Below are 57291 nucleotides of genomic sequence, written 5' to 3'. Positions count from 1 at the left end.
CCCGCGGCCATCCAGAAGGGTGTCGAGGAGGCTCGTAAGAGCTTCTTCCGCGTCCCGATGATCGCCGGCACCATCACGCACCCCATCCAGGGCGAAGCCGCAGCCGGCGTCGTCATGTTGCGTCCGGCCAGCGCCGGTACCGGCGTCATCGCCGGTGGCGCTGTGCGTGCCGTGCTGGAGTGCGCCGGTGTCCACGACGTGCTGTCGAAGTCGCTCGGTAGCGACAACGCCATCAACGTCGTGCACGCGACCGTCGCAGCCCTCAAGGGTCTGCAGCGTCCCGAGGAAGTTGCGGCTCGCCGCGGCCTGACCCTCGAAGAGGTTGCACCCGCCGGAATGCTGCGCGCACGCGCACAGGCAGGAGCGGTGAAGTAATGGCTCAGCTGAAGGTCACCCAGATCAAGAGCACCATCGGCCAGAAGGCGAACCAGCGTGACAGCCTGCGTACTCTCGGGCTCAAGGGCATCCGCCAGACGGTCGTCCGCGAGGACAACCCGCAGAACCGCGGACTGGTCAACACGGTGCGCCACCTCGTAACTGTTGAGGAGGTCTAACCATGACCATCAAACTGCACCACCTGCGCCCCGCAGCCGGATCCAAGTCGACGAAGATTCGCGTCGGCCGTGGTGAAGGTGGCAAGCGTGGCAAGACCGCAGGTCGCGGTACCAAGGGAACCGGCGCACGCAAGAACGTGCCGGCACGCTTCGAGGGTGGCCAGATGCCCCTTCACATGCGGCTCCCGAAGCTCAAGGGCTTCACCAACCGCAACCGTGTCGTGTTCCAGGTCGTGAACCTGCGCGACATCGAGCGTTTGTTCCCCGAGGGCGGTCAGATCGGTATCCCCGAGCTCATCGCCAAGGGCGCCGTTCGCAAGAACGAGCCCGTCAAGGTTCTCGGCGACGGAAACCTGACCGTGAAGGTCGAGATCTCGGCCAACAAGTTCACGGGCTCCGCCAAGGAAAAGATCGCCGCTGCCGGCGGTTCTGCAACCGAGGTATGAGCATCGGTTCGATGTGCTGAGTAGCAGCGCATCGACCAGCAGTTCGTGACGATGGCCGCAGCCACAGCTCTCGCAGCTGAGCTGCGGCCATCGTTGCCTCGGCACCACGTGCCGTGGTCGACCGAACGGACGGGGTCCAACACTGACCGTCGGGCGGTTCGATACGCACTGTTAGAGTTCTAGAGTTCACAGAAGTTCGTTTCGATGCGGGCGACCCATGTCGCTCGCAGTCCATGCTTGTGAGGCTCACGGGAGCACCAGTTGCGCTCCCGGCGAAGTACTCGCAGCGTCAATGCAGTCGTGCCAGGAGGATCTTTGCTTTCCGCCTTCGTGTCGGCCCTCAGGACTCCTGACCTGAGACGGAAGATCCTCTTCACGCTCGGTCTCGTCGCCCTGTATCGCTTCGGTGCCACGCTGCCGTCGCCGGGTGTCGACTACGCCAATGTCCGAGCATGCATCGACCAGGTCTCCGGTGGAGACTCGGCGGGCATCTACTCGTTGATCAACCTGTTCTCCGGTGGAGCGCTCCTACAGCTCTCGGTGTTCGCGATCGGCATCATGCCGTACATCACCGCCAGCATCATCGTGCAGCTGCTCACCGTCGTCATCCCGAAGTTCGAGGAACTCCGCAAGGAGGGTCAGTCGGGGCAGGCCAAGATGACGCAGTACACGCGTTATCTGTCGATCGCGTTGGCCATCCTGCAGGCGACCGGACTGGTGGCCCTCGCTTCGCGTGGCCAGCTGCTTCAGGGATGCCAGCAGGACATCATCGCCGACCAGAGCATCTTCGGCCTCGTCATCATCGTGCTCGTCATGACCGCCGGTGCAGCCGTCGTCATGTGGTTCGGTGAGGTCATCACCGAGCGCGGCGTCGGCAACGGCATGTCGCTGCTCATCTTCGCCGGAATCGCCTCGCGTATCCCGTCCGAGGGCAACTCGATCCTCGAGAGCCGCGGCGGATTGGTGTTCGGTTTCGTCTGTTTCGCAGCGTTCCTGATCATCACCGGTGTGGTCTTCGTCGAGCAGGGTCAGCGCCGAATTCCCGTCCAGTACGCCAAGCGCATGGTCGGTCGAAAGATGTACGGCGGCTCGTCCACGTACCTTCCGCTCAAGGTCAACCAGGCCGGCGTCATCCCGGTGATCTTCGCGTCCTCGCTGCTCTACCTGCCGAACCTCATCGCCCAGCTCACCTCGGCGAGCACCGCGGTCGATCCGAGTTGGTGGCAGCGCATCATCAACGAGTACCTGGTGAACCCCGCAAACCCGGTGTACATCGCGATCTTCTTCGGTCTGATCGTCTTCTTCACGTACTTCTACGTGGCGATCACGTTCAACCCCGAAGAGCGCGCCGACGAAATGAAGAAGTTCGGCGGGTTCATCCCGGGCATCCGTCCGGGCAAGCCGACCGCCGACTATCTGAACTACGTCCTCAGTCGCATCACGTTGCCGGGTGCGGTCTACCTGGGCACCATTGCCGTGCTCCCGAACCTGTTCCTCGACATCGGAAGTTCGGGTGGAGGACAGAACCTCCCGTTCGGCGGCACCGCCGTTCTGATCATGGTCAGCGTGGGCTTGGATACCGTGAAGCAAATCGAAAGCCAGCTGATGCAGCGTAACTACGAAGGGTTCCTCAAGTGAGACTTGTTCTGCTCGGTCCGCCCGGTGCCGGCAAAGGCACCCAGGCCGTCCTCCTGTCCGAGAAGCTGGGCGTTCCGCACATCTCCACCGGCGACCTGTTTCGCGCGAACATCGGTGAGAAGACGGCGCTCGGACTCGAAGCGAAGAAGTACCTCGATGCAGGCGACCTTGTTCCCAGTGAGCTGACCATCGACATGGTCCGCAGTCGCCTCGCCGAGCCCGACGCGGTGAACGGCTTCCTGCTCGACGGCTTCCCGCGTTCGGTGGGTCAGGCCGAGGCGCTGGTCGGCATCCTGGCGGATCTGAACGCCGAGCTCGACGCAGTACTCTCCTTCGCCGTCGACGAGGACGTCGTCGTCGAACGCATGCTCTCGCGTGGCCGCGAGGACGACAAGGAAGACGTCATCCGGAACCGACTCAAGGTGTACCGGGACGAGACCGCGCCGCTGCTCGACTACTACGAGGGTCAACTCGTGACGGTCGACGCGATCGGTGAGGTGGACGAGGTCAACGCTCGCGCGCTGAAGTCCATCGAGGACCACGGCAAGTAATGGCGTTCGGCCGTAAACGCAAGGTCGTGCCGTTCCGCAGCGCAGGTGAACTCGACGCCATGGCTGCGGCCGGCGCGGTCGTCGGCGCTGCTCTGGTTGCCGTTCGGGCCGCGGCGGTACCCGGTGTCTCGACTCTCGAGCTGGACCGAGTGGCCGAGGCGGTCATTCGCGACGCCGGCGCTGTGCCGTCGTTCCTCGGGTATCACGGCTTCACCGGCAGCATCTGCTCGTCGGTGAACGACCGTGTGGTGCACGGCATTCCGTCGGCGGATGAGCTGCTGGTCGCAGGCGACCTGGTGTCCATCGACTGTGGGGCAGTTCTCGACGGTTGGCACGGAGACTCTGCGTGGACGTTCGGTGTCGGCGACATCATCGAGGCCGATGCGATGCTGAGCGAGGCGACGCGGCTGTCGATGGAAGCCGGTATCGCCGCGATGCTTCCCGGCAACCGGCTCACGGACGTCTCGCACGCCATCGAATCGGGAACCCACGCGGCCGAGCAGGCACACGGCCGCAAGTACGGAATCGTCGACGGGTACGGCGGTCATGGCATCGGCCGTGAAATGCACATGGACCCGTTCCTCGCGAACGAGGGTGCGCCCGGCAAGGGGCCGGAGTTGGTGGTCGGATCCACCCTCGCGATCGAGCCCATGCTGACCCTCGGAACGTACGACACCGACATTCTCGACGACGGGTGGACGGTCGTGACCACCGACGGATCCCGATCCGCGCACTGGGAACACACCGTTGCCGTCACCGAGGACGGGCCGCGGATCCTGACGCTGCGACCCAGCTAGGGGCAGACCCGGCCGGGGTCACCAGGCCAACGAGCCGTAGCGCCGCCCGCCACGGAGCAGGCCGAGGTGCGCGGCCACCAGACGTAGCCAGAGTCGAGTGGGCATCCTGGTCACGGCAGTCGGAAGCAGAGGGTTCCGTACGCCCAGCATCAGCAGGGCGACGTAGATCGAGCGGGCCCGGAACGGCGGGCAGCCGTGGACTCGGTAGAGGCCGCGCACGTGAGCCGATCCGTATCCCAGAGCTCCCGCTTGTTTCCAGTTCTCCCGGTGGCCGGTGCGCAGTCGGTACGAGACCAGTGGTTCGGCGATGAAGTGCAACCGACGGCCCGCGTGCTGTGCGCGCCACGAGAATTCCATGTCCTCGCTGGCGTGTACGTATTCGAGCATGCCGCCGAGCTGACGGTAGGTCGATCTGCGGCACGCCATGCTGGCACCGATGACGAACGGCAGGAATGTCGACTTGCCCTGATCCGTGGGCGGTGCGAAAGGCGTCGATGCTCGCGTGGCAACGGAGTTCAGTGTCTCCGTCTCCAGGCCGGTACCCACGAGGTCGTACTCGTCGAGGCGCGCAACGATGCGTCGGAGCCAGCTCGGGTGCACCGCGTCGTCCGCGTCGCAGAATGCAAGCAATTCGCTGCGGGCGGCGTCTGCACCCCGGTTGCGTGCGAACGATGCCCCCGGGGTTCCCGCAGCATCGACGTATCTCAGGTCCATAGCGCCACGAAGGTGATGGCAGTCGATGTGTTCGCGAAGGCCGTCGGTCGAGCCGTTGTCGCTGATGATCACCGTGAACGGATGCTCGTAGTCCTGTCGAGCGAGAGCTCGCAGTTGATCGTCGAGAACGTCCTTGGCGTTGTGAATTGGGATGATGACGGATACGACCGGGTCGCCGGCGCGCGTGTCTGATCTCAAGAGGGGTGCCTTGTAGTCGTCGTCGCGGACACGGCCGCCGCTGCGAACGCAGTCGGTACGGCCAGTGGTTGTGCGGCTGTGATGCAGCCCGGCGGAACGTTAGCTCAGGAAATCGAACTGGGGCAAACGTTGACCTGGAGTATGGACACTGGACGCATTTGGCCAGACGTGCATTACCCGGTAGCATGGATCGATGGTGCGCCCTGCGTACCGGATGTTCGCGTGCCCTGGTGGGCTGCGAACCGTTCCGGCGATACGTCGGCCCGTTGATTCGGGTCGGTCAGTGGGCATCACGGTAACGGAAACAGATGCAATCAACCAGGTGTGAGAGCCAGGATCGCGGAGGATATGGCCAAGAAAGACGGTGCTATCGAGGTAGAGGGCCGAGTTGTCGAACCGCTGCCCAATGCGATGTTTCGCATTGAGCTCGAAAACGGCCACAAGGTTCTCGCTCACATCAGCGGAAAGATGCGTCAGCACTACATCCGCATCCTTCCCGAGGATCGCGTCGTGGTGGAGCTTTCGCCCTACGACCTCACGCGTGGACGCATCGTTTACCGCTACAAGTAACAGCTTCCCCGGCCACGTCCGGTCGGGGAGAACCATGCTCGGGGCCACTGCACGCAGCGGGGCCGAGCTACACACAGGAGATCAACGACGTGAAGGTTCAGCCGAGCGTCAAGAAGATCTGCGAAAAGTGCAAGGTGATTCGTCGTAACGGACGCGTCATGGTGATCTGCGACAACCTGCGTCACAAGCAGCGTCAGGGATAACCACCGAGCATTTCGCACGTCGGCTTGGCAACAGCTAGAAGATGACCTCCCAGCACCAACCGCGACACACGCGTCGCGGCAGACCCCCGGCACGGAGGCCGGGGCCCCACTGAGTTTGTTGAAAGACGCTTCACACCCCAGCGGTGAGAAGGACACAGGGGACGGACTGGGAGCAGACCTCCGGACAAGAAAAGGAAATGCCACATGGCACGTCTCGCAGGTGTGGATCTGCCGCGCGAAAAGCGCATGGAGATCGCACTGACTTACATCTACGGCGTCGGCCGTACCCGCTCCAAGGAAATCCTCACAGCGACGGGCGTCAGCCCCGACCTGCGAAGCAAGGATCTCGGCGACGACGATCTGCGCAAGCTCAGCGATTACATCAACGAGTCCCTCAAGGTCGAGGGCGACCTGCGCCGCGAGGTTCAGGCCGACATCCGTCGCAAGATCGAAATCGGCTGCTACCAGGGTCTTCGCCACCGTCGTGGTCTGCCCGTCCGTGGACAGCGCACCAAGACCAATGCGCGTACCCGTAAGGGACCCAAGCGCACCATTGCCGGCAAGAAGAAGGCGAAGTAATGCCCCCCAAAGCACGCGGTACCGGTCCGAAGAAGGCGCAGAAGACGCGTCGCAGGGACAAGAAGAACGTCCCGCACGGATCTGCGCACATCAAGAGCACGTTCAACAACACGATCGTGTCGATCACCGACCCCGCCGGAAACGTCATCTCGTGGGCGTCCTCGGGACACGTGGGCTTCAAGGGCTCGCGCAAGTCGACTCCGTTCGCCGCACAGCTCGCAGCCGAGAACGCTGCGCGCAAGGCACAGGAGCACGGCGTCAAGAAGGTCGACGTGTTCGTCAAGGGTCCCGGCTCCGGCCGTGAGACCGCGATCCGCTCGCTTCAGGCCGCTGGCCTCGAGGTCGGCACCATCTCCGATGTCACCCCTCAGCCGCACAACGGCTGCCGTCCGCCCAAGCGGCGTCGGGTCTAGCGGGAAGGAAAGGTTTAGAAAATGGCACGTTATACCGGTCCTATCACCCGCAAGTCGCGTCGTCTGCGCGTCGACCTCGTCGGAGGCGACCAGGCGTTCGAGCGTCGTCCCTACCCGCCCGGCCAGCACGGCCGCGCGCGGATCAAGGAGAGCGAGTACCTGCTCCAGCTGCAGGAGAAGCAGAAGGCTCGCTTCACCTACGGCGTCATGGAGAAGCAGTTCCGTCTGTACTACAAGGAAGCCAACAGGACGGTCGGCAAGACCGGCGAGAACCTGCTGACCATCCTCGAGAGTCGTCTCGACAACGTCGTCTACCGCGCCGGACTGGCACGCACGCGTCGTCAGGCCCGTCAGCTGGTCACGCACGGTCACTTCCTGGTGAACAACAAGCGCGTCGACATCCCCAGCTACCGCGTCTCGCAGTACGACATCATCGACGTGCGTGAGAAGTCGGCACAGACTCTGCCGATCCAGATCGCCCGCGAAAGCTACGGCGACCGTCCCGTCGCCCCGTGGCTGCAGGTCGTCCCCAACCGTCTTCGCATCCTGGTGCACCGGTTGCCGGAGCGCGCACAGATCGACGTGCCGCTCCAGGAGCAGCTCATCGTCGAGTACTACTCGAAGTAAGGCGCAGCACGCATGTGAGTCTCCCCGTGAGGCTCACATGCGTCTTCGCCTCCACACGTGGGCGTCAAATAGCGGACGCCCGTACAGGAGGAACACACAATGCTCATTTCACAGCGCCCGACGCTGACCGAAGAGGTCATCGCCGACAACCGCTCGAAATTCGTCATCGAGCCGCTCGAGCCCGGCTTCGGTTACACACTCGGCAACTCGCTCCGCCGCACCCTGCTGTCGTCGATCCCCGGCGCTGCTGTCACCAGCATCCGTATCGACGGCGTCCTCCACGAATTCACCACCGTCCCCGGAGTCAAGGAAGATGTCACCGACATCATCCTGAACCTCAAGGGCCTCGTGGTGAGCTCCGAAGAAGACGAACCGGTCACCATGTACGTCCGCAAGCAGGGCCCCGGCGCTGTGACCGCAGGCGACATCGTGCCTCCGGCCGGCGTCACGGTGAACAACCCCGATCTGCACATCGCGACCCTGAACGACAAGGGCAAGTTGGAGATCGAGCTCGTAGTCGAGCGCGGTCGCGGCTACGTCCCCGCCGTTCAGAACAAGGCTTCGGGTGCCGAGATCGGCCGTATTCCGGTCGACTCGATCTACTCACCCGTGCTCAAGGTCACCTACAAGGTGGAGGCCACCCGCGTCGAACAGCGCACCGACTTCGATCGGCTCGTTCTCGACGTGGAGACCAAGAATTCCATCACCGCGCGGGACGCGCTCGCTTCGGCGGGCAAGACCCTGGTTGAGCTCTTCGGCCTCGCCCGTGAGCTGAACGTCGAAGCAGAAGGCATCGAGATCGGACCCTCGCCCGCCGAGGCCGATCACATTGCTTCCTTCGGACTCCCCATCGAGGATCTGGACCTCACCGTCCGTTCCTACAACTGCCTCAAGCGCGAGGGTGTTCACACCGTCGGCGAGTTGGTTGGTCGTACCGAGTCCGATCTGCTCGACATCCGTAACTTCGGGCAGAAGTCCATCGACGAGGTGAAGGTCAAGCTGCATTCGCTCGGCCTCTCCCTCAAGGACAGCCCCGCGTCGTTCGATCCGAGCACCGTGCCTGGCTACGACGCCACCACGGGCACGTGGAGTGACACCGACGCCGGCTCCTTCAGCGACACCGAAGGTGCCGAGCAGGACTACGCCGAGACAGAACAGCTGTAATCAGCTCGCTGGAGCTCTTACTAGGAGATTCATCATGCCCAAGCCCACCAAGGGCCGCCGTCTCGGCGGGTCGGCGTCGCACCAGAAGGCCATCCTGGCCAACCTGGCGACGTCACTCTTCGAGCACGGCCGCATCACCACCACCGAGTCGAAGGCCAAGCGCCTTCGTCCCCACGCCGAGAAGCTCGTCACCCACGCCAAAAAGGGTGATCTGGCGCATCGTCGTGAGGTTCTCAAGACGATCAACAACAAAGATGTCGTGCACAAGCTGTTCGCCGAGATCGGGCCATTCTTCGCCGATCGCGACGGTGGCTACACGCGCATCATCAAGACCGTCCCCCGCAAGGGTGACAATTCGCCGATGGCCATCATCGAGCTCGTCAACGAGCAGACGGTGTCCAACGAAGCCGATCGCGCTCGCCGCGTGAAGGCTTCGCAGGCTGCTCCCGCCGCAACCGAGGCTCCGGCCGAGGACGCGACCGACGAGAACGTCGTCGAGGCTGTCGAAGCCGACGCGACCGACGCCGAGGTGGCCAACGCCGACGCAGTCATCGAAGGCATCGAGGACAACGACGCACACGCGTCGGACGCCCCCGAGGCCGAGGAAGCCAAGAAGGACTAGTCCTTTTGAGCTCCGCGCACGATCGAAGCGGGCCCGCCATTCCCCCAGGGGAAGGCGGGCCCGCTTTGTCGGTCCCCACCAGATTTCGGCTCGACATCTCGTACGACGGCACGAGCTTCTCCGGGTGGGCGCGCCAACCGGGTATCCGCACCGTCTGCGGAGTGCTCGAAGAAGCCTTCTCCACGGTGCTGCGGCAATCGATAGAGCTGACCGTGGCGGGACGAACCGACGCGGGAGTCCACGCAACGGGACAGGTGGCGCACTTCGACGCCGTCGACGTTCCCGACGATCACGACCAACTGGTCCGCCGAATGGCCCGGTTTCTGCCCACCGATGTTCGAGTACGGGCCATCACCGCCGTCTCCCGGGATTTCGACGCTCGATTCTCGGCGTACCGCAGGCACTACGAATATCGTTTCGGCACTGCGCTCTACGGTGTCGACCCCCTCGATGTCGCCGGTGTCGTCTCCTGGCCCAGGCCCATCGATCTGGGTGCGATGCGTGAGGCATCCGCGGGATTGATCGGTCTGCACGATTTCGCCGCGTTCTGCAAGCGACGTGACGGTGCCACCACCGTTCGGGAACTGCAGCGCTTCGACTGGGAGCGCGACGGCGATCGTCTCACCGCATACGTCAGCGCCGACGCATTCTGCTGGTCGATGGTCCGTAGCCTCGTCGGTGCCATGCAGGCCGTGGGCGAAGGACGCCGAACTCCCGACTGGGCGCGGTCGCTGTTGACTCGCCGCGAGCGGGCGAGCGAGGTGGCGGTGGCTCCGGCGCACGGCCTGTCTTTGGTTCGAGTCGACTACCCGCCGGCCGGCGAGTTGGCTGCCCGGAACGCGGCCACCCGAGAAGTGCGCCCGGCGATCACCGGCGGCGGTTGCTGTGGGGGAGAGGGCTGATCGAGCGTCACCGGGTCTAGTGTCGGAGCGATGCAGCCGATACAGCTCGCCATCGTCGTCGGTAGTGTGCGTGCCGGTCGAGTGGGACCGACCGTCGCGGCCTGGGTTCGAGGTGTTGCCGCCGAACGCACCACCGTCGAGGTGGTGGACGTCGACCTGGCCGATTTCGAGTTACCGAACTCTCTCGTTCCGAGCGAGGACTCCGAACGCTTCACCGGGATCATCGATGCGGCCGACGCCTTCGTGTTCGTCACTCCCGAGTACAACCACGGCGTACCCGGTGCGTTGAAGACTGCGCTCGACACGGTGAAGTACGAGTGGCGTGGCAAGCCGGTGGGATTCGTCTCCTACGGCGGGCTGGGCGGTGGGATTCGAGCGACCGAACAGCTGCGGCAGATCACTGCCGAATTGCACATGGTCTCGGTCCGAGATGCCGTGTCGCTGCACCGGGTGCGTAAGCGGTTCGACGAGTCGGGACGGATCGACGATGCCGCGGCCGTCGACGCTCTGGGGCGTCTTCTCGATCAGCTGGTGTGGTGGGCCGACGCGGTGGCCGGCGCTCGTGGGCGCGCCGACTACCCGGGCTGAGAATCGGTCATGCACGAACCGCGGGGCGCAGACTCCGGGGCCGGCCGATGAACGCCGTCTCCTGAGGAATCGTGACCAGTGTCAGCTCGACGTCGAGTGGACCGGACCGGACGTGAATTCGATCCCCCGACGCATGGGGCTGGACGATCGTCAGATCCGGCTGCGGCACGCTTCGATCTTGTTCGGGGCGGCCGGTCCGCGGTAGGTGCTCGGACAACGAGATCACGGTGACGCCCGAAAGCCCCTGTTGCACAGGCGGTGCCGAACCGTCGGCGAAGTCGATCAGGATCACGTCGTACGACGGCCGGGATCGGGTGGTGGTGCCGTCGATTAGTAATCGATCGGGTGCGCCGATGGCGTCGAGGATCGCGCTCCAGGCGTGCGGGCGATCCGTGCGGACCAGAACCCTGGCACCGGTGGCGATAGCGCGGAAGATCAGTTGCTGGGCGAGGTAGAGCTCTCCGGCGATCCGAACTCGCGTCAGGCCCGGTCCGAACAGCCGCACCGCGACACCGTGTCCGTGAGCGTCGGATCCCAGTAGCTGGCCGCACCCGCCTACCGGGAGTTTCAGCTCGTCCATCGTCGTTGTATCGAGAATTCGGCTGGGAGACAGCGAATCCAGGGCGGGTAGGGCCAGCGGGAGCTGGGCCAGGATGCCGTCGCGTTGACTCCCGCTCATCGAGGTCAACGCGCGTACACGAGGCTTCGTGATCGGTGTTCGAGTGGCAAATCTGCACGACCCATGGATGCGCACCTTCCCGGTGTCGTGGGTCGGTTGCAGGCGGAAGGACAGCGTCGCTCCGAGGGACGGTGTTGCCCACAGGGTCGCGATGTCCTCGGCAGTGACTGTGCTGCAATCGATTCCGAAGCCGGTACTCGACGCACCCGGTAGGGGTGCTGTCGACCACGTCTGGGTCAGGTCGTCGATACTCACGCCTCGGCACAGGTGCAACACAGCCGATCGCACTTCGGAGCTCGTCAACAGTCGTGAGGACAGCCCGTGGGCGTTCAGAGCGCGATGTACGCGAGTGGTCGCGACGACAGCGGCGCGGGCTGCCCCGGCCCTGCCTCCGCCTCTGGCCCCGATCGCACGAGCATTCGCACGCAGGTCGAGAGTGACTGCCACCCAGACTGTTCGCACCGCTACTGCCGGTAGCGGACCGATGAGTGACTCGTACACCTCGGTGGCGACCGAGCCTGCCGAGCTGCGGAATCCGAGTGCAACGACGTCGATGGAGCAGACCTCGATGTCGTGCTGTCGCAGACACGACGCCAACGCGTCGACAGGAAGCGTGTGTTGCGTCTCGGCGCTCGCCTTGCCGAGGACCGTGGTGGCGTGCCCGGGCGGGACGATCTCGATGGTGCAGGTGACGGTGTCGCGCTGCCAGTGGACCCCGACCGGGCCGACTGCCGTGTCGGTGTGGTTCGTGCTCACGCCGACGTCAGGGACCCGATCGGCGAGGAACCGCCAGATGGTCCGGACCCAGTCCACGACGGATCTGCGCCGAACGGCGACGAACGGAACGAGCGCTACCGCCGCAGCAGCGAGCAGAGCCGGCCCTGGTCTCACGTGTGCCGCGAACAGAGCCCAGCCGATCGCCACGGCTGCGGTCTCGGCCACGATCACCCGCCGCACCGTGGGCGCGACGAAAGGAACGGCGGCTCGCCCACGCCCTGCTCGACCGGTACGCGTCATCGAAACCCTCCCCCCGAAGGTCACAGTGCCCCATCGACGAACGCCAACGCGGTCGCCGAGGTGTGCGGACGAACTGTACTGTGTCGCGTGACCCGAATGGGGATCGGGTCCGCACAATCCTGGGGAGGAAGCGTGGCGTCGACGCCGACAACGAAGTGGCAGGTTGGCGGTTACCGTTTTCTCGTCCGCAGAATGGAACATGCGCTGATCAGACGCGACGTTCGGATGCTGCACGATCCGATGAAGTCGCAGTCGCGGGCACTGCTCGTGGGCGTCGTCGTAGCCTGCATCGGCTTGGCGGGATGCGCTGCGCTGGCACTGTTTCGGCCGCAGGACAAGATCGGTAACGCGTCGATCGTGGTGGGCAAGGATTCGGCCGCGATGTTCGTGAAAGTGGACGACGTGTTCCATCCGGTGCTCAATCTCGCGTCGGCTCGATTGATCGTAGGCAAGCCCGACGACCCGTTGACGGTCAAGGAATCCGAATTGTCCGCACGACCCCGCGGGGCGCTGGTGGGTATTCCCGGTGCTCCGTCTGCGCTACCGCACGACAGTGACGGCAGCGCAGAAACGTGGACCGTCTGCGACACCGTCGACCGGATCACGGGAGTGACCTCGACAACGGTTGTGGTGGGTGATCCTCGCTTCGGTGAAAGCACGGCTGCGCTCGCCGATTCCGAGGCGTTCCTCTGGACATCGGACGGCACTGCCTATCTCGTGCACGACGGCACCAAATCGCCGGTCGACCTGAACAACAGGGCAGTGGTCCGGGCACTCGGACTCGAGGACGCGACACCGTCTCCGGTCAGTGCCGGTCTGCTCAATTCCGTGCCCGAATCACCCCCCGTCGCAGCACCGTTCGTGCCGCGAGCGGGTGAGGCTCCTACGTTTCCGTTCGACGGCCGGACGATCGGTTCGGTCGTCAAGGTCGCCGGTCGCGACGTCCAGTACTACGTGGTTCTGGAGGACGGAATACAAGCGATCAACGAAACTGCGGCCCTGCTCCTGAAATTCACCGATTCGCAGGGCAGTCCGGAAATCGCAGCCGTCAATCCCGACCTACTCGCGAATGCTCCCAAAACGTCCTTCGGGCTGGAGGTTTCGACGTTTCCGGAGACCGCTCCCACGATCGTCGATACCGGGGAGCGCCCGGTGGGTTGCTTGACGTGGGAGCCACTTGCAGTTGCCGACGGCGGGCCGTCGGCTCGACTGGTCGAGTCCGCCGGTCGCGGGTTGCCGCTGGAGCCAGATGCACAACCGGTTGCGCTGGCTCAGGCCGATGGTGGCGGCGACGCCGTCGACCAGGTCTATCTGGCACCCGGTAGCGGCGGTTTCGTGCGCAGTACCGGTATCTCCGCGTCGAGTACACGCCAGGGCAGTGTCTTCTTCGTGGCCGATACCGGAGTGCGGTACGGCGTCGACGGTGCCGAGGCTGCGTCGGCGTTGGGGTTCGGACCGCCGGCACCCGCGCCCTGGCAGATACTCCAATTGCTGGGCAATGGGCCAACTCTCGGGCGCGGCCAGGCCCTGACGATGCACGACGGTGTTGCTCCCGACCCGCAGGCCGCGGCACTTCCGACGAAGTAGCGCCTGGCTCAGTCGGTTCTGCCGCGTCGGCGCAGCGGTACCGACAGCGCGAGTCCGAGTGCCAGGATCACTGCCACCAGCACCGAACCGGTGACCGCTGCGGTCCGCGGTCGATGATCCGGCGTGGGCGGCGGCAACGGCGCACTCATCGCAATGCTGTCTGCAGGAACCGACCTGGGGATGGGCGTCACCGAATCGGTGACCGCTGCAAGCGGATCGACGATGCCGTGGCCGACAAAGGGGTTCCACCCTTCGGCCGGCTCGTGCGCCGTTCGTTCGATCCGATCCACCACCTCCAGCGCCGACAGTTCGGGCCGGTGGGAGCGCACCAGCGCTGCCACCGCAGCAATAAGCGGTGCCGCAAAACTCGTTCCGGTCATGGGAATCACGCCATCGGTGCCCCGGGTGCCGTTCGCCAGTCCGTTGCCCGTCGGCGACAGCGACGTCATATTCGAGCCCGGAGCGGCGACGTCGACCCACGGACCGGCCAGGCTGAACGGAGACGGTGTGCCGTCCGACTCGACCGAACCGACCGTCAACACGTCGTCGAACCACGCCGGAGTCGCGATGGTCGCGATGGACGCCCACGGGTCCGCGTCGGGCCGAAGCGGGTCGGTTGTCGGGTTCTGGGCCTGGCAGGCAGCGCTGCCGAGATTCCCGGCTGCTGCAACGACCACGACGTTCCTCTCTCGGACGGCGTACTGCACGGCCGCGCCGAGCGGACCGTCGGCCACACCGCCTCCGGCGGGCACGCAGGCGACCTCGGAGATGTTGATGACCGAGGCACCCGAGTCCACCGCAGTTCGGATGGCCATGGCCATGGTGCGCACGTTGCCGTAGCCCGCGGCATTCTCCGGCTCTGCCGTCCTCTCCTCCTCGGGCCGGTTGTCGACGATCTGAAAGACACTGCTGGACTGGCGAATCGACAGTATGCGTGCGTCGGGCGCACCTCCGGCGAATCCGCTGCCCGGTGCGGTCTGTGCAGCGATCAGGCCGGCGACCATCGTTCCGTGTGCATCGCAGTCGAACAGCCCGTCGCCTGCGCCGACATAGTCGCCGCCGGCGATCAGACCCGGCAGGCGCGGATGTGCGGTGACGCCGGTGTCGATGACGGCAACCACTTGACCTGCCCCACGGGTGATGGGCCAGACCGATGCGAAGTCGAGCGCCTTCAGTGCGGTCGGCACGACCTGGGCGTCGGCAGTCGCGGACGGCAGCGCGCAGGCGTTCTTCTGTTCGGTGGGTTCGAGCGGGCCGGGAGCGCTCGGCGCAGGCAGCTGGAAGGGGTCGATCACCGGACGTTCGGCGCGTGCTGGATACCCGCCGAAGACTGCGTCGAACGACAGCGACAGAGCAGTGAACGCCGCGATGACGACCGTTCGCCGTCGGTGCGGCGTCACAGCCCGCGGACGACGCTGTACAGACCGCACACCCAGACTGCGATCGGAATGACCAGGGCGATGGCGGCGTATTCGAGCAGTTCGGCCGCTCTCCGCATCACCGGCGAGTACGTGCGGGTGGGCACGAATGCCCCGAAGATCGACGAGGCCACCGCGCCGGCCAGGGCCACCCCGAACAGAGCGAGGACGAGATCCGGCAGTGCGACGACCGCACCGACGAGGAGCGCCAGCAGAATCGTCGCTCCGCCTGCGACCAGCGGAACGGCATGCGTCACAACGGCATAGGTGCGTCCACGCAGCAGCAGGACGAGCGCACACAGCGCCGCGAGCGCGACCGCAGGCCAACGGACGCCATCTCCCGAATCGGCTCCCGCCGCGACAAGCACGCCTGCCACCACGGCGACGCTGAACGCCGACAGCAGACCGGTCAGGTAACTACGCGCTTCGGCCGCGGCGACCTGCAGATCTTCGAACGAGATCGCGTCGAGTTCGGCTTCCTCGACGGTGTCCAGCGGTGCTCCCGCGGTGGGGACCGGTGGAAGCGGCAATTTGGCCTGCATCATCGACACGCGGGCAGAGAGCGCAATTCCAGCCAGGCCAGTGAGGGCCGCGGCAGTACCGATCGCCGGTGGTGCCATCGTGGTGAACAATGCGCACACCGCGGCAGCGAACGTCAGAAGCGCCACCGATATCGCAGCGGTGAACAGTGCGAACCCGGTCCCGCCGATACGAAGGGACAGCAGAGCCGTCGCACCGGCCATGGCCGAACCCAGCATCAGCTGAGCCGCGCCGAACTGCCCGGGTACCAGCACGATTCCGCCGGTGAACATCAGCGCGACAGCACACCCGCCGAAGAGGACGGCGACGGCGTGCTGTTGATACACCCGCCCCAGAATCACTCCCGCGATCGCGAAGAGTATCGACGCAGTGACGGCAGCGAGCCCCTCGACGAGACTGCCGACGTGCTCGGCTCCGGCCCGGATCGGCCCACGCAACAGGACCGCGCACGCCAGCAACACCAGCGCACCGGTGACAACCGAACCCACCGTGCGCGCGGTACGCGCAGTCCAGTGCGGAACATCGTCGGTACCCGATCGCGCAACGGAATACATGAGGTCGTCGAACAGTGGAACCGGCGCGGGCCGCTCGGCCACACCCAACACGAGCAACTCACCGTCACGCACCGACAGCTCCGCCAACGTCGCAGTCGGTGACAGCGGAGGGAACCCGATCCGCGCGAGCGTCCACGCCACGGGCAACCCATCGGACGCGGGATCCCCGTCGCGGGGTCCTCCTCGTCCCGCTCGTCTGGGTCGTTCCGCAGGCTCCACTCCCGCTCTACCAAGTCGTTCCGCAGGCTCCACTCCCGCTCTTCTTGGTCGTTCCGCAGGCTCCACTCCCGCCGCAATCAGGTCGACGATCCCCGGCACGAGGAGCGAGACCGGAACGTCCACCGGCAGCGCCATGTCCACCTGCGTGGACCTGGCCAACACCGTCACCCGACAGACTTCCTGCGCAAAAACGGACTGCGCACCCGATGCCCGTCGACTCGCGTCCGCGGCGGCGGGTGACTGTGTCGGATCGGCAGGTGCCGTGCGTGACGGCGCAATGCCGGCCGATGGACGGCTGTCGGCGCGTGTCATGGATATCCCCCCGGATACGTTCGATTCGCGTTCCGATGCCCGCCCCAGTGGGCATCGGTGTCCAAACCTTACGACATCGCGGCGACAAGCAATCGCCCGTCGGGATCTGCCGGTGACGCAGCGCCGCTGTCAGGCAGGAACCAGGTCACTCACCTGTGCAAGCAACTCGAACGAGCGAAGCCACGATGCGCGATCGGACACACCGGACGCGACGATCAGCTCGTCCGCTCCCGTGCGTTCGGCGAAACGGTCGAGGTAGTCCTTCACCATGTCCGGCGTGCCGACGGCCGAGTACTTGGTCATCTTGGAGATCTGTTGGCCCGCAGGCGCTTCGAGGACCATGTCGGCTTCCTCGTCGGTGAAGGTCCGGCCGCGGCCGAGCAGGAGGCTGACGCGGCTGCGCTTGGTGCGGAGGAACTGGGCCTGTGCGTCGGCCAGAGAATCGGCCGCGATCACGTTGACGCCCACGATCAGGTGCGGCTCGGACAATTGAGCGGACGGGCGGAAGTCACGTCGGTAGATCTCGACGGCCTGCTCGAGGGCGTCGGGTGCGAAGTGCGAGGCGAAGGCATAGGGCAGGCCGAGTGCAGCGGCGAGCTGTGCGCCGAAGAGCGACGACCCCAGGATGTACAGCGGTACCTCGGTACCTGCGCCGGGAGTCGCGCTCACTCCGGGGATCAGAGACTCCTCCGACAGATAGCCCTGCAGTTCCTGGACATCCTGCGGAAAGCGATCGGCCGACGCGGGATCGCGTCGCATCGCCCGCATCGTCACCTGGTCACTGCCGGGTGCGCGGCCCAGCCCCAGATCGATCCGTCCCGGGTACAGCGTCGCCAAGGTGCCGAACTGCTCGGCGATGGTCAGCGGCGCGTGATTGGGAAGCATGATCCCGCCGGATCCGAGCCGGATGCGCTCGGTGTGGGCAGCGACGTGCGCGATGAGCACCGACGTGGCCGACGACGCGATCGTCTTCATGTTGTGGTGCTCGGCGTACCAGATGCGTCGGTATCCCCAGTTCTCGGCATGCTGAGCGAGGGTGACGCTTGCATCGAAGCTGTCGCGGACTGTTTCGCCCTCGCCCACATGAGCGAGATCGAGGATGGACAGGGGTACGGACACGGTTGGGGCCAGCCTTTCGTTCGTCGAGCACGCGGCAGAAGAGCCGCATTCGATTGCAACGGCGTCGGGCAGCGTTCTATTTCTCGTCGGACGTACCGGTGGTCATGTCCGTCCGGGGCGGCGGCGACTGTGGACCGCCCGGTCTTCGATGCGTTAACCTGTCGTCCTGCAGCCTCGGGGGGAGGCTGCCGCGATGCAGTTCTGGGGGCGTGGCCGTGGGGGCGGATCTATGAGTACCGTGCGCTTCGTTCGCGGTGCCCGACGGGAAGTGCCTCGATCTCCTGGCGGGGAAGTGACCTTGCAGCCGCCGCCCGAGATCCCACGCGCGGTGCCGGGAAACCTGCTGATGAAGCTGATGCCGCTGGTGATGGTTGCCGCGATGGTCGGGATGGTCGCGCTGATGTTCACCTCCGGGGCAGCGGCGAACCCGATGATGTTGATGTTTCCGGCCATGATGCTGATGTCCATGGTGGGGATGTTGGCCGGCGGCGGGAAGTCCGGCGGGGCGCGCACCGCCGAGGCCAACGAGGACCGCAAGGATTACCTCCGCTATCTCGATCAGCTCCGCCGCGACGTCGCGGAAACCGAACGCGCGCAGCGCCGAGCCCTCGAATGGAGCCACCCGGGCCCCGATACGTTGTGGTCGGTCGCCGGAACCGAGCGCATGTGGGAACGGCGACTGTCGGATCCGGATTTCGCTCACGTCCGAGTCGGCCTGGGGGATCAGCGGCTTGCCACTCGACTGGTTCCGCCCGAGACCGGGCCCGTGGAGGAACTCGAACCGGTTTCGGCGGTGTCCCTGCGTCGATTCGTGCGGGCGCATTCGGTGGTGCCCGCACTGCCGACCGCGGTGTCACTGAGGGGGTTCGCGGCGCTGTCCGTCGCGGGCGACCGGGACGGTGCCCGCGCGATGGTGCGCGCGATGTTGGCCTCGCTGTGCACCTTTCACGGTCCCGACCACGTCGCGGTCGCGATCGTCTGTGGTCCGGACACCGTGCAGCAGTGGGAATGGGCCAAGTGGCTTCCACACACTCAGCACGACGTTCTGCGCGACGGGGCCGGGTCCGCTCGGATGATCTTCGGTAGTTTCCTCGAACTCGAGGGTGCGCTGGGCGACGTGCTGAGTGTGCGGAATCGATTTGCGCGTGGAGCGGTGCCGGTTGCCGGCGTCGTGCAGTTGGTGATCGTGGTGGACGGCGGGCTTCTCGACAACCGTTCGACCGATCTCACCGACGCGGGCCTCGATTCCGTCACGATCATCGATCTGTCCGGCCTGTGCCCACGACTGGCTGCATCGCGTGGAATCCAGCTGTTCGCCGAGAACGGGTCGATCGGAGCGGTCAGCGGCACCACGGTCGAGGTGTTCGCCGTCGCGGATTCGATGAGCACCACGCAAGCACACGCCGTTGCGCGACGCCTGTCGCCGTACCGCGCGCCGTCGCCCTCGTCGGTCGTCGATGTGGTCGACGACGGCGGAGTCCGGATTTCGGGGTGGAACAGCCTGGTCGGTATCGCGGATGTGGGCGCACTCGACACGGATCGAGCGTGGACGATGCGCCGCGGACGCGAGAGGCTGCGGGTACCGATCGGTGTCGCCCCCGACGGAAGTGCCGTCGAGATCGACCTGAAGGAATCGGCCGAGAACGGCATGGGACCGCACGGATTGTGCATCGGGGCAACGGGTTCCGGTAAATCCGAGTTTCTCCGCACGCTGGTGCTCGGCTTGGTGTCGACTCACTCGCCGGAACAGCTGAACCTGGTGCTCGTCGACTTCAAGGGTGGCGCGACGTTCGCGGGTCTCGAATCGGCACCGCACGTGGCCGCGGTCATCACCAACCTGTCCGAGGACTTGGCGTTGGTGGATCGAATGCGCGACGCGTTGGCCGGTGAAATGAACCGGCGGCAGGAGTCTCTACGCTCGGCAGGCAACTTCGCGAACGTCTCCGACTACGAGAGGGCGCGCGCCGGGGGAGCGGATCTGGCACCGATGCCCGCCCTGTTCGTGGTGGTCGACGAGTTCTCGGAATTGCTCAGTCAGCAACCCGAATTCGCCGAGTTGTTCGTCGCGATCGGTCGGCTCGGGCGTTCGCTGCACATGCACCTTCTGCTCGCCAGCCAGCGGCTCGAAGAAGGAAAACTACGCGGTCTCGACAGTCACCTGTCGTACCGAATCGGTCTGAAGACGTTCTCCGCGAACGAGTCTCGTTCGGTGCTCGGGGTTCCGGACGCGTATCACCTTCCCGCTCAGCCGGGTGCGGGCTATCTCAAGTGCGATTCGGCCGAGATCGTCAGGTTCGCTGCGGCATACGTCTCCGGTCCTTACTCGCCGCCGCGTTCCGGTCCTGGCGCGCGGCCCTCGATCGGCGGTGACATCAGGCCGAAGCCCTTCACCGCCTACGCGGTACCACTCGATTCCATCGATGTCGGCCGGATCGAGGCTGCCACTGCGCCGGCAGCAGAACCGGATCCGGTCGACTCCGAGAGCACCGGTGCGACGGTGCTCGACGTTGTCGTCGGACGAATTCGGGGTCGGGGAACGCCGGCCCACGAGGTGTGGTTGCCGCCGTTGGACACCGCACCGACATTGAACCGGTTGCTGCCCGCTTCGGTTCTGACCGAGAGGATCGGTCCGCTCAGCACCCTCCGCGCCCCGATCGGAATCATCGACCGGCCTTTCGATCAGCGCCGCGATCTACTGACCGTCGATCTGTCCGGTGCTGCGGGCCACGTCGCCATCGTCGGTGCCCCGCAATCGGGTAAGTCGACGGCGCTTCGGTCGTTGATCCTGGCTCTCGCGATGACGCACTCGCCCGCGCAGGTCCAGTTCTACTGCTTGGATTTCGGCGGCGGAACGCTGGCCGGGTTGGCCGATCTGCCGCATGTCGGATCGGTGGCCAACCGGCTCGACGTCGATCTGGTTCGGCGGACCGTGGCCGAAGTCGCCGGCGTCGTTCGGCAGCGAGAGAGGACGTTCCGGGATCGCGGGATCGACTCGATGGCCGAGTTCCGACGGCGACGTGCAACGCATTCCGTCGACCCGGAGGATCGATTCGGCGACGTCTTTCTCGTCATCGACGGTTGGCCGTCGATCAGGTCCGATTTCGAGAGTCTCGAACAGCAGATCGCCACCTTGACGACGCAGGGCCTCGCCTTCGGTCTGCATCTGATCCTCACCGCATCGCGGTGGGCGGAAGTTCGGCCCGCGACCAAGGACCTGATCGGCACCCGATTGGAACTGCGACTCGGTGACCCGTCGGATTCGGACATGGGTCGCGCCAAGGCGGCGAGCGTTCCCGAGGGGCGGCCGGGCCGGGGCATGACCAGGGACGGACTGCATCTACTGATCGCACTTCCGCGAGTGGACGACGTCTGTTCCGTCGACGACCTGTCTCGCGCAGTCGGTGAGTCGGTCGCCGCGATCGCGGCTGCATCTGCGGGAACTCCAGCGTCGCCGGTGCGGATGCTGCCGGAGCTGCTCGAACGATCAGCGGTGCTCGATCAGCTCGGTGATGCGTGGCCACGAACCCGTGGCGGCATCCCAGAGCTCGCAGTTCCCATCGGCATCGACGAGGCCGAATTGGCACCGGTGAAGGTCGATTTCGCGGAGAATCCACATTTCGTGGTGTTCGGTGACAGCGAGTGCGGCAAGACTTCCTTGTTGCGTGGAATCTGTCGATCGCTCGTCGAGGCGAACTCGCCCGACAGCGTCAAACTCATCGTCGCGGACTACCGCCGCACTCTGCTCGGCACCGTCGATTCCGAGCATCTGGCCGGGTACGCGGCCTCGCAGGCGACGCTGACGGCCATGCTCGTCGACCTCGCCGGCCGCATGGCCGATCGCATGCCAGGAGCGGACGTGACCCAGCAACAGCTTCGCGAGCGGTCGTGGTGGAACGGCCCCGAGGTGTTCGTCGTCGTCGACGATTACGACCTGGTTGCCACGTCGTCGGGAAATCCGTTGGCCCCGTTGGTGGAACACCTTCCTCATGCGCGGGACATCGGGTTGCACGTCATCGTGGCGCGTCGTTCGGGCGGCGCAGGCCGGGCGCTGTTCGACCCGGTGATCGGACGGTTGCGCGATCTGGTGACGCCGGGACTGGTCATGAGCGGAAGCCGCGACGAGGGGAACCTGCTCGGGACGGTCCGTCCCAGTGCCATGCCACCCGGACGCGGGGTCTTCGTCGACCGCTCCGGCCAGTCGCTCGTCCAGCTCGGACATTCGAGTTGACGGGCCACTCGTGGCGTTATGCCGCAGTGTATCTGGGCTACACGGAAATTTCCGTCGTCGCCACGGGCGCAGCCTTCGAGGGTCCGAGAGAGAGCGTCGGATCGGCGTTCGCCACCGAGGAGGGTGGCCGATTGGTGTTCGGCCGGGGCGCAGCCGAAGACGAGATACCGCCGCTGCTGTGCATCGACGATGCGTCGATCCCGGTCGGGACCACGGTGTGGGATCGAGAGGCGGTGTTCCACGGAATCGTGTGGTCGGCCCTGCGCGGTGCCGGCGTACACGACCGACTCGACGTGCTGGAGATCGCGTATCCGTCGACCTGGGGCGAGGAACGTGTGGGCATCGTTCGTGCAATGTTCGCGACCTCGGCAAACGAGGTGGTGCTCGTGGAGACGGCCGAGGCCGCCGTTGCGTCCTCGGGTGAACGGGCACCGTCGGCCGCGGTGGTCGTCGAAGTCGGAGCTCTCGATACGTCCGTCGTCGTGCTCGACGAGTCGGGGGCGCACGGCGGAGACACCGGCGCGATCCTTCCGTTCGGCATCGGTGACGACGATGCGTGGCGACGAGCGGTCGGGGACTACGTTCGGTCGTCGATCACGCGCTGCCCCGATGAGGTGTACGTGGTGGGGGCGCCCATCGGAGCGGATCCCGTCGTCGATCACCCCACGCAATGGCTGACCGGTCTCGATGTCGCCGGATCGCTGTACCGGCGAGCCGGGGCGGATCTCGTCCCGGCACCGTCGGTACGTGCCGCGACGACGCGATCGGCGGCATGGCTCGACGACGTCGCCGCACCGCCGCGGTCCCGGGAGAAACGACGTCGCCCTTTGCTCGCAGCCGTGGGTGCCGTGGCGGCGATCCTCGTGTTCGTCTGCGCAGCTGTGTATTTCGCCGGACAGTCTCCGATGGAGCCGGATGGGACTGCAGCACAACCGTTCTCGCCGGTCGTGGCCCCGAGCGCTACATCCTCGTCCGTAGCCGCACCGCTACCGACCACGACAGCCGACGCGCCACCGCCGGTCGAGACGGTCACCTTCGTGTCCGGCCGGGTGTCGATGCAGTTGCCCAGCACCTGGACGAAGCTGGACGACCCCGACCGCATGGTGCTGATTCCACCGACCCCGCCCGAGCGTCGGATCGTCGTCACCGTGGCGGACCTGTTGCCGGGCTCGACGCAGGAGCAGGTCGCTGCCGAGCTCCGGTCGGCCATCGATGCCCGTGGGCCGGATTCGACCATCGGATCTCTCGAATCCACACGAGATTTCGGCGGCCGCGTCGGAATCGCCTACACCGAGCGGCCGATCGACGATTCGACGGTGCTGTGGCGGGTGTTCGTCGAATCCGACCTGCAGGTCAGCCTCGGTTGTCAGTTCGAGGGAGACGACGCGACGGTGATCGACGCCGAATGCGGGCAGGCGACGCAGACGTTGGACATCGTTCCGGCCTCGTGAGAGCGGCCCACATTTTTCACGCACGGCCGGAACCGAATCGAGGGGTCGTTGCGTCCAAGGAGATGTAGGGGAGTGAGCGGGCCGACAGTGGCCTCTCGGTCGAGCAGCACGTGCGCCGCGGGTGCAGGTGAATCGAGTATCGAAGACAAGGAGTCGAAGTGGGATATCCAGGGGGACCGGAATCTACGGGTTCGTCGAGCGGCGTCACGGTCACGCCGCAGGAGCTCATGGCTGCCGGAGCCACGATCGAAGGCCTGAGCGTGTCGATCAACGCGTCCAATTCGGCCGTTCGCTCGATCGTCGAGCAGACCGCCGAGGCGTGGGTCGGCAAGGCGGGCAAATCGTTTCAGGACGTGATGGCCCAGTGGGACACCAGTGCGCAGAAGATGCGCAGTGCGCTCGAACAGATCTCCGCGGACATCAAGACCAACGGCCACGGCTACTCGGACGCCGACGACGACAACGTGTCGGCCGTGAACCAGGTGGCCGGATCCCTGAACTCGGGACTGTCCTCGTTCAAGTGACGCCGCATCCGGTGACCACACGACAACTCACACGACCACGCTCGACCAAGGAGACCGATCCGATATGAAATACGACTTCGCGCAGATCGCGGCGCTGACAGAGGCGATGAACAAGCAGGCGAACGTGACCAAGGACCTCCTCGGTGACGTGGACAGCACCGCGAAGCGGCTCTACCAGTCGTGGGAGGGCGACGCGATGACGTCCTACTACGAGCTGCAGCGTCAGTGGAATTCTGCATCCGACGAGCTCAACCTCATTCTGTCGAGCCTCGTCGCAGCCGCCCGCACCGGCGGCGAGACGATGCACGGCGTCGAGATGGCCAACAAGGCGCGGATGGCTCGCTGACCGGTCTCGACACCACGCATCTGCCCCGACCGAGCACATCGGTCGGGGCAGACGTCGTTTCGTCGCATGCCGGTGCGTCGCGGTGTCTACTGGAGTGGTGACGGACTTCGCAGCAGCACTCGGGACGGAGCGGTCGCGCTCCCTGCATCGTCTCGAGTCGCTTCGTGGCGAACTCGCTTCGGTGATCGAGGGATCGCGGCTCACCACCGACGACGACGAGCACGATCCCGAGGGATCGACGATCGCGTTCGAGCGGGCGAAGATCGCGGCGCTGATCACCGACACCGAATCCGAGATACGCGAGATCGGTGCGGCGTTGTCGCGGCTCACGGCCGGGACGTACGGCTTCTGCGAGCGGTGCGGTGGTGAGATTCCGGCGATCCGGCTCAAGGCGCTGCCCGCTGCCCGTCGGTGCGTGCAGTGTGTGCGCCTGCGCTGACGGCGGAGGCGTTTTGACCTGGGCGTCCGCTCCCGGTATCGTTCCCCGTTGGCGTGTATGGGCTCGCCACGTATTCACGTGCGTATCGAGCTCTTGTCCTCGGGTCTCAACTGGCCGCCGAGGGCATCCACACGTCTTGGCCAGCAGCGACATCATGAAGACAGGAATTTTCTGTGTCTACTTACGCCCCGAAGGCCGGGGACACCACCCGGACGTGGCATGTGATCGACGCCACGGACGTCGTGCTCGGACGCCTCGCCGTCCAGGCCGCGACACTGCTCCGCGGTAAGCACAAGCCCACCTACGCACCCAACGTCGATGGCGGCGACTTCGTCGTCATCATCAACGCCGAGAAGGTTGCCATCAGCGGCAACAAGCTCGACGGCAAGTTCCACCACCACCACTCCGGCCATCCGGGCGGTCTGAAGTCGCGCTCGACCCGTCAGGTCCTCGAGAGCAACCCCGATCGTCTCGTGGAGAAGGCCGTCGTCGGCATGATCCCCAAGAACAAGCTCGGTAGTGCCATCGCGAGCAAGCTGAAGGTCTACGCGGGACCGAACCACCCGCACGCCGCTCAGCAGCCCGTTCCGTTCGAGATCAAGCAGGTGTCCCAGTGACGGCGCCGGAGGGAAATGACGTGACGTCGCAGGAGAACATCGAAGAGATCGCCGCCGACGAGTTCGTGGCAGTCGAAGATCCCGAGGTCGTCTCGGACATCGAAGCCGCAGCCGCTCCGGCCCCGATCGTGTTCGATCGCCCGATCCAGACTGTCGGTCGCCGTAAGGAAGCCGTCGCTCGTGTTCGGTTGTCCTCGGGCACCGGCGGATTCAAGCTCAACGGCCGCACCCTCGAGGATTACTTCCCGAACAAGGTGCACCAGCAGCTGATCAAGGCTCCTCTCGTTCTGGTGGACCGCGCGGAGTCCTTCGACATCGTCGCATTGCTGCACGGTGGCGGACCGTCGGGACAGGCAGGCGCACTGCGTCTGGCCATCTCGCGCGCACTGATCGAACTCGCACCCGACGATCGCCCGCCGCTCAAGGCCGCGGGCTACCTCACCCGTGACGCGCGTGCAGTCGAGCGCAAGAAGTACGGCCTGAAGAAGGCCCGTAAGGCGTCGCAGTACTCCAAGCGCTGACGCGTCTTACCCGTTTCATCCTCGAGGGCAGGCATCCAGCAGTATCGGACGCCTGCCCTCGAGGCGTTTCCCACCACATTCTCTCCGCTCGAAGGGTTCTTGGTTCATGGCGCGATTGTTCGGCACCGACGGAGTTCGCGGACTGGCAGGCGGGGTTCTGACCGCAGAACTGGCGTTGAGAATCGCGCGAGCCGCAGCCGCCGTGTTGGCACCGAACGTCGGCGGCGTCAGACGTGTGGCAGTGGTCGGTCGTGATCCGCGTATCAGTGGGGCGATGCTGAGCGCAGCCGTGTCCGCGGGACTGACCGCATCGGGGGTCGACGTGATCGACGTCGGAGTTCTCCCGACGCCTGCGGTTGCCTACCTCACCGCCGAATACGACGCGGCGCTCGGCGTGATGATCTCGGCGTCGCACAATGCGATGCCCGACAACGGAATCAAGATCTTCGCCGCGGGCGGGCACAAGCTGGACGACGACGTCGAAGACCGGATAGAAGCTGCCCTCGATCCCGAGGGGCGCTCTTCGAACGACAGGCAGCCCTACGACGCCACCGGTGCCGCGATCGGCCGCATCGACGTCGCGCGCGACGCGGCAGCCCGCTACACCGAGCATCTCGCTTCGTCGGTGTCGCATCGACTCGACGGCGTGACCGTCGTGGTGGATTGCTCGCACGGTGCCGCCTCTGTCGTCGGGCCCGAGATCTACCGACGGGCCGGTGCGACGGTCGTGGCGATCAATGCAGAACCCGACGGCATCAACATCAACGACGGGTGCGGGTCGACGCACCTGGAGGGATTGCAGAAGGCCGTCGTGGAGCACGGTGCCGACCTCGGTATCGCGCACGACGGAGACGCCGACCGTTGTCTTGCCGTCGATGCGTCGGGTTCCGTGGTGGACGGCGACGCGATCATGACGGTGTTGGCCATCGCGATGCACGACGCCGGTCACCTGACCGACGACACGTTGGTCGCAACGGTGATGAGCAACCTCGGTCTGCACATTGCGATGCGCGAGGCCGGAATCACGTTGCGTACCACGGCGGTCGGAGATCGATACGTGCTCGAGGAGTTGCGCCGCGGCGGGTTCGCGCTCGGGGGTGAGCAGAGTGGACACGTCGTGCTGCCCGCAGTCGGAACGACCGGAGACGGAATTGCCACTGCCCTGCGACTGATGGAGCGGATGGCGCAGACCGGGCGGTCCCTCGCGGACCTGGCGTCGGCGATGCAGACACTGCCGCAGGTGCTGATCAACGTCCGTGTGTCGGACAAAGCCGCGGTGGCGTCGGCACCGTCGGTGTCGGACGCCGTCGCGTCGGCCGAGCGCGAACTCGGGGAATCTGGTCGAGTTCTGTTGCGCCCCAGCGGTACCGAACAGTTGGTGCGGGTGATGGTGGAAGCGTCCGAACTCGACGTCGCGACCCGGCTCGCCGAAGAGCTGGCGGGCCGGGTCGCGTCGGTGTGACGTTTCTCAGGCGGTCAGTTCGCGCAGCGCGGTCAGCTGCGCGACGCGGCCTGCGGTGTTCTCGGCGAGCGGCGCGACATTGAGAGTGGTGACACCCGCTTCGGCGAAGGCTGCGACCCGCTCCTTGACGAAGCTTTCCGGGCCGATGAGATTGACCGCGCGCGCGAGCTCGTCGGGAACTGCCGCGGCGGCCTCCTCCTTCTTGCCGGCCAGGTAGAGGTCCTGGATCTTCTCGGCCTCGGCCTCGTATCCGTATCGCTGGGCCAGGGAGTTGTAGAAGTTCTTGCCCTTGGCTCCCATGCCGCCGATGTACAGCGCCAGATGTGGCTTGACCCAGGGGAGGTACTTCTCCGCGTCCTCGCCGATCGCCAGCGTCGGACTTGCGAAGACCTGGAGTTCGCCGAGTGACGGGTCACGCTTGGCCTTGCCTGCTGCGAGGGAATCGCCCCACACGTCGGCGGCCTTCTCCGGGAAGTAGAAGATGGGCTGCCAGCCTTCGGCGATTTCGGCGGTGAGTTCGACGTTCTTGGGGCCCAGTGCGGCAATGACGACCGGAATACGATCGCGCACAGGGTGATTGATCAACTTGAGCGGCTTGCCCAGACCGGTTCCCTGGTCGGCCGGCAGCGGGATCTGATAGTGCTTGCCCTGATACTGCACCTTCTCGCGACGCCAGACCTGGCGGCAGATCTCGATGACCTCGCGGGTTCGGGCGATCGGTGCGTCGTACTTGACGCCGTGGAAGCCCTCGACGACCTGCGGTCCCGATGCGCCGAGCCCGAGCACGAACCGGCCCTCGGAGACGTAGTCGAGACCGGCGGCGGTCATGGCGGTCAGTGACGGTGTCCTGGTGTAGATCTGGAAGATGCCGGACGCGATCTTGATCGTGCTCGTCTTGGCCGCGAGGAATCCGAGTTGGCTGACGGCGTCGAACGAGTAGGCCTCGGGCACGAAAATGATGTCGAGACCTGCCTTCTCGAGCTCGGCGACCTCGGCAACGGTCTCGTTGAAACCACCGCTGTAGTTCAGCATCGTTCCGATGTGCATGGGACTCCTCGTTCGGTGAGTAGCTGGTGCAGCCACTTCAGGTACCTGTTACGGACATTTCACATCGGGACGTTACCGCTCCCTGGGGAACCGATGTGAGTCGGCGCACGTCATAGTGAGAAAGGGGTACTCGGAGGGGGAACGGGAACGTATGAGCGACGGAGTTCGGGTGGACGCGGACCGGGTTCGCGGGGTGGCAGATGCATTGGTGTCGTCGGCGGAAGTGCTCGGTGACGCCGCCGATTCCGTTGCCGACGCAGGCTTCGGCGCAGCCGGGGCCGGACGGAACTACGGTGACCTGGGCGCTGCGTACTCCCAGGCGTACCTGGGGCTCGGGCGTGCCGTCGGGGCATGGCGGTCCGCGGTCGACGACATTGCCGATGCCCTCACCACCGCGATGAACGAGTACGAGCAACAGGACGACGCCACCGCGTACGCGATCGAGTCACCCCGGTGACACCTCCTTCGGCCTCGTCCGGTGACAGGGCGTCGATCGACGAGATTCTCGATGCGAACGCAGAAGGCTTGCTGTATTTCGAGCGGTTCCTGCCGCTGGTCGGCCGTGTCCCGGGCGTCGAGGTTCCGCAGTATCAGGACATGTGCGCCAGGTACGACGAGCAGCGTGGGCTGAACCTCGGTGCGCTCGGACACGATGCAGACGCCGTGGGGACGGTGTCCGCAGTACTCGCCGATCAACTCGAGGAGCAGATTCAGCTTCGTAGAGTCCTGCAGTTGCGTTGGCACGGTGACGCCGGGCAGGCCGTGCAGACCTATCTGTCGGCCGAACAGCAAAAGGCTTCCCAGTTCCTCGCGTCGATCGAAGATTCTCACCAGACGATGTGTGCGGCCGTCGACGTTCTCCGTGACGCAGTGACCGACAAGGCCGAGCTCGTCGGCGGCCTCGACATCGACCTGGTGGACGGTAAGGACGTCGGCCAGATCGATGCGATTCTGCTTGCGTCGGGAATCGAGTGCCTGCCGGTCGATCGAGAGTCGGTGTTCCCACGATTGGCGTCTGCGTTCGAGGATCTGAACGACGGTGTGCGCAGCGGCGATGTCTCCGACGAGTTCGCTGCCGAGGTGACCGAACGCTGCGGGCGCTGGATCGACACCGAGTTCGTTCCGCGCGTACAGGGCGCGTGCGAGGCCGTCCTCGCAGCATGCAGCGCCACGGACACCGCCGTCAGAGACTGTCTGAAGTTGGTGGTGGACATTCTGGGCAGTGTCCACGAGCCTTCGTTCGGCGGACTCGACGAGCGCAGTTGGGCACTCGAGCCCGGTACAGCAGTGCCGTGGACGGGGCCCGACAGCTCTTCGGTAGACCCGACTCCTGCCGGGATCGGTTCCACGCCTGCCGGTTCCGGAGCCGGAACAGCTTTCGGGCCCGCAGCTGTCGGGCCGCCAGCGGTCGGACCCGCCGCTGTCGGCCCGGCCGTCTCGCCACCCGGCGGCAACGCACTCGCCGGATCGGACAGCGTGGATCCGGCCGAATCCCTGATCGCCGACGGTCGTGTCGTCGATCGATTGGGGGACTCTCTGGACGGACTCGTGGATCGAGTCGTCGCCGAGATCGTCGACCGTGTCGACGACGCGCTGGCCGAGACGATCGACAGTGGAGATCTCCAGGGCTCAGGCGATACCGCACTCGACAGCCGGACAGGTGACGAGAACACCGAGGAAGCTTCTCCGGACGTGAGCGGCGACCGGCCACCCGAGTCGGACCCGTTGCCGCAGCCCGGGCAGTCGTGGCCCGCGGCCGGCGACGAGCGCGGCCATCTCGAGGCCGAGCTCGACGGGCATCGCGCCCGCATCGCACTCGAACACGACGGCACGGTGTCTGTCGAACTGGAGACTCCTGGACTCGGAACTCGCTCGTTCGAGCTCGGAATCGAACCGCTCGGCCTACCTCAGATCGTCGAGGTCCCCGGTGTCGTCGACGCGGTGGACGGACCGGCCCCGGCTGCAGCGGTGCCGTCCGAATTGAAACCCCCGTCCGAACCGGCACCCACGGCAGAACCGGCACCCACGGCCGAATCCGTCGCAGCGGCGGAACCGGTGTTATCCGCCGAACCCGTGCCGGCTGCCGAACCGGCACCCACATCCGAATTCGACTCGGATGCATCGGTGCAGTGCACGCCTGAGTCACCCGACATCGAGCAGCCTGCTGTGCAGCATCCGGTGGTTGCGGATCGACCGGTCACCGATCCGCAACCCGCCGACATCGGTAGCGGTGCGGGCCTCAGTGAAGCAGGGGAGCTGTGAGCACCGACAGTGGGTGGCGTCGGGAGTTGCATCGAATACGAGACCAGCACCGAATCGCGATGGGGCGGGCGGCGGAGGCGTTGAGTCGGGCGCAGGCTCCGGCAATGGACCGAGGAGCACGGAGTTCGGCCGAGGCGAGCGGAGCGGATTTCGACGTAGAGCCAGGGTCGGGATCGGTGCTGCAACCGGCTCACCTGGACCGTCGCGAACCCACGCCGCACGTCGAGACCGAACCCGACGGACGGCCGAGGTCCTGGCTGGTCTGACGACAGCCGGGACTAGCCCCGTCCGAGCAGCGCCTTGATCGACGCGGACGCCTTGGGCTTGGGCTGCGCGTCGAGAGGCGCGTGTGGATCGACAGCTCGGGTGCCGTCGATCTCGCCGGTCGATCCGGCCAGTTCCTCGTAGTCGGAGTCACCGGTCAGATGGAACAGCAGGAAGGCCGTCAGGACGGCGCGGGTGCGCTGCTGAGTCTTGCGGTCGGGCTTGTTGATGCCCAGTGCGCCGAGTATCCGGCGGCCCTCGACGAAACCGTCCGCCGTCGAGCCGTCGATTCGGCGCAGGACAGTCGGGCCGTTCCAGGCCTGGGCGAGCGCGAGCGAGTTGTCGGTGAGCGAATCGGCGTTCGAGTTGTCTCCGACGACGAGTCCCGGCACGGAAAGGCCGGCTGCGGCGTCCTCGGACGAGGGCGCAGTCGGTGCGGGGAACAGCGCGGCGACGGCCTTGATGTCCGATCGTCGGGAGGCGGCGAGCACTGCGGTGCCTGCCCCCATCGCGTGGCCCGCCGTGGCGAGTTTGTCCGGATGCACGCTGATGTTGCCTGGGCCCAGTCGCACGCCCGTCATGATGTCGAGCACAGTGCCCAGATCGGTGGCGAGTCCGCGGTGTGAGGGCACGAGACCGCGCTCGGTGTCCGGTGCCGCAACCACGATGCCCCAGGACGCGAGATGCTTCAGGGTGTCGGTGTAATGACTGGGACGCAGCATCCAGCCGTGTGCGAAGGCGACGCCGGGCAGGCCGTAACCCTCGGCTGGGGTGTAGACGACACCGGGTTGCCCGGCGAGGGCCAGGTCGCCTCGCAGCACCTTGTGCGGGCCGCGCTTGGAGAGAGCAGATGCCAGCTTCTTCGGTTTCGCCACGAGAGATGACGCTACCGAACCGCGGCCCGTCAGGGGGACACCGGACACGTCAACCTGAGCGAATGGGTCGTGCGCGCCCCGCCGAGTACCCTGATTGTCCATGTGCGGAATCGTGGGTTACGTCGGCCACCGCCCAGCTCTGGGTGTGGTGGTCGAAGCGCTTCGGCGTATGGAATATCGGGGTTACGACTCCGCGGGCATCGCCATTCTCGACGGTGCAGGAGCGACAGCCGTCGAGCGCAAGGCGGGTCGACTGGCGAATCTCGAAGCCGAACTGGACGACATCGGTACCGATACGTTCGTCGGCACCACCGGAATGGGTCACACCCGGTGGGCGACACACGGCCGTCCCACCGACCGCAACGCCCATCCGCATCGGGACACGTCCGGAACGGTCGCGGTGGTGCACAACGGCATCATCGAGAACTTCGGACCGCTGCGTGCCGAACTGGAAGCGGTCGGGATCGAGTTCCTCTCCGATACCGACACCGAGGTCGCGGTGCACCTGGTCTCGCGGGCTTACGCCGATGGCCCGACCGCGGGCGATTTCGTGGCCAGCGCGAAAGCAGTTCTGCGTCGTCTCGAGGGTGCGTTCACCCTGGTGTTCACCCATTCCGATCATGCGGACACGATCGTCGCGGCGCGCCGCTCCACGCCGTTGGTTCTCGGCGTCGGCGAGGGTGAGATGTTCCTGGGGTCCGACGTCGCTGCGTTCATCGAGCACACCCGCAACGCCGTCGAACTCGGCCAGGATCAGGTCGTCGTCATCACCGCCGACGGCTACGACATCAGCGATTTCGAGGGCAACGAGGCGCAGGGGCGTCCGTTCCGAATCGATTGGGATCTGGCAGCCGCCGAGAAGGGCGGCCACGACTACTTCATGCTCAAGGAGATCCAGGAGCAGCCCGCCGCGGTGGCGGACACGTTGCTCGGCCACTTCGACAACGGTCGAATCGTGCTCGACGAGCAGCGACTGTCGGATCAGGAGCTGCGCGACGTCGACAAGGTGTTCGTCGTGGCCTGCGGTAGCGCGTACCACTCGGGCCTGCTCGCCAAGTACGCGATCGAGCACTGGACTCGGCTTCCGGTCGAGGTGGAACTGGCCAGCGAATTCCGCTATCGCGACCCGGTACTCGATCGATCGACCCTGGTCGTCGCCATCTCGCAGTCCGGCGAGACTGCGGACACTCTCGAAGCAGTTCGGCACGCCAAGGATCAGAAGGCCCGGGTTCTCGCGGTGTGCAACACCAACGGATCGCAGATTCCGCGTGAGGCCGACGCCGTGCTCTACACGCGTGCCGGTCCGGAGATCGGCGTCGCGTCGACCAAGGCCTTTCTCGCGCAGGTGACCGCGAACTATCTGGTCGGGTTGGCGTTGGCGCAGGCTCGCGGCACCAAGTATCCCGACGAGGTTGCGCGTGAATTCGCCGAACTCGAAGCGATGCCCGAGTTGGTGCAGAGGGTGCTCGAGACGGTCGAACCGGTTCGGGCACTGGCACGAGAGCTCTCGACGGCCACGACCATTCTGTTCCTCGGCCGACACGTCGGGTACCCGGTTGCGCTCGAAGGCGCGCTCAAGCTCAAGGAACTCGCGTACATGCACGCGGAGGGTTTCGCAGCGGGCGAGCTCAAGCACGGTCCGATCGCGCTGATCGAGGACGGTGTCCCGGTGATCATCGTGATGCCGTCGCCGAAGGGTCGTGCGGTGTTGCACTCGAAGATGCTGAGCAACATTCGCGAGATTCAAGCGCGTGGTGCACGAACGGTCGTCATCGCCGAAGAAGGAGACGAGGCCGTTCGGCCTTTCGCCGACGATCTCATCGAGATCCCGGCAGCCTCGACGCTGTTGCAGCCCCTTCTGTCGACGATTCCGCTGCAGGTGTTCGCCGCCGAGGTTGCGCAGGCGCGCGGCTACGACGTGGACAAGCCGCGCAACCTGGCCAAGTCCGTCACCGTCGAGTAGCGCTCGGCATGCGTGGTTACTACACACCCGAGCAGATTCGGAATGCGGAAGCGCCGCTGCTGAACTCGTTGCCCAACGGTGTTCTCATGCGGCGCGCCGCGTACGGCTTGGCGACCGTCGTGGCCGGCGAACTGGCTGCGCGCACGGGCGGCGTCGCCGGACGGCGTGTGACGATTCTGGTGGGCACGGGCGACAACGGCGGAGACGGTCTGTGGGCGGGGACATATCTGCGTCGCCGCGGTGTCTCGGTGTCGGCACTCCTGCTCGACCCGACGCGGGCGCACGCGGAAGGTCTTGCAGCCCTGCGAGCGTCGGGCGGACGAGTGGTGACTCGGTGCGGACCTACCGACATCGTGGTCGACGCCATCGTGGGAATTTCCGGCAAGGGTCCGTTGCGGCCCGATGCGGCTGCGGTGGTCGAGCAGATCACCGCACCGATCGTGGCCGTGGACATTCCCAGCGGAGTCGACGCGGAGACCGGTGCCGCACCGGGGCCGGCCGTGACCGCCGACGTGACGGTGACGTTCGGAGCGCGCAAGCCCGTGCATGTACTGGCCGTACCTCGTTGTGGCCGAATCGAACTCGTGGACATCGGCCTCGAGCTGCCCGCGCCGGCGATGGCGTCGCTCGAGCCGGCCGACGTAGGACGGGTGTGGCCGATTCCCACGGCCGCGGACGACAAGTACTCGCAGGGCGTGGTGGGTGTTTTGGCAGGCAGCGCCACGTTCCCCGGTGCCGCACTGCTCTGTGTAGGCGCGGCTGTTGCGGCCACCTCCGGGATGGTCCGCTACGTGGGAAGTGCAGGCACAGAGGTCGTGTCTCACTGTCCGGAGGTCGTTGCCGCCCCGGATCTCGACACGGCCGGGAGGGTGCAGGCGTGGGTGGTCGGTCCCGGTTTCGGCACCGACGAGGATTCGGCGGAGATCGTGCGTCGAGTTCTGGACACGGACCTGCCGGTGGTCGTCGATGCGGATGCGCTCACTGTCCTCGCACAGAACGAACGCTGGGTTGCCGGACGCGCCGCACCGACTTTGCTGACCCCGCATGCCGGAGAATTCGCCCGCCTGACCGGATCCGACCCCGCACCCGACCGAGTGGGATCGGTTCGAGATCTCGCCGCGCGTTGGGGCGTCACCGTTCTGCTCAAGGGACGGGCGACGATCGTGGCCGATGCGGACGGCACCACGTTCGTCAGCGATGCCGGAGGATCGGCCGCGTCGACCGCCGGCTCGGGCGACGTACTGTCGGGCATTCTCGGGGCCCTGCTCGCGTCGGGAATGGCACCGTCCACGGCGGCTGCCTGCGGAGCGAAGGTCCACGCCCTGGCCGCCGCCCGTGCGGCTCACGGGTCCGGTGGAGAGTTCGCGGCACCCATTTCTGCGAGCCCACTGTGTGAGGCCATTCCCGACGCGATCCGAATTGTGCGCTCACTCCCAACGTGACCGTGGTCGTGCGTGGCCCACGTCCGACACCAGGTGTGTCACGACTTGTGGCACCCTGATCCGTCGTATCGGCGGCCCGGATGGCACTATCGAATGTTGTGAGTATCGGCTGCGACGACGAGAGGACCGATCCTCGGACGGGTTCGGGCGCTGTGGCGTCCGTCGACCTCGACGCAGTGGCTCACAACGTCCACATGTTGCAGCAGTTCGCCGGGGACGCCGCAGTGATGGCGGTCGTCAAGGCCGACGGATACAACCACGGTGCCGTCGAAGTCGCACGCGCCGCAGTGGCAGCGGGGGCGCAGGAGCTCGGCGTCACCACCATCGGCGAGGCCCTCGAACTCCGGGCAGCGGGAATCACGGTCCCGGTGCTGGCGTGGTTGCATCGAACGGATTCGGACTTCGCTGCGGCAATCGCCGGGCAGGTGGGGATCGCAGTGTCCACGGCCGCCCAGCTCGATGCCGTGGTCGACGCCGCGCGCCGAGTCGGCCGAACCGCTGATCTCACGCTCAAGATCGACACCGGGCTCAACCGCAACGGGGTCGCGGAAGCCGATCTCGACGACGTGCTCGACACGACGGCGGTTGCCGTCGCGGAGGGCAGTGTTAGGTTGACCGGAATGTTCTCGCACTTGGCATGCGCCGACGAGCCGGGACACCCGGCCAACGATGCCCAGGCGGAGCGGCTTCGAGACGCCGTGCGGCGCGCTACCCGCCGCGGAACACCTCCCGCCGTCGTGCATCTGTCCAACTCGGCTGCCACCTTGACCAGACCCGATCTCGGTTTCGACATGGTCCGCCCGGGTATTGCTCTGTACGGCTTGTCGCCGGTACCCGAGCTGGGGACATACGGGCTACGCCCGGTCCTGACGCTCTCGGCGCAGGTGGCGAACATCAAGAAGGTGAGCGAAGGTGAATCGGTGTCCTACGGCTACACCTGGACCGCTCCCGCAGACACCGTGGTCGCACTCGTCGCTCTCGGTTACGCCGACGGTGTCGTTCGCCGCCTCAGTGGGCGGTTCGGTGTGACCATCGGAGGTCGCCGCTATCCCTCGGTGGGGCGCGTGTGCATGGATCAATTCGTCGTCGACCTCGGTGGCGGCGGCTCGGGTGTCGCGGTCGGCGACGAGGCGCTACTGTTCGGGCCAGGGGACAGGGGAGAAGCGCACGCTCAGGATTGGGCGGATGCGCTCGACACAATCAGCTACGAGGTCGTCACCGGCATTCGTGGACGTGTTCGACGACGGTTCGTCGCCGCGCACTCAGGGGAGGCGACGAAATAGATCATGCTCGGATTGCTGCAGAGTATTGCAATTGTGGTGCGCGAGACGGCGTTCCGGTCCAACAAGGATCCGCTGGCCACCGAGAATCTCGACCTGATGGATGCCGACCGAGGCAGTATCGTCACCGCGGACGACGGCGTGCCGCTCGCGGTTCGCGAAGTCGGTCCCTCGGATGCCGAACTGACCGTGATATTCGTACACGGTTACTGCCTTCGCACGTCGTCGTGGCATTTCCAACGACGTGCACTCGAACAGCAATGGGGTTCGACGGTCCGCATGGTCTTCTACGACCAGCGCGGTCACGGGCGGTCGGGAGTACCGAGCCCGGAGAGTTGCACCATCGGTCAACTCGGCCTCGATCTCGATGCGGTGATTCGCTCGGTGGTACCCAAGGGCCGCATCGTTCTGGTGGGGCACTCGATGGGCGGAATGTCGATCCTGTCGATGGCGCGGCAACGATCGGACGTGCTGCGTCAGCGTGTCATCGGCGCAGTCCTGATCTCGACGACAGCTGCCGGTCTCGCGCAATCCGGGGTGGGCCGAAGTCTGCAGAATCCGGCCGTCGACGCGTTCCGGCTCGCGGTGCGGACGTCGCCCGGCTTCGTGCAGTTCGGTCGCGGAGCTGTGCGCGCACTCATCTCACCGGTACTGCGCGCGGCGTCTTACGGCACCAGGGTGTCCCCACGACTGGTGGCATTCTCCCAGTCGATGATCGACGACACGTCCGTCGTCACGATCGTCAATTTCCTCGAGACGCTCGAGTTGCACGACGAGTCCGAGGCCTTGCTGGAATTCGAGAACATTCCGGTATCGGTCGTGTGTGGCGACGAGGATTGGATCATTCCGTTCGCGAGCTCGGAGGCTCTGGCTCAGGCCCTGCCGCGTTCGGAGATGGTGCGTGTGCGCCAGGGCGGGCACCTGGTTCAACTCGAATTTCCGGAACAGGTCAACGGTGCGATCGCGCGCCTCGTGGCACGGGCAACGGAGGCCGCGGGCAAGAAGCGGCGGTGGGGCGTTGTCTGACGAGCCGCTGATCTTGCCGGTGGACGTCGAATTGGCCACTGCCGCAGACACTGCCGAGTTCGGCGCACGGCTTGCGGACGTTCTGGTCGCCGGCGATCTGGTGATTCTCGACGGCCCGCTCGGGGCCGGAAAGACAGCCATGACGAAGGGGATTGCGGCCGGACTCGGTGTGCAGGGCCGCGTCACCTCGCCGACGTTCGTGATCGCCCGTGAGCACCGGGCCGGGTCGCGGCCCCACGGTCTGCCGCCGGTTACGCTCGTCCACGTCGATGCGTATCGGCTGGGGATGACGGGGCAGTCGGCGCTCGACGAACTCGATGCCCTCGACCTCGATACCGACCTCACGGACGCCGTGGTCGTGGTCGAGTGGGGTGAGGGATTGGTCGAGAAGCTGACTGACGGCCATGTGTCGGTTCATCTGACGCGTGACCCGGACTCCGACGTTCGACGCGCTACGGCACGCCGCGTGGAATCGGTGGTCACGCCGCAGCACTGAGCCCGGCCGGCTGTGCACGACGGCAGTGAGTCGGCATGCGAGCGTGCGGGTAATCTGAAACATCGTGCTTGTACTTGCCGTCGACACCTCGACCCCCGCCGTCACCGCAGGTGTGGTGAGTCTGACCGAGTCCGCCGTCGGTGCAGTGGCCACGACGCTCGCCACGCGGGTTCGGGTGGACGCGCGATCGCATGCAGAAATACTCACCCCCAACATCCTCGAGTGCCTGTCCGAGGCGCAGATCACCGCCGCCGATCTCGGTGCCGTCGTCGTCGGCGTCGGTCCAGGGCCCTACACCGGCTTACGGGTGGGAATGGCGACGGCAGCGGCCTTCGGTGACGCACTCGGTCTTCCGGTGTTCGGCGTCTGTAGTCTCGACGCCATTGCCTCGGATGTCTCCGAACCCGGGTCCCTGTTGGTGGTGACCGATGCGCGTCGACGCGAAATCTATTGGGCGCGTTACGAAGCGGGAGTGCGAGTCGCGGGACCCGACGTCGTGGCCCCGGCCGAACTGGACCGTGTGGGAGTCGACGCGGTCGCCGGATCGGCACCGCATGCTGCGGCATTCGAGCTTCCGGTTCATGATGTGCAGGCACCGTCTCCGGCCGGACTGGTCGCGGTGGCCGCCGCCGATATCGGCAGCGGGATCGTGCCCGGCCCGCTCGTCCCGTTGTACCTGCGCCGCCCCGACGCCAAGACGCTCGACGAGCGAGCCGCAGCGAAGGCTCCGAAGTGACCGTGTCGATCGAGTCGATGACGGCGGCGGATGCTGCTCGGTGCGCGTATCTCGAGACCGTGCTGTTCCCGGGTGACGACCCGTGGGCCGAGGATGCATTCATCGCGGAATTGGCCGCGCCACACAATCATTACGTCACCGCGCGAGAGAACGACGAGGTCGTCGGCTACGCAGGCATCTCGCTGCTGGGGCAGCCGAGCCGCGGAGCGTTCGTCGTCGGTGAGTCCGAGGTGCACACCATCGGAGTCGATCCGTCGCATCACCGCAGGGGAATCGGCGGGCGATTGCTCGACGAACTGCTGCGCGTGGCCGACGAGCACGGTGGGCCGGTCTTTCTCGAGGTCCGCACCGACAACGAGCCCGCCATCGAGCTGTACCGACGCGAAGGGTTCCAGATCGTGGGCACCAGGGCCGGGTACTACCAGCCGAGCGGGGCCGACGCCTTCACCATGCGTCGGCCCCAGAACACGAAAGGATCAGCCCGATGATCGTCATGGGTATCGAAAGTTCCTGCGACGAAACAGGAGTCGGGATCGTCCGCTGGGGCGGAGCGGGGACGTGCGAACTGATGGCCGACGAGGTCGCCTCCAGCGTCGACGAACACGCGCGGTACGGCGGAGTGGTGCCCGAGGTGGCGTCGCGCGCACATCTCGAAGCGATCGTGCCGACCATGCGGCGGGCTCTGGCGGCCGCGGACATCGAGCGGCCCGACGCCGTCGCGGTGACGATCGGGCCGGGGCTGGCCGGGGCGTTGCTGGTCGGGGTTGCCGCTGCGAAGGCGTACGCCGCGGCCTGGGGCGTGCCCTTCTATGCGGTCAACCATCTCGGTGGCCACGTCGCGGTCGATACGCTCGAGCACGGCCCGATGCCGTCGTGCGTGGCGCTGTTGGTCTCCGGAGGTCACACTCATCTGCTGCACGTCGACGATCTGTCCCGGCCGATCGCCGAGCTCGGGACCACGGTCGACGACGCAGCGGGGGAGGCCTTCGACAAGGTTGCGCGGCTCCTCGGATTGGGATACCCGGGTGGCCCGGCACTCGATGATGCTGCGCGCGAGGGCGATCCGGCTGCGATCGCGTTTCCCCGAGGCATGACCGGCCCACGCGATGCCCGTTACGACTTCTCCTTCTCCGGGGTCAAGACGGCCGTCGCTCGATTCGTCGAGGCCAGACAACGTGCGGGGGATCCGATTCCTGTCGCAGACATCGCGGCGTCCTTCCAGGAATCCGTCGCCGATGTCCTGACGATGAAGGCCGTTCGCGCGGCAACCGACGTCGATGTCGACACGATCGTGCTGGGTGGGGGTGCCACCGCCAACTCTCGCATTCGTTCGCTGATCGAAAGTCGCTGTACAGAGCAGGGTTTGACGCTGAGAATTCCGAAGCCGCGACTGTGTACCGACAACGGCGTGATGATCGCCGCACTGGGTGCCCACCTCGTTGCAGGCGGAGCCGAGCCGTCGGCGTTGACCGCTGTGACCGACCCCGGCCTCTCGGTCGCGACCAGTCAGGTGCCTGGCTGAGCGTCCTGCGTTGCGGCTGTGGTCTCGGACGAACGCGGAACCGACGGCTCGGCTGCCGACAGTGGCTCGGTCGGGGATCCGGACGCCGCGGGAGCTGCGACCGGCGGCGACCATACCGTCGGTGGTGCCGTCAGTTCCGGGGTGGGTTCCGAACCGCTGACATCGGTGGTGGGCACGGTGATCGACTCGGTCGGCACCGGAGTGAACTCGGGTGTGACCTCGGGTGTGACCTCGGTAGTGGGCTCGGGCGTCGGGCCGGGAACGATCTCGGTCGTGTCGCTCGGGTCCGAGGACTCGATCGGTTCGGAGGGTCGAACCGGAGTCGTGGTGACCGAGGTCGGCGGCTCGATCGGGATCCCGGTGGTGGCATCGGGGGACGACGGGTTCGTGGTGGGGTCGATCGGCCACTCGATCCGCGGGAGGTCCGGTGCGGGACGCAGTGTCGGGGTACTGGTCGGCGGAGCGGTCGTGGTGAACCGCGCCGACGACCCGGTGGCGTCCACCGAGGTCGCCGTGGGGTCGGATGGATCCCCGGGGGTGCGTCCTGCTGTCGTCTGATCCTCGTCGGGGGAGTAGCCCCCGGTGGCCGGCGCACCGGTATCGCTGGATTCGGTCGCGGATCGCGCGGTACTTCCGGCCGGAGAGACGCTGGCATCGTCGGCAGGCGTCATCGTCTGCACGCCGTAGGCGAGAACGAGACCACCTGCGACGACGGCGGCCGCGATCGCACCGGAGTATCGACTCATCCGGGTCGCGGTGTTGCGCGTGGCCGAGACGAGTTGGTAGCCGCCGCCGTCGGCAGATGCGGCAACGGAGGCAGCGCCGACGGCAAGAACCGCGTCGGGCTCGGACATTCGAACGACCGGGGCGTGGAACATGTCGGTGAGCGTGGCGGCGAGCAGGGGGATGTGCGCCCCTCCACCGATCAGCACGATGACCTCGGGTTCGTGAGTGCTCTCGTCGAACACTCCTCGTACGAACTCGGCTGCGGTGCCGAAGATCGGGGTCGCGGCGGTGTCGAATGCGTCCCGGGTGACCGTCAGCGGGATTCCGCTGTAACGCGCGATGCTGACTTCGTCCGAGTGGGACAGCTGTTCCTTGACCGATCGGTACCGCGCGGACCCGATTCCGCGGTCGTCGCGGATGTCGTCCCGAAGGTTGTCACGGGTCATGTCCTGCACGAGGTTCCGGACGAGCACGTTGATGGCGTCGCCGCCGACGGCGTCCGATCGGCCGTGCGCCAGTACCTTGTCGGTGGTCCGATCGGTGACGGTGACCGACATGCCCGAGGCACCGAGATCGACCAGCGCGATCGTGTCGTATCGATCGATGAGGCCGGTGGTCGCCAGATGCGCGGACGCGGCAGCGGATTCGGGCACCAGTCGAACATCGCGGGTGGTGTGGGCCAGCGCTGCGCGAATTCCCGCAGCGTGCTCCTCGGTGCGGTAGGTGACGGCGATCGCGTCGGGGGTCCGGTGACCGGGAATCAGAGAGGCCATGAGTTCGATGGCCGAGGTGACCAGATCACCGATGTCGGTGTTCGCTTGGCGATCGGTGGATACGGTGCGGTATTCGACCGTGCGACTACCGTCGGTGTCGACGGTGACGAGGGCTGCGCACACGACCTCGGATCCGGTGGATATACCCACGCCTACTCGCATGCTGCACCTCCCGCCCCTGTGTACCTGTCCGGAATCGACTGCTCTGTGTGCCATGTCGCGGCACGGCTGTCGACCGTTATCGCTCGGACAGCTCCGTTATCGTAACGTTACTTCGTGCCTCATCGCGAGCGCGATATGCCGCTCGGTAGGTTCTTCGGTGAAAGTTCATAGCCTTCTACCTGGTCTTTCGATGGCTTCGCGGACGCCGGTAAAACAGCGGGAAACGACTCCGGTGTTCGGCGTTTCGGGTCCTGATTCGCCCGTTTTCGGATTTTTGCGGTGGTGCAGGAGGGCGCGTGCGCACGCGCGCGACCCACGTGTCACGAACCTGGCGAACCCAGCCCTTGAGTGCTGGCACTCTCGTGTATAGAGTGCTAGTTGGCACCGAGCGAAGTCCCGGCACCCGCGACGACGGGAACGAGTTCAGGCCGTGATTGTCAGAACCGCAGGAGAAGTACTTACACACAGCTGTCCGGGGATCCGACCCCGGACGCGTACCCCATAACTTTGGAGGGCTCAACGTGGCGAGCGTGAAAATCAAGCCGCTCGAGGACAAGATCCTCGTCCAGGCCAACGAGGCCGAGACGACGACCGCCTCCGGTCTGGTCATCCCCGACACAGCCAAGGAGAAGCCCCAGGAGGGCACCGTCGTCGCCGTAGGCGAAGGCCGTGTCACCGAGAAGGGCAACCGCATCCCGGTCGACGTCAAAGAAGGTGACACCGTCATCTACAGCAAGTACGGCGGCACCGAGATCAAGTACGCCGGCGAGGAGTACCTGATTCTGTCGGCACGCGACGTGCTGGCTGTCATCGCCAAGTAGGCCACAACGCATCCCGCCCCGGTATCCGATTTTCGTGTCGGTCCCGGGGCGGTGTGCGTTCGATCGAGTTTCTTTACTCGAAGGAGTAACACCGAAACATGGCAAAGCAAATCCAATTCAACGAGGAAGCGCGCCGCGCACTCGAACGCGGCGTCGACAAGCTGGCCGACGCCGTCAAGGTGACGCTCGGGCCGCGGGGACGCCACGTCGTCCTGTCCAAGGCATTCGGCGGTCCGACCGTCACGAACGACGGCGTCTCGATCGCTCGTGAGATCGACCTGGAAGATCCGTTCGAGAACCTCGGCGCGCAGCTGGTCAAGAGCGTCGCCACCAAGACCAACGACGTCGCAGGCGACGGAACCACCACCGCGACGGTCCTCGCGCAGGCGCTCGTGCGCGGCGGTCTGAAGAACATCGCCGCAGGTGCCAACCCGATCGCACTCGGCACCGGCATCTCCAAGGCGGCCGACAAGGTCGCCGAGGCTCTGCTCGCCGCCGCAACCCCGGTCGAGGGCAAGCAGGCGATCGCTCAGGTCGCCACCGTGTCCTCGCGTGACCCCGAGATCGGCGAACTCGTCGGCGAGGCGCTCACCCGCGTCGGCGCGGACGGCGTCGTCACCGTCGAGGAGTCCTCGACGCTGCTCACCGAGCTCTCGGTCACCGAAGGCGTGCAGTTCGACAAGGGCTACCTCTCGCCGTACTTCGTCACCGACGTCGACGCGCAGGAAGCAGTTCTCGAGGACGCGTACGTCCTGCTGTACCGCGAGAAGATCACCTCGCTTCCGGACTTTCTGCCGCTGCTGGAGAAGGTTGCCGAGAGTGGCAAGCCGTTGCTCATCATCGCCGAGGACACCGAAGGTGAAGTTCTCTCGACGCTGGTCGTCAACTCCATCCGCAAGACGATCAAGGCCGTGGCGGTCAAGGCACCGTTCTTCGGTGATCGTCGCAAGGCGTTCCTCGACGATCTCGCGGTCGTGACGGCCGGCCAGGTCATCACCGCCGATGTGGGTCTGAGCCTGAAGGAAGCCGGACTCGAGCTGCTCGGTCGCGCTCGTCGCGTCGTCGTCACCAAGGACGACACGACCATCGTCGACGGTGCGGGCACGCAGGACGACATCGACGCGCGCGTCGGTCAGCTCCGCCGCGAGATCGAGAACACCGACTCCGAGTGGGATCGCGAGAAGCTCGAAGAGCGTCTGGCGAAGCTCTCGGGCGGCATCGCGGTCATCAAGGTCGGCGCTGCCACCGAGACCGAGCTCAAGGAACGCAAGTTCCGCGTCGACGACGCTGTGGCTGCGGCCAAGGCCGCCGTCGAAGAGGGCATCGTCCCCGGCGGCGGTTCGGCTCTGACTCAGGCAGCGTTGGCTCTGGCCGACGACCTCGGCCTGACCGGCGACGAAGCCACCGGTGTGGCCGTGGTGCGCAACGCACTCAACGCACCGCTGTTCTGGATCGCCTCCAACGCGGGGATCGACGGTTCCGTCGTCGTCAGCAAGGTGGCAGAACTGCCGAAGGGACATGGATTCAACGCCGCGACCCTGACGTACGGCGACCTGTTGGCCGATGGCGTCGTCGATCCGGTCAAGGTGACGCGCTCCGCTGTGGTCAATGCCGCGTCGGTTGCACGCATGATCCTGACGACCGAGAGCGCGATCGTGGAGAAGCCGGAAGAGGCCCCCGAGCCTTCTGCCGGGCACGGACACGCTCACTGACGTTCGATGACACGAGAAAGCCCCCAACCCTTTCGGGTTGGGGGCTTTCTCGTGTGTTCGGGTGATTACACCGCAATGCGGCGGCGATTGTGACGAGCGTGCAGTTCTCGCTCGGTCTCCGACATTCCGCCCCAGATCCCGTAGGGCTCGCTGACGTTGAGGGCGTGTGTACGGCACTGGGCGAGGACGGGGCAACTACGGCACATTTCCTTCGCCCGCATCTCGCGCTGTGCTCGTGCCCGGCCCCGCTCGCCGTCCGGGTGGAAGAACATGGACGAATCGACGCCACGGCACAGGCCGTGCATCTGCCAATCCCAAATGTCGGCGTTCGGCCCAGGGAGGTGATTCGGCTGCGGCATGGAAACTCCTAGGGTGGTGTGGCTTCTCGGATTCGTGATCCGAATGCCGACAACGTTATGTGGATCGACGAAATCGAGTCAATAGTTCTCTGTCGTGTGCAAATGCATAGTTATGGGGCAAAGAATTAACACGGGCGATATTTACTTCGACTCACCCGCGTGCGTGTCCTTCCTGTTGAAGAATCCGTCGACACGGGAGACGATGGGAAGGGCATCGGCATTCCGGCTGTCGAAGCGAAGTCGCGGAGCTCAGTCGTCCGGCGTCGGTCGTCAATGTGATCGCTCGATGCGACCGGCATGACGTAGTTGATGTTTTCCCTGTTCACAGGCGTTTCGTTGGTGCTTCGGGCCGCTCCGTGGCACGCGTCGGGTGAGGCGTCGATCCATTCGGTCGAGGCCGCGCGAGGTGTCCGACGCGATTGCGCGGAGCGCCGTCCGGGACCCGAAGGGGCGAACGGACGGCGTGCGGCGCATCGCTTGCCGATCGTGTGACCGACTGCGCCGATTAACCTATTCGCCACACAGCGTTCAGATTCTCGTCTTCGAGTCGGCTGTGTTCACATTGTTAATTCCTTGAAAACTGCATTCTCTGCGCGCGAAACGACGCGTTGTTGTCCCTTTTCGGACCGACAGTGAATTCGCCTCACGCAATTGCGTCGCGTCGTATCGGTAGGACTCGGACGCCGTTCGTCATCGGCGATGGCCCTACCCTTGCCTCCGTGCCTTCAGAGCAGAGCTCGCTGTTCACCGCGACGCAGTCCGAACTCTTCGACGCCGCATTCGGCGGCAACCCCGGCCGATTCCCGCTGCCTGCAGCCACCGATCCACGAGAGAGCTGGTTTCGCAGTGTCGCGTTGGCAGGGCAGGGCCGGTACAGCGCAGCCGGAGTCGAGCTTCGGCGGTATCGACCCCGCAGCGCGGAGCTTCGGTCGCTGCACGCGTCGACCACGGCGTCGTGGTTGCGTCAGGTGGGCGAACACGAGCGAGCCCGCCGCTGGGACGGCATCGCGGTCCTTCTCGTCGGACTCGGGGGACCGTCGAGATCGACGGACTCGGTGGAGGCCCGGAGCGATGCGCTGACCGGCCTGGCCGCAGATGCGTTGGGAATCGGACGTTTCGGCCTCGCGGACACCCTGTTGGCCCGCAGTGCCGAGCAGCGGCAGGACCCCGCCGGTCAGGGGCTGTGGCGTCCGGCACTACGGGCGTCGTGGGTAGCGGCCGAGCTGGCGATGATGCGCGGCGACGGCCCAGGGGCGGTCCGACACGCCGAGGCCGCTCGGGCTCTCGCCAACGATGCCGATTCGTTACGCCACATCGTCAAGACCGACTTGGTGGCTGCGGCGGCGCTGAGCTGTGTCGGTGAGACCGGTCGTGCTCGTGAGTCGGCCGTTCAGGTGGCCTGCGCTGCGGAGATGGCCGGGCTGCTGCCCCTGCGCTGGGCCGCCACGATGCTCTGCGAAGGAACAGGCGGGGTCGACGCCGGGATGGCCTCGTCCGCCGACCTGGCCGCCGCCATCGATCGCCTGGGGGGTTCGACGGTCGGTTGACCAGGACCTGGGTCGAAGGCGGACCGATCGGTTCGGTTGTGGCCGGGTGGTGTCGCTATCCTTGGTCTCGTTCCACCACCACGTGGAAGCGCTCCCAGGCGGGTGCGTACCTGTAACGCGGGGAAATTTGTCGACGATGAACAGTGCGGGTGAGGAGTTGGACTCTTTCGTCGTTGCCGCAGCGCAAGGCGATCGACTGGCTCTGTCCCGGGTCTTGGAATTCATCCGACCACTCGTCGTTCGGTACTGCCGAGCACGGGTCGGTTCGGCTGAGCGCGGTCAGCTTTCGGCCGACGACGTGGCGCAGGAGGTCTGTTTGGCAGTCATGACCGCCTTGCCGCGATACCAGGATCAAGGTCGTCCGTTCATGGCATTCGTGTACGGCATCGCGGCTCACAAGGTCGCCGACGCCCATCGCAGTGCCTCGCGTAACAAATCGGACCCGGCCGCCGAAGTACCAGATGTCGTGTCGATGGAGCACGGACCGGAGCAGCGCGCTCTCGAATCCGAGTCGAGTCGACAGATGACTGCACTGCTGGACACCTTGCCTGCGAAGCACCGCGAGATTCTGGTGCTCCGACTCATCGTCGGACTGTCGGCCGAGGAAACAGCAGCCGCCGTCGGCAGCACTGCAGGCGCTATCCGCGTGGCTCAGCACCGAGCTATCGCAAAACTGAAGAACGAAGTTGTGAGAGCAGGTGAAATGTATGGCTAGGGACAATGGTCACGGTGGCCCCGGTGAGACGCCGAGTCGCGGAATCTCGCGTATCGGTGAGCACGTGAACTCCACTGGACCGAAGCAGAACGATCCCTATGCCGACATCGGCGCAGACGGTGGTCCTGTGGACCTCGTCGCCGTACGTCGTGACGATGCGTTCATCGACGCGATCAGTGGCGACGGACCGATTGCCACCGATGACGCAGACGAGTACCAACTCGCCCTTCTGTTGGCCAATTGGCGAGCAGACGTGATCACGCCGGCCATGCCGGCCGGACCCTCCCTCGACGTGGTCGTCGCCTCCGTCGAACGCGAGAAGCTCGCCGCCGACATGGCGCGCTCGAGCTCGGCCAACCGCGGTGGACGCATGCGTCTGCTGCGTCCCATCGCCGGTGCCGCAGCCGCGATCGCCGTCGTGATGGGTGGTCTGGTGGTCATCTCGTACAACTCGACGCCGGACGATCCGTTGTGGAGCGTCAAATCGGTCGTCTTCTCGGAGCAGGCGGATTCGACTGTCGCTCAGATCGATACGACGTCGAAGTTGCAAGAGGCGGAGAATCTCCTGTCCTCGGGGGACACCACTGCCGCTCGCGCACTCCTCGACGGTGCGTCGAACAGCAGTTCCGCTGTTCTCGACGACGGTCAGCGCGCCGAGCTCGACCAGTGGCTGGCACGTCTGCTGCAGGAGTTGCAGGCACTGACGGTGCCCGCGCCTGTCCCGCCCCCGGTTCCGGTCGTTCCGGCTCCGCTCCCCAGCCCGGAGGTCTTCGTGCCACCGGCACCGGTGGATCAGGTCACGCCCGATACCACGGGTGTGCAGAGCACTCCGGCTCCGGCAACGACGACGCCCGAGGTTCCGCCCACGACGACGACGCCGAGTCCGACAACGACCACCGACGTCACACCGACGGTGCTGCAAGAGCCCGATCAGCCGACGGCAACCGCCGGAGGCAGCAGCTCCTCGGAGAACCGCGACCGTATGTCGGTTCCCTCCGGCGGCAGCTGACAGGTTCTCGATCCTTCAGCGGACACGAAGAAGCCCGACACGATCATCGTGTCGGGCTTCTTCGTTGCGAAGTGTCGGAGGTCAGCTGTCGAATCCGTCGCCGTGCAGCGCGTCGTTCATCGAAGCGTCGGCGAAGCCTCGGCAGTAGTCCCAGGTCACGTAGGCGTCGGGTACGGGGTCGTAGGCAGGCTCGTGCGGCCGGACGGTGCCGTCGACGAGCAGCTGGAGCAGATTCGCACGCAGCATGTCCCAGTCGTGGTAGTGGTCCTGCTGGCAGTCCTCGCAGCACACGACGAGACCGCGGATGCCGCGGTGGCCCAGGAGAGCCTCGTAGACAGCCAGGTCCGCCAAGTCCTCTTCGACGGCCAATCGCTCCTGAGGATCGAGGGGCTGGCCTGGCTCGATGGCGTCGAGGGCGGCCGACGGGTCGGCTGGGTCTCCGGCGAACGGATCCGGGGGTAGACCGGGAGGCAATTGATCGCGCACGCCTCCACGGTACGCAGGACTGGTGGGTCTGCGCCAGCCGTTCGAACGCGACATGCCGGACGTACCTGCCACCGACAACGCCGAGGACCGGGGTTTCGGTGCTCGAAGCCACTCACAGCGAGACGCATTCGCACTGGTTGTGCCCTAGCCGATACCATGGTTCACGGCGCTGAACAGATGAGTGCAAGTGCCGAAACTCCATCCGTTCTCCAATCCCGCACTGCGGTGCGCCTGCGAGCTCTCACCGGCCGCACGCCGCGCCGAAGTGCAACCAGGCTCTAGGGAGGGCCAGATTCGCATGAGTAGTCCCGGAGCCCACGTCCGCACAGGCGGCGACGATCCCAACAAGGTCGCGATGCTCGGCCTCACGTTCGACGACGTCCTGCTGCTGCCGGCCGCTTCGGATCTGATTCCCAGCTCGGTCGATACGTCCAGCCAGATCACCCGCGAGATCCGCTTGCGAGTGCCGCTGGTCAGCTCGGCCATGGACACCGTCACCGAGGCCCGGATGGCCATCGCCATGGCCCGCGCAGGCGGTATGGGCGTGTTGCACCGCAACCTGTCACTGCAGGATCAGGCGTCCCAGGTCGAGACGGTCAAGCGTTCGGAGGCCGGGATGGTCACCGACCCCGTCACCTGCAAGCCCACCGACTCGTTGGCCGAGGTCGACGCCATGTGTGCGCGCTTCCGTATCTCCGGTCTTCCCGTCACGGACGAGACCGGCGCGCTGGTCGGTATCATCACCAACCGCGACATGCGATTCGAGGTCGATCAGAATCGCCGCGTCGCCGACGTGATGACCAAGGCCCCGTTGATCACCGCTCAGGAGGGCGTGACTGCGGAAGCTGCGCTCGGCCTGCTGCGCCGTCACAAGATCGAGAAGCTGCCGATCGTGGACGGCAAAGGCGCGCTGACCGGCCTGATCACCGTGAAGGACTTCGTCAAGACCGAGCAGCACCCCGATGCCACCAAGGACCGTGACGGTCGACTGCTGGTCGGTGCCGCTGTGGGCGTCGGGCAGGATGCCTGGTCTCGGTCGATGGCATTGACCGACGCCGGAGTGGACGTCATCATCGTCGACACCGCGCACGGCCACAATTCGCAGGTGCTCGAGATGGTCAGCAAGCTCAAGGCGGAGGTGGGCGACCGCGTTCAGGTCGTCGGCGGCAACGTTGCCACCCGCGCGGGCGCACTCGCTCTCGTCGAGGCAGGCGCGGATGCGGTGAAGGTGGGAGTCGGACCGGGATCGATCTGCACCACCCGTGTGGTCGCAGGTGTCGGTGCTCCGCAGATCACCGCCATTCTCGAAGCCGTGGCCGCGTGCAAGCCGCACGGTGTGCCGGTCATCGCCGACGGCGGTATGCAGTTCTCCGGTGACATCGCCAAGGCTCTCGCCGCCGGTGCCTCGACCGCCATGCTCGGATCGTTGCTGGCCGGAACCGCAGAGTCTCCGGGTGAGCTGATCCTGGTGGGCGGCAAGCAGTTCAAGAGCTACCGCGGAATGGGTTCGCTCGGCGCGATGCAGGGACGCGGGGGAGCGAAGTCGTTCTCCAAGGACCGCTACTTCCAGGACGACGTGTTGGCCGAGGACAAGTTGGTGCCCGAGGGCATCGAGGGTCGCGTCCCGTACCGCGGACCGTTGAACCAGGTCATCCACCAGCTCACCGGTGGTCTGCGCGCTGCGATGGGGTACACCGGGTCCACCTCGATCGAGGACCTGCAGAAGGCTCAGTTCGTACAGATCACGGCGGCCGGGCTCAAGGAGAGCCACCCCCACGACATCACGATGACCGCAGAGGCCCCGAACTACACCACCCGATAGTCGCTTCGGCCTGTTTGGGCCGATTCGATTCGCTCCCGAAGTAGAAAGGTGCGCGCGTGCGCGACCTCGTTGAAATCGGCATGGGCAGAGAAGCCCGCCGCACCTACCAGCTGGACGACATCGACATCGTGCCGTCCCGTCGTACCCGGTCGTCGAAGGAGGTGTCGACGGCATGGCAGCTCGACGCGTACCGCTTCGACATTCCCCTCCTCGCGCATCCGACCGATGCTCTGGTCTCGCCCGAGTTCGCGATCGAGCTGGGTCGACAGGGTGGGCTGGGGGTCATCAACGGTGAAGGGCTGTGGGCGCGCCACTCGGACGTGCAGGCCAAGATCGATCAGCTGATCCACATCGCCGAGACCGATCTCGATCCCGACGCGCCGATCGCCTTCCTGCAGGAACTGCACGCCGCACCGCTCCGGCCGGATCTGCTGGCCGCAGCGGTCGGTCAGGTCCGTGACTCCGGGGTGACCGTCGCCGTTCGGGTGAGCCCCCAGAACGCTCGCTCGCTCACCCCTGCCCTCGTTGCATCGGGCCTCGATCTGCTGGTCATCCAGGGCACGATCATCTCCGCCGAGCACGTGGCACACGGCGAGGACGAGCCGCTCAACCTCAAGACCTTCATCGCGGAACTCGACGTTCCCGTCATCGCCGGCGGCGTGAGCGATCACCGCACCGCACTGCACCTGATGCGTACCGGTGCGGCAGGCGTCATCGTCGGTTACGGCTCGGTCGAAGGTGGCACGACCACCGGTGAGGTGCTCGGTATCGGCGTTCCGATGGCCACCGCCATCGCCGATGCGGCCGCGGCGCGTCGGGACTACCTGGACGAAACCGGCGGGCGCTACGTGCACGTCATCGCCGACGGCGACATCACCACCTCCGGTGCGCTCGCCAAGGCCATCGCCTGCGGGGCCGATGCTGCGGTTCTCGGTGCTCCGCTGGCCGTCGCTGCCGAGGCTCCCGGCGGAGGTTGGTACTGGCCGTCCGCCGCGGCGCATCCGTCCATGCCGCGCGGTGCGCTGCTGCCGATGTCGGCGGGGGACCGTCCGAGCCTGGATCAGGTGCTCAACGGACCGTCGCGTGAGTCGTACGGCTCGATCAACCTCGTCGGCGGACTGCGTCGGTCGATGGCGAAGTCCGGATACTCCGATCTCAAGGAATTCCAGAAGGTGGGCCTGAACGTCAGGGCCTGACGACGTCTGTTCCAAAGGGCGCGTACTCCTCTCGCACGGGGGGTGCGCGCCCTTTCTGCTGCATGGCGTCCACGTAAGTCGACCCTGGGTTGGTGATACCTCTCGTAACAGCTAGAATCGCTTGTGGCGGTAGTCACATGGGGGTGTGCATACTGTTCGACAGCATCGGATGTAGCGGAGGTCACCATGGGTTCAGCTGTTCGCGCCACGGATTACGACGTCTTGATCGTCGGTTCGGGCTTCGGCGGAAGTGTCACCGCGCTGCGCCTGGTGGAGAAGGGATACCGCGTCGGCATCCTGGAAGCCGGGCAGCGCTTCGAGGACAAGGACTTCGCGAAGAACAGCTGGGACCTCAAGCGTTTCCTGTGGGCACCGAAGCTCGGCCTCTACGGCATCCAGCGCGTGCACCTGCTGCGCGACTGCCTCATCCTCGCCGGTGCCGGAGTCGGCGGCGGTTCGCTGAACTACGCGAACACCCTCTACAAGCCTCAGGCACCGTTCTTCGAGGACAAGCAGTGGGCGCACATCACCGACTGGAGCAGTGAACTCTCCCCGTTCTACGACCAGGCCACCCGCATGCTCGGCGTCGTGCGCAACCCGCACATGACCCCCGCCGACGAGGTGATGAAGTCGGTTGCCGAGGACATGGGCGTTGCCGACACCTTCATCCAGACCCCGGTGGGCGTGTTCTTCGGAGACGAGCCCGGCAAGACCGTCCCGGACCCGTACTTCGGCGGCGCAGGTCCCGAACGCACCGGATGTATCGAGTGCGGCGAGTGCATGACCGGTTGCCGCCACGGAGCCAAGAACACCCTGCTGAAGAACTACCTCGGCCTGGCCGAGCGCGCGGGAGCCGAGATCGTGCCGATGACGACCGTCACCGGTCTCGTTCCGCGATCCGACGGCACCTGGGACGTCGACACCGAACGCACCGGCGCTCGGCTGCGCAAGGGGCGCAAGACCTACAGCGCAGCCAACGTCGTGCTGGCGGCCGGCACCTGGGGCACGCAGAACCTGCTGCACAAGATGAAGGACACCGGCGCGCTGCCCCGTCTGTCGGACACGCTCGGGGAGCTGACACGCACCAACTCCGAGTCGATCGTCGGAGCGGCCAAGCTGGCGGTCGATCCGAACATGGACCTCACCCGCGGAGTCGCGATCACGTCCTCGTTCCATCCCAGCCCCAACACCCACATCGAACCGTGCCGCTACGGCAAGGGCTCGAACGCGATGGGCATGCTGCAGACCCTGATGACCGACGGCGGCGGACGAGTGCCGCGGTGGCTCAAGTTCGTGTTCGCGCTGATCGCGCACCCGATTCAGTTCCTGCGCGTCGTCAACGTCCGGCACTGGAGCGAGCGCACCATCATCGCGCTGGTGATGCAGAACCTCGACAATTCGATCACCACGTTCACCAAGCGTGGTGCCTTCGGCCGGAAGATCTCGAGCAAGCAGGGGCACGGCCAGCCCAACCCGACGTGGATCCCCGAGGGCAACGACGCCACCCGACGCATCGCGAAGAAGATCGGCGGCGTCGCGGGCGGTACCTGGGGAGAATTGTTCAACATCCCGCTCACGGCCCACTTCCTCGGTGGGTGTGCCATCGCCTCGGATGCCGAGCACGGTGTCATCGATCCGTACCACCGCGTCCACGGCTACCCGACGCTCAGCGTGGTCGACGGGGCCGCCGTATCGGCCAACCTCGGAGTGAACCCGTCGTTGACCATCAGCGCGCAGGCCGAGCGTTCCGCCGCACTGTGGCCGAACAAGGGCGAGCTGGATCTCCGTCCGGCACAGGGGCTGCCGTACCAGCGTCTCGATCCGATCGCCCCGAACTCTCCGGTCGTCCCGGTGGATGCTCCGGGTGGTCTGCGACTGCCGATCGTGGAGATTCGGTCGGGTTCCTCGGCGATGCCCGTCGAGCATTCGGGTGTTGCATGAGTGCTGGAACAGTCCCACTAGACTGACCCGGTGACCGACTCCTCTGCACACGATCCCGCACACGCACGCCCGGTTCTCGTCGTCGATTTCGGCGCCCAGTACGCGCAGTTGATCGCCCGCCGTGTGCGCGAGGCCAACGTGTACTCCGAGGTGATCTCGCATACCGCGACGGCCGAGGAGATCGCAGCGAAGGACCCTGTCGCGCTTGTGCTTTCCGGCGGACCCTCCAGCGTCTACGCCGAGGGCGCGCCCGAGCTCGACTCCGCTCTCCTCGACCTCGGCATCCCCGTGTTCGGCATCTGCTACGGATTCCAGGCCATGGCCCAGGCCCTCGGCGGAACCGTCGAACACACCGGAACGCGGGAGTACGGTCGCACTCAGCTCAGCGTGGACGGCGGTCGTCTGCACGACGGTCTGCCCGCAACGCAGCCGGTCTGGATGAGTCACGGTGACGCGGTCACCGCGGCCCCGGAAGGCTTCACCGTCACGGCCACCAGCGCAGGTGCGCCGGTGGCTGCCTTCGAGAACGAGGGCAAGCGCATGGCGGGCGTGCAGTATCACCCCGAGGTTCTGCACTCCCCGCACGGGCAGCAGGTGCTGAGCCGATTCCTGCACGAAACGGCTGGCATCGCCCCGGACTGGACTGCGGCCAATATCGCCGACGCTCTGGTCGACGCAGTGCAGGAGCAGGTGGGCCCCACGGGCAAGGCCATCTGTGGCCTCTCGGGCGGCGTCGACTCCGCCGTGGCGGCGGCACTGGTGCAGCGGGCCATCGGTGACCGTCTGACCTGTGTCTTCGTCGACCACGGACTGCTGCGCGCCGGCGAGCGTGAGCAGGTGCAGCAGGACTTCGTGGCCGCGACCGGAGCCAAGCTCGTCACGGTCGATGCGGTCGACACCTTCCTCGGCGCGCTCGAGGGCGTCTCCGACCCGGAGGAGAAGCGCAAGATCATCGGCCGCGAGTTCATCCGGAGCTTCGAGGGTGCCGTGGCCGAGGTGCTGGGCGAGAACGCCGAGCACGGCGACGCCGTCGAGTTCCTGGTGCAGGGCACGTTGTACCCGGATGTCGTCGAGTCCGGGGGCGGGTCCGGTACCGCGAACATCAAGAGTCACCACAACGTCGGCGGACTGCCGGACGATCTGCAGTTCGCCCTGGTCGAGCCGCTGCGTGCACTGTTCAAGGACGAGGTGCGTGCGGTCGGACGCGAACTGGGATTGCCCGAGGACATCGTCGGCAGGCAGCCGTTCCCCGGACCCGGCCTGGCGATCCGCATCGTCGGTGAGATCACCCGCGACCGTCTGAACACGCTCCGCCATGCCGATTCGATTGTCCGAGAAGAACTTACGGTCGCGGGCTTGGATCAGCAGATCTGGCAGTGCCCGGTGGTGCTGTTGGCCGACGTGCGTAGCGTGGGAGTGCAGGGCGACGGCCGTACCTACGGGCACCCGATCGTGCTGCGGCCGGTCTCGAGCGAGGACGCGATGACGGCGGACTGGACCAGGCTGCCGTACGACGTGTTGGAAACGATCTCGACTCGGGTGACCAACGAGGTTCCGGAGGTCAACCGAGTCGTTCTCGACGTCACCAGCAAGCCGCCGGGCACCATCGAGTGGGAGTGACGGCGTCAGTTCTTCCTGCTGGGGCCCAGTAGAAGCGCGAAGCCAACGACCACCGCGGCGACGACGAACACCCAGCGGAACTGGACGTCGCCCAGTGCCGCGATCGCATCTCGGCCGATGAGTGCTGCGACCGAGACGACCATGGCAGCGAGGCCGGCGAGGAGCAACAGTGCCGAGGGGCCGCGTCGGCCAGAGGTGTGATCCTCGGTGTCGGAATCGGCGCTGCCGTGGTCGAGTCCGATGCGGTCGGTCTTGTTCTTCTTCACAGGTTCTCCACCTTCAGTTCGCCGAGTGCCAGATCGCCGACGATCGTCAGAACCGGAGTATCGGTGGTGCCAGGGCCGAAGCGTGTCTCGGTGGGGCACTGACCGATCGCCGCCTCGCACTCCACGATCACGTTCATCGAAGCGGGCACGGTGACCGACGCGCTGCCCAGCGCCACATCGATCTCGACTGTGTGGTCTTCGGCGAGTTCGAGGCCGGTGAGGTCGAGGTTCAGCTCGCCGGCCCCGACGTCGTAGGAGGGGTCGAGCTCGGTGGCGGTGAGTGGGGCGATCGTCTGATTCCCCGACACTCTGTTGTTCAGGTCCACCGGACCGACCGCCGACGCCAGAACGACGAAGCCGGCCAATGGTGCTGCGACCACCAGCAGTCCGTAGCCCTTGCGTAGGAACGCGCCCAATACGAGTCCCACGGAGATGATTGCCAGAGCGACGGCACCGACACGGCCCGGTGATGCCCAGTCTCCGCCGGTAGCCGAACCGACTGCCGCGGTGACTGCGGCAGCGAGCAGAGCCAGGCCGAGAAAGCTTGCCGTCCAACGTGATCGGCGCTTGCGTTCGATCGCCGCAGGCGGAAAGGTGCCTGTCGGTTCGGGAAGATCCCAGGCGAACGGGGCCACACCGAGCGGATCCCACGACGGGGGAGTCACGGTCGGCATGTCGGTGTGCAGGTCGGCCGGCTTCTCGGCGGATGCGGTCGACTTGCTCAGGTTCACGGTGTGCGCGTCGGCGTCGATGCCGGTGTGCTCGAGGGGCTTCGGCGTCGGAACGTAGCTTTTCGGCAGGGTCGTGTACGGGGTGTAGCGCTCGTGCTGGAACTGTGGCGGACGATACTGCGCGGCCGTCCACTGCTCGGCCGACGTGCTGGGTGAGCCGAAAGGCATCGGAGCATAGCGATTACGGGAGAACTCCGCCGTCCGCATGTACGGCGGCGGCTCCGGGCACCGTTGGTGCAGCAGCCACAGTCCACCGAGCATCGCCACCAGAGAGATCAGCCCCGAACCGCCGAGCCCGACACCTACCGGGCCGATGGTCGACACCGCGATGACCAAGGCCACTGCCACGACCACCATCTTGGTCGTCGAATCGGAGCTGTTCCCACGCCCGACCAGCGACTCCGCACCCGACGCCGTGTCACCGGCGCGGTTGAGTACCAGCCACCCCGCCAGATACAGCACGATGCCGGTACCGCCGAACAAGGTGGAGACGACGAACGCGATCCGAATCAGAACGGGGTCGACGTCGTAGCGGTAGCCGATACCGGCCGCAACACCCGCCACATGCCCGCGTTGCGGCAAGCGGTGCGGACGGGTGCGCCACATCTGCTGAAGTTGATCCGAGACGGTCACGTTGCTCATGCCAATCATGGTGGCGGTGCCGGTCGAGAAACACATCAGGGATACCCCTGATCTTCGTCCCCGAGATCGGGCCCGCCTCGACGGACCCGCGAAACATCAGGGCGAACCCTGATGCGACAGATACCCGGTCCGTGCCAGGATCGAGGCGTGCACCCTGTCGACAATCCACCCGTTGACGCCGCCCGCACCACATCTTTCGAAGCCGGCGACGTGCCGGTCACCCATGCCGTTCCTCTTTTTCCTGTCGCTCC

General features: G+C 65.9%; 57 protein-coding genes (2 of these 57 only partly in view). 45 read left to right on the top strand and 12 right to left on the bottom strand.

Annotation, left to right across the window (positions count from 1 at the left end):
- From rpsE to map, 6 genes are all read left to right on the top strand, one after another.
- Positions 1-375, top strand: the 3' portion of a protein-coding gene (gene rpsE / locus CH291_RS00900) for a 30S ribosomal protein S5 (protein ID WP_032397534.1). It extends 297 nt beyond the left edge of the window; the window shows 375 of its 672 coding nt (coding positions 298-672); its start codon lies off the left edge, out of view; it ends in the stop codon at positions 373-375.
- Entirely contained in the window at positions 375-554 is a 180-nt protein-coding gene (rpmD, locus tag CH291_RS00895) for a 50S ribosomal protein L30 (RefSeq protein ID WP_008718256.1), read from the top strand. The genes rpsE and rpmD overlap by 1 nt, the downstream gene beginning before the upstream one ends.
- A gap of 2 nt (positions 555-556) precedes the next feature.
- Complete coding sequence (rplO, locus tag CH291_RS00890; protein ID WP_032397532.1) at positions 557-1000, top strand: 50S ribosomal protein L15; 444 nt, start codon at positions 557-559, stop codon at positions 998-1000.
- Positions 1001-1315: 315 nt separating this feature from the next.
- Positions 1316-2638, top strand: coding sequence for a preprotein translocase subunit SecY (gene secY / locus CH291_RS00885; protein WP_032397531.1), 1323 nt, complete (start codon positions 1316-1318; stop codon positions 2636-2638).
- Positions 2635-3189: an adenylate kinase gene (locus CH291_RS00880; protein WP_094639134.1), complete on the top strand. Its 555-nt coding sequence runs from the start codon at positions 2635-2637 to the stop codon at positions 3187-3189. Before secY ends, CH291_RS00880 begins: the two co-directional genes overlap by 4 nt.
- Positions 3189-3986, top strand: coding sequence for a type I methionyl aminopeptidase (gene map, locus CH291_RS00875; RefSeq protein ID WP_032397529.1), 798 nt, complete (start codon positions 3189-3191; stop codon positions 3984-3986). Before CH291_RS00880 ends, map begins: the two co-directional genes overlap by 1 nt.
- A gap of 18 nt (positions 3987-4004) precedes the next feature.
- Here the strand turns inward: map and CH291_RS00870 are convergent, their stop codons facing one another.
- Positions 4005-4898 (bottom strand): glycosyltransferase, encoded by an 894-nt coding sequence (locus CH291_RS00870; protein WP_179276410.1) that lies wholly within the window; start codon positions 4896-4898, stop codon positions 4005-4007.
- Positions 4899-5246: 348 nt separating this feature from the next.
- On the opposite strand from CH291_RS00870, the gene infA reads away from it, so the two are divergent.
- From infA to CH291_RS00825, 9 genes are all read left to right on the top strand, one after another.
- The gene (gene infA / locus CH291_RS00865) at positions 5247-5468 is read left to right on the top strand and encodes a translation initiation factor IF-1 (protein ID WP_005140011.1); all 222 of its coding nucleotides are present in this window, start codon (positions 5247-5249) and stop codon (positions 5466-5468) included.
- Between the two features lie 89 nt (positions 5469-5557).
- Positions 5558-5671 (top strand): 50S ribosomal protein L36, encoded by a 114-nt coding sequence (gene rpmJ, locus CH291_RS00860; RefSeq protein ID WP_025347279.1) that lies wholly within the window; start codon positions 5558-5560, stop codon positions 5669-5671.
- Positions 5672-5875: 204 nt separating this feature from the next.
- A complete protein-coding gene (gene rpsM / locus CH291_RS00855) occupies positions 5876-6250 on the top strand; it encodes a 30S ribosomal protein S13 (protein ID WP_008718227.1) in 375 nt (124 codons plus the stop codon).
- Positions 6250-6663 (top strand): 30S ribosomal protein S11, encoded by a 414-nt coding sequence (gene rpsK / locus CH291_RS00850; RefSeq protein WP_027496331.1) that lies wholly within the window; start codon positions 6250-6252, stop codon positions 6661-6663. The genes rpsM and rpsK overlap by 1 nt, the downstream gene beginning before the upstream one ends.
- Before the next feature lie 21 nt (positions 6664-6684).
- The gene (rpsD, locus tag CH291_RS00845; protein WP_032397528.1) at positions 6685-7290 is read left to right on the top strand and encodes a 30S ribosomal protein S4; all 606 of its coding nucleotides are present in this window, start codon (positions 6685-6687) and stop codon (positions 7288-7290) included.
- A gap of 99 nt (positions 7291-7389) precedes the next feature.
- Positions 7390-8454 (top strand): DNA-directed RNA polymerase subunit alpha, encoded by a 1065-nt coding sequence (locus tag CH291_RS00840; protein ID WP_008718222.1) that lies wholly within the window; start codon positions 7390-7392, stop codon positions 8452-8454.
- Between the two features lie 34 nt (positions 8455-8488).
- On the top strand, positions 8489-9076 hold the full coding sequence (gene rplQ, locus CH291_RS00835) for a 50S ribosomal protein L17 (protein ID WP_068051325.1): 588 nt from the start codon (positions 8489-8491) through the stop codon (positions 9074-9076).
- 5 nt (positions 9077-9081) lie between these two features.
- Positions 9082-9978: a tRNA pseudouridine(38-40) synthase TruA gene (truA, locus tag CH291_RS00830; protein ID WP_094686474.1), complete on the top strand. Its 897-nt coding sequence runs from the start codon at positions 9082-9084 to the stop codon at positions 9976-9978.
- A 30-nt stretch (positions 9979-10008) separates the two neighbouring features.
- Entirely contained in the window at positions 10009-10566 is a 558-nt protein-coding gene (locus CH291_RS00825; protein WP_094686473.1) for an NADPH-dependent FMN reductase, read from the top strand.
- Between the two features lie 7 nt (positions 10567-10573).
- On the opposite strand, the gene eccE is transcribed toward CH291_RS00825, so the two are convergent.
- The gene (eccE, locus tag CH291_RS00820; protein WP_094686472.1) at positions 10574-12262 is read right to left on the bottom strand and encodes a type VII secretion protein EccE; all 1689 of its coding nucleotides are present in this window, start codon (positions 12260-12262) and stop codon (positions 10574-10576) included.
- Between the two features lie 132 nt (positions 12263-12394).
- Here eccE and eccB point away from each other — a divergent pair, with 132 nt between their 5' ends.
- On the top strand, positions 12395-13849 hold the full coding sequence (gene eccB / locus CH291_RS00815; RefSeq protein ID WP_094686503.1) for a type VII secretion protein EccB: 1455 nt from the start codon (positions 12395-12397) through the stop codon (positions 13847-13849).
- 8 nt (positions 13850-13857) lie between these two features.
- Here eccB and mycP read toward each other — a convergent pair whose 3' ends face one another.
- From mycP to CH291_RS00800, 3 genes are all read right to left on the bottom strand, one after another.
- Positions 13858-15279 carry a type VII secretion-associated serine protease mycosin gene (gene mycP / locus CH291_RS00810; RefSeq protein ID WP_373455097.1) on the bottom strand — a complete coding sequence of 474 codons (1422 nt, stop codon included), beginning with the start codon at positions 15277-15279 and terminating at the stop codon, positions 13858-13860.
- Positions 15246-16892 (bottom strand): type VII secretion integral membrane protein EccD, encoded by a 1647-nt coding sequence (eccD, locus tag CH291_RS00805; RefSeq protein ID WP_094686471.1) that lies wholly within the window; start codon positions 16890-16892, stop codon positions 15246-15248. Before eccD ends, mycP begins: the two co-directional genes overlap by 34 nt.
- 129 nt (positions 16893-17021) lie before the next feature.
- Positions 17022-18011, bottom strand: coding sequence for an LLM class flavin-dependent oxidoreductase (locus tag CH291_RS00800; protein ID WP_094686470.1), 990 nt, complete (start codon positions 18009-18011; stop codon positions 17022-17024).
- Positions 18012-18240: 229 nt separating this feature from the next.
- On the opposite strand from CH291_RS00800, the gene eccCa reads away from it, so the two are divergent.
- The 8 genes from eccCa (at position 18241) to glmM (ending at position 27599) form a co-directional block, all read left to right on the top strand.
- Positions 18241-22239 (top strand): type VII secretion protein EccCa, encoded by a 3999-nt coding sequence (eccCa, locus tag CH291_RS00795; protein WP_094686469.1) that lies wholly within the window; start codon positions 18241-18243, stop codon positions 22237-22239.
- Entirely contained in the window at positions 22236-23690 is a 1455-nt protein-coding gene (locus tag CH291_RS00790; RefSeq protein ID WP_143536573.1) for a type VII secretion-associated protein, read from the top strand. The genes eccCa and CH291_RS00790 overlap by 4 nt, the downstream gene beginning before the upstream one ends.
- Positions 23691-23848: 158 nt before the next feature.
- Positions 23849-24214, top strand: a complete 366-nt coding sequence (locus CH291_RS00785) for a WXG100 family type VII secretion target (RefSeq protein ID WP_094686468.1) — start codon at positions 23849-23851, stop codon at positions 24212-24214.
- Positions 24215-24278: 64 nt separating this feature from the next.
- Positions 24279-24560, top strand: coding sequence for a WXG100 family type VII secretion target (locus CH291_RS00780; RefSeq protein ID WP_068051312.1), 282 nt, complete (start codon positions 24279-24281; stop codon positions 24558-24560).
- Between the two features lie 97 nt (positions 24561-24657).
- Positions 24658-24999: a TraR/DksA family transcriptional regulator gene (locus CH291_RS00775; RefSeq protein WP_094686501.1), complete on the top strand. Its 342-nt coding sequence runs from the start codon at positions 24658-24660 to the stop codon at positions 24997-24999.
- A 173-nt stretch (positions 25000-25172) separates the two neighbouring features.
- Positions 25173-25616 carry a 50S ribosomal protein L13 gene (rplM, locus tag CH291_RS00770; protein WP_037188282.1) on the top strand — a complete coding sequence of 148 codons (444 nt, stop codon included), beginning with the start codon at positions 25173-25175 and terminating at the stop codon, positions 25614-25616.
- Entirely contained in the window at positions 25613-26137 is a 525-nt protein-coding gene (gene rpsI / locus CH291_RS00765) for a 30S ribosomal protein S9 (protein ID WP_032397516.1), read from the top strand. Before rplM ends, rpsI begins: the two co-directional genes overlap by 4 nt.
- A 106-nt stretch (positions 26138-26243) precedes the next feature.
- Positions 26244-27599: a phosphoglucosamine mutase gene (gene glmM, locus CH291_RS00760; protein ID WP_094686467.1), complete on the top strand. Its 1356-nt coding sequence runs from the start codon at positions 26244-26246 to the stop codon at positions 27597-27599.
- A gap of 6 nt (positions 27600-27605) precedes the next feature.
- Here the strand turns inward: glmM and CH291_RS00755 are convergent, their stop codons facing one another.
- Positions 27606-28646, bottom strand: coding sequence for an LLM class F420-dependent oxidoreductase (locus tag CH291_RS00755; RefSeq protein ID WP_037188278.1), 1041 nt, complete (start codon positions 28644-28646; stop codon positions 27606-27608).
- A 151-nt stretch (positions 28647-28797) separates the two neighbouring features.
- Here CH291_RS00755 and CH291_RS00750 point away from each other — a divergent pair, with 151 nt between their 5' ends.
- Genes CH291_RS00750 through CH291_RS00740 form a run of 3 tightly spaced genes read left to right on the top strand, consistent with a single transcriptional unit; the run spans position 28798 to position 31174 of the window.
- Positions 28798-29103, top strand: coding sequence for a type VII secretion target (locus tag CH291_RS00750; protein WP_094639145.1), 306 nt, complete (start codon positions 28798-28800; stop codon positions 29101-29103).
- Entirely contained in the window at positions 29100-30908 is a 1809-nt protein-coding gene (locus CH291_RS00745) for a hypothetical protein (RefSeq protein WP_094686466.1), read from the top strand. The genes CH291_RS00750 and CH291_RS00745 overlap by 4 nt, the downstream gene beginning before the upstream one ends.
- Positions 30905-31174, top strand: coding sequence for a hypothetical protein (locus tag CH291_RS00740; RefSeq protein WP_141215276.1), 270 nt, complete (start codon positions 30905-30907; stop codon positions 31172-31174). Before CH291_RS00745 ends, CH291_RS00740 begins: the two co-directional genes overlap by 4 nt.
- Before the next feature lie 12 nt (positions 31175-31186).
- Here the strand turns inward: CH291_RS00740 and CH291_RS00735 are convergent, their stop codons facing one another.
- Positions 31187-32047, bottom strand: a complete 861-nt coding sequence (locus tag CH291_RS00735) for a dienelactone hydrolase family protein (RefSeq protein WP_094639190.1) — start codon at positions 32045-32047, stop codon at positions 31187-31189.
- 100 nt (positions 32048-32147) lie between these two features.
- On the opposite strand from CH291_RS00735, the gene glmS reads away from it, so the two are divergent.
- From glmS to tsaD, 8 genes are all read left to right on the top strand, one after another.
- Positions 32148-34010 carry a glutamine--fructose-6-phosphate transaminase (isomerizing) gene (gene glmS / locus CH291_RS00730; protein ID WP_094686465.1) on the top strand — a complete coding sequence of 621 codons (1863 nt, stop codon included), beginning with the start codon at positions 32148-32150 and terminating at the stop codon, positions 34008-34010.
- 8 nt (positions 34011-34018) lie between these two features.
- Positions 34019-35452 carry an NAD(P)H-hydrate dehydratase gene (locus CH291_RS00725; RefSeq protein WP_094686464.1) on the top strand — a complete coding sequence of 478 codons (1434 nt, stop codon included), beginning with the start codon at positions 34019-34021 and terminating at the stop codon, positions 35450-35452.
- An 80-nt stretch (positions 35453-35532) separates the two neighbouring features.
- Positions 35533-36735, top strand: coding sequence for an alanine racemase (alr, locus tag CH291_RS00720; RefSeq protein ID WP_179276409.1), 1203 nt, complete (start codon positions 35533-35535; stop codon positions 36733-36735).
- A 3-nt stretch (positions 36736-36738) separates the two neighbouring features.
- Positions 36739-37758 (top strand): alpha/beta fold hydrolase, encoded by a 1020-nt coding sequence (locus CH291_RS00715; RefSeq protein WP_094639149.1) that lies wholly within the window; start codon positions 36739-36741, stop codon positions 37756-37758.
- Positions 37751-38254, top strand: coding sequence for a tRNA (adenosine(37)-N6)-threonylcarbamoyltransferase complex ATPase subunit type 1 TsaE (gene tsaE / locus CH291_RS00710; RefSeq protein WP_094686463.1), 504 nt, complete (start codon positions 37751-37753; stop codon positions 38252-38254). Before CH291_RS00715 ends, tsaE begins: the two co-directional genes overlap by 8 nt.
- Positions 38255-38318: 64 nt before the next feature.
- Positions 38319-38990: a tRNA (adenosine(37)-N6)-threonylcarbamoyltransferase complex dimerization subunit type 1 TsaB gene (gene tsaB / locus CH291_RS00705; protein WP_094639151.1), complete on the top strand. Its 672-nt coding sequence runs from the start codon at positions 38319-38321 to the stop codon at positions 38988-38990.
- Positions 38987-39478 (top strand): ribosomal protein S18-alanine N-acetyltransferase, encoded by a 492-nt coding sequence (gene rimI, locus CH291_RS00700; RefSeq protein ID WP_094639152.1) that lies wholly within the window; start codon positions 38987-38989, stop codon positions 39476-39478. The genes tsaB and rimI overlap by 4 nt, the downstream gene beginning before the upstream one ends.
- A complete protein-coding gene (gene tsaD, locus CH291_RS00695; protein ID WP_094639153.1) occupies positions 39475-40512 on the top strand; it encodes a tRNA (adenosine(37)-N6)-threonylcarbamoyltransferase complex transferase subunit TsaD in 1038 nt (345 codons plus the stop codon). Before rimI ends, tsaD begins: the two co-directional genes overlap by 4 nt.
- Here the strand turns inward: tsaD and CH291_RS00690 are convergent.
- Positions 40497-42173 carry an Hsp70 family protein gene (locus CH291_RS00690; protein ID WP_094686462.1) on the bottom strand — a complete coding sequence of 559 codons (1677 nt, stop codon included), beginning with the start codon at positions 42171-42173 and terminating at the stop codon, positions 40497-40499. The two genes, tsaD and CH291_RS00690, sit on opposite strands and share 16 nt — an antisense overlap.
- A 521-nt stretch (positions 42174-42694) precedes the next feature.
- On the opposite strand from CH291_RS00690, the gene groES reads away from it, so the two are divergent.
- Positions 42695-42994: a co-chaperone GroES gene (gene groES, locus CH291_RS00685; RefSeq protein ID WP_008718149.1), complete on the top strand. Its 300-nt coding sequence runs from the start codon at positions 42695-42697 to the stop codon at positions 42992-42994.
- Between the two features lie 98 nt (positions 42995-43092).
- Positions 43093-44706, top strand: a complete 1614-nt coding sequence (gene groL / locus CH291_RS00680; RefSeq protein WP_094639155.1) for a chaperonin GroEL — start codon at positions 43093-43095, stop codon at positions 44704-44706.
- A 65-nt stretch (positions 44707-44771) separates the two neighbouring features.
- Here groL and CH291_RS00675 read toward each other — a convergent pair whose 3' ends face one another.
- Positions 44772-45065 carry a WhiB family transcriptional regulator gene (locus CH291_RS00675; RefSeq protein WP_027496361.1) on the bottom strand — a complete coding sequence of 98 codons (294 nt, stop codon included), beginning with the start codon at positions 45063-45065 and terminating at the stop codon, positions 44772-44774.
- A 719-nt stretch (positions 45066-45784) separates the two neighbouring features.
- Here CH291_RS00675 and CH291_RS00665 point away from each other — a divergent pair.
- From CH291_RS00665 to CH291_RS00655, 3 genes are all read left to right on the top strand, one after another.
- A complete protein-coding gene (locus CH291_RS00665; protein WP_094686460.1) occupies positions 45785-46612 on the top strand; it encodes a hypothetical protein in 828 nt (275 codons plus the stop codon).
- Between the two features lie 136 nt (positions 46613-46748).
- On the top strand, positions 46749-47327 hold the full coding sequence (locus CH291_RS00660; protein ID WP_032397500.1) for a sigma-70 family RNA polymerase sigma factor: 579 nt from the start codon (positions 46749-46751) through the stop codon (positions 47325-47327).
- Positions 47320-48336 (top strand): anti-sigma-D factor RsdA, encoded by a 1017-nt coding sequence (locus CH291_RS00655; RefSeq protein WP_094686459.1) that lies wholly within the window; start codon positions 47320-47322, stop codon positions 48334-48336. Before CH291_RS00660 ends, CH291_RS00655 begins: the two co-directional genes overlap by 8 nt.
- Positions 48337-48417: 81 nt before the next feature.
- Here the strand turns inward: CH291_RS00655 and CH291_RS00650 are convergent, their stop codons facing one another.
- Positions 48418-48822 (bottom strand): DUF5319 domain-containing protein, encoded by a 405-nt coding sequence (locus tag CH291_RS00650; RefSeq protein WP_032378069.1) that lies wholly within the window; start codon positions 48820-48822, stop codon positions 48418-48420.
- Positions 48823-49120: 298 nt separating this feature from the next.
- Between CH291_RS00650 and guaB the strand changes: the two genes are divergently transcribed.
- The 4 genes from guaB to guaA all read left to right on the top strand — a co-directional run bounded on the left by guaB (position 49121) and on the right by guaA (position 55401).
- Complete coding sequence (guaB, locus tag CH291_RS00645) at positions 49121-50644, top strand: IMP dehydrogenase (RefSeq protein WP_176460343.1); 1524 nt, start codon at positions 49121-49123, stop codon at positions 50642-50644.
- A gap of 56 nt (positions 50645-50700) precedes the next feature.
- Entirely contained in the window at positions 50701-51840 is a 1140-nt protein-coding gene (locus CH291_RS00640) for a GuaB3 family IMP dehydrogenase-related protein (protein ID WP_037188243.1), read from the top strand.
- 186 nt (positions 51841-52026) lie between these two features.
- Positions 52027-53781, top strand: a complete 1755-nt coding sequence (locus CH291_RS00635; RefSeq protein WP_094669796.1) for an FAD-dependent oxidoreductase — start codon at positions 52027-52029, stop codon at positions 53779-53781.
- Between the two features lie 30 nt (positions 53782-53811).
- A complete protein-coding gene (gene guaA / locus CH291_RS00630; RefSeq protein WP_032397497.1) occupies positions 53812-55401 on the top strand; it encodes a glutamine-hydrolyzing GMP synthase in 1590 nt (529 codons plus the stop codon).
- Between the two features lie 5 nt (positions 55402-55406).
- On the opposite strand, the gene CH291_RS00625 is transcribed toward guaA, so the two are convergent.
- Together CH291_RS00625 and CH291_RS00620 are read right to left on the bottom strand one after the other, a co-directional pair.
- Positions 55407-55667: a hypothetical protein gene (locus tag CH291_RS00625; RefSeq protein WP_373454814.1), complete on the bottom strand. Its 261-nt coding sequence runs from the start codon at positions 55665-55667 to the stop codon at positions 55407-55409.
- Positions 55664-57040: a PspC domain-containing protein gene (locus CH291_RS00620; protein ID WP_094686499.1), complete on the bottom strand. Its 1377-nt coding sequence runs from the start codon at positions 57038-57040 to the stop codon at positions 55664-55666. The genes CH291_RS00625 and CH291_RS00620 overlap by 4 nt, the downstream gene beginning before the upstream one ends.
- A gap of 147 nt (positions 57041-57187) precedes the next feature.
- Between CH291_RS00620 and CH291_RS00615 the strand changes: the two genes are divergently transcribed.
- Positions 57188-57291 carry the 5' portion of a sensor histidine kinase gene (locus CH291_RS00615; RefSeq protein WP_373455096.1) on the top strand. The gene runs 1249 nt beyond the window's last position, so only the first 104 of its 1353 coding nucleotides appear in the window; the start codon lies at positions 57188-57190; its stop codon lies off the right edge, out of view.

Source organism: Rhodococcus sp. 14-1411-2a, from assembly GCF_002259485.1.
GTDB lineage: Bacteria > Actinomycetota > Actinomycetes > Mycobacteriales > Mycobacteriaceae > Rhodococcoides.
This window is presented reverse-complemented; position numbering and strand designations above follow the sequence as displayed.

What these genes read in the sequence shown, in the direction of transcription:
- rpmD (WP_008718256.1), top strand. Translation starts at nt 375, where the DNA reads ATGGCTCAGCTGAAGGTCACCCAGATCAAGAGCACCATCGGCCAGAAG.
- rplO (WP_032397532.1), top strand. Translation starts at nt 557, where the DNA reads ATGACCATCAAACTGCACCACCTGCGCCCCGCAGCCGGATCCAAGTCG.
- map (WP_032397529.1), top strand. Translation starts at nt 3,189, where the DNA reads ATGGCGTTCGGCCGTAAACGCAAGGTCGTGCCGTTCCGCAGCGCAGGT.
- infA (WP_005140011.1), top strand. Translation starts at nt 5,247, where the DNA reads ATGGCCAAGAAAGACGGTGCTATCGAGGTAGAGGGCCGAGTTGTCGAA.
- rpsM (WP_008718227.1), top strand. Translation starts at nt 5,876, where the DNA reads ATGGCACGTCTCGCAGGTGTGGATCTGCCGCGCGAAAAGCGCATGGAG.
- rpsK (WP_027496331.1), top strand. Translation starts at nt 6,250, where the DNA reads ATGCCCCCCAAAGCACGCGGTACCGGTCCGAAGAAGGCGCAGAAGACG.
- rpsD (WP_032397528.1), top strand. Translation starts at nt 6,685, where the DNA reads ATGGCACGTTATACCGGTCCTATCACCCGCAAGTCGCGTCGTCTGCGC.
- CH291_RS00840 (WP_008718222.1), top strand. Translation starts at nt 7,390, where the DNA reads ATGCTCATTTCACAGCGCCCGACGCTGACCGAAGAGGTCATCGCCGAC.
- rplQ (WP_068051325.1), top strand. Translation starts at nt 8,489, where the DNA reads ATGCCCAAGCCCACCAAGGGCCGCCGTCTCGGCGGGTCGGCGTCGCAC.
- CH291_RS00825 (WP_094686473.1), top strand. Translation starts at nt 10,009, where the DNA reads ATGCAGCCGATACAGCTCGCCATCGTCGTCGGTAGTGTGCGTGCCGGT.
- eccE (WP_094686472.1), bottom strand. Translation starts at nt 12,262, where the DNA reads ATGACGCGTACCGGTCGAGCAGGGCGTGGGCGAGCCGCCGTTCCTTTC.
- eccD (WP_094686471.1), bottom strand. Translation starts at nt 16,892, where the DNA reads ATGACACGCGCCGACAGCCGTCCATCGGCCGGCATTGCGCCGTCACGC.
- eccCa (WP_094686469.1), top strand. Translation starts at nt 18,241, where the DNA reads ATGAGTACCGTGCGCTTCGTTCGCGGTGCCCGACGGGAAGTGCCTCGA.
- CH291_RS00780 (WP_068051312.1), top strand. Translation starts at nt 24,279, where the DNA reads ATGAAATACGACTTCGCGCAGATCGCGGCGCTGACAGAGGCGATGAAC.
- glmM (WP_094686467.1), top strand. Translation starts at nt 26,244, where the DNA reads ATGGCGCGATTGTTCGGCACCGACGGAGTTCGCGGACTGGCAGGCGGG.
- CH291_RS00755 (WP_037188278.1), bottom strand. Translation starts at nt 28,646, where the DNA reads ATGCACATCGGAACGATGCTGAACTACAGCGGTGGTTTCAACGAGACC.
- CH291_RS00750 (WP_094639145.1), top strand. Translation starts at nt 28,798, where the DNA reads ATGAGCGACGGAGTTCGGGTGGACGCGGACCGGGTTCGCGGGGTGGCA.
- glmS (WP_094686465.1), top strand. Translation starts at nt 32,148, where the DNA reads ATGTGCGGAATCGTGGGTTACGTCGGCCACCGCCCAGCTCTGGGTGTG.
- CH291_RS00725 (WP_094686464.1), top strand. Translation starts at nt 34,019, where the DNA reads ATGCGTGGTTACTACACACCCGAGCAGATTCGGAATGCGGAAGCGCCG.
- alr (WP_179276409.1), top strand. Translation starts at nt 35,533, where the DNA reads ATGGCACTATCGAATGTTGTGAGTATCGGCTGCGACGACGAGAGGACC.
- CH291_RS00715 (WP_094639149.1), top strand. Translation starts at nt 36,739, where the DNA reads ATGCTCGGATTGCTGCAGAGTATTGCAATTGTGGTGCGCGAGACGGCG.
- tsaD (WP_094639153.1), top strand. Translation starts at nt 39,475, where the DNA reads ATGATCGTCATGGGTATCGAAAGTTCCTGCGACGAAACAGGAGTCGGG.
- CH291_RS00690 (WP_094686462.1), bottom strand. Translation starts at nt 42,173, where the DNA reads ATGCGAGTAGGCGTGGGTATATCCACCGGATCCGAGGTCGTGTGCGCA.
- groL (WP_094639155.1), top strand. Translation starts at nt 43,093, where the DNA reads ATGGCAAAGCAAATCCAATTCAACGAGGAAGCGCGCCGCGCACTCGAA.
- CH291_RS00675 (WP_027496361.1), bottom strand. Translation starts at nt 45,065, where the DNA reads ATGCCGCAGCCGAATCACCTCCCTGGGCCGAACGCCGACATTTGGGAT.
- CH291_RS00660 (WP_032397500.1), top strand. Translation starts at nt 46,749, where the DNA reads ATGAACAGTGCGGGTGAGGAGTTGGACTCTTTCGTCGTTGCCGCAGCG.
- CH291_RS00655 (WP_094686459.1), top strand. Translation starts at nt 47,320, where the DNA reads ATGGCTAGGGACAATGGTCACGGTGGCCCCGGTGAGACGCCGAGTCGC.
- guaB (WP_176460343.1), top strand. Translation starts at nt 49,121, where the DNA reads ATGAGTAGTCCCGGAGCCCACGTCCGCACAGGCGGCGACGATCCCAAC.
- CH291_RS00635 (WP_094669796.1), top strand. Translation starts at nt 52,027, where the DNA reads ATGGGTTCAGCTGTTCGCGCCACGGATTACGACGTCTTGATCGTCGGT.
- CH291_RS00620 (WP_094686499.1), bottom strand. Translation starts at nt 57,040, where the DNA reads ATGAGCAACGTGACCGTCTCGGATCAACTTCAGCAGATGTGGCGCACC.